The organism is Pantoea sp. YU22, from assembly GCF_003970755.1.
Taxonomy (GTDB): Bacteria; Pseudomonadota; Gammaproteobacteria; order Enterobacterales; family Enterobacteriaceae; genus Pantoea; species Pantoea piersonii.
On the sequence record NZ_RYDU01000001.1, the window covers coordinates 1 to 56690 of the forward strand.

A 56690-nucleotide genomic window follows, 5' to 3' on the forward strand; every position below is an offset into this window, starting at 1 on the left:
TGGTGGCTACGACGGGATTTGAACCTGTGACCCCATCATTATGAGTGATGTGCTCTAACCAGCTGAGCTACGTAGCCAAAAGTACTGCTTACTGCATCCGATGATGGCTGGGATACCTGGATTCGAACCAGGGAATGCCGGTATCAAAAACCGGTGCCTTACCGCTTGGCGATATCCCATCTGTCGACTCGTATCCACGAGAGTGCATCGGATTGGCTGGGGTACCTGGATTCGAACCAGGGAATGCCGGTATCAAAAACCGGTGCCTTACCGCTTGGCGATACCCCATCCGGCTGCCGAAGACTGAAATGGTGCGGGAGGCGAGACTTGAACTCGCACACCTTGCGGCGCCAGAACCTAAATCTGGTGCGTCTACCAATTTCGCCACTCCCGCAAAAAAAAGATGGTGGCTACGACGGGATTTGAACCTGTGACCCCATCATTATGAGTGATGTGCTCTAACCAGCTGAGCTACGTAGCCATCTTTTTACGCGTTACCTTCATCGGCGTTGCGGGGCGCATTATGCGTATTGAGCTCTGGAGCGTCAACACATTTTTTGCCGTTTTTCGCCTCCGCGCGCCTGTTTGTCTGGCTTGTAACCAGGCTGATGAATTATTCGGCAAATTTTGATCGTAACCGCATCAAAGCTAAATAAAAGGGGTCCCGCAAGACCCCTTTATTATCACTTATTTTGCTTATTTATAAGCGGACTGATGCACACCCACCGCGCGGCCTGAAGGATCGTCCATTGATTTGAACGCTTCATCCCATTCAATCGCTTTCGCAGAGGAACAGGCGACCGACGGACCGCCAGGCACACACTCCGCCGCGCTTGGCAGCGGGAACAGCTCTTCAAAGATTTCGCGATAGAGGTAAGCCTCTTTCGATGCCGGCGTGTTGTACGGGAAGCGGAAGTGCGCGGTCGCCAGCTGCTGATCGCTTATCTGCTTCGCCGCGACCTCTTTCAGCGTATCGATCCAGCTGTAGCCCACGCCGTCAGAGAACTGCTCTTTCTGACGCCAGGCGACGCTTTCCGGCAGATAAGAGGAGAAGCATTCGCGCAGGATGTGTTTCTCCATCTTGCCATTGCTGCCGCACATCTTGTCCTGCGGGTTGATGCGCATCGCCACGTCGAGGAATTTTTTGTCGAGGAAGGGCACGCGCGCTTCCACGCCCCAGGCGGACATCGCTTTGTTGGCGCGCGCACAGTCGTACATATGCAGCGCCAGCAGTTTGCGCACGTTCTCTTCATGAAACTCTTTGGCGTTCGGCGCTTTATGGAAGTAGAGATAGCCGCCGAACACTTCATCCGCGCCCTCACCGGAGAGCACCATCTTGATCCCCATCGCCTTGATTTTACGCGACATCAGGTACATAGGCGTCGAGGCACGAATGGTGGTAACGTCATAAGTTTCAATGTGATAGATCACATCACGAATCGCATCCAGCCCTTCCTGCACGGTAAAGTGAATTTCGTGGTGCACTGTGCCCAGGTGTTCCGCCACCGCTTTCGCCGCTTTCAGATCTGGCGATCCTTCCAGACCGACCGCGAAAGAGTGCAGCTGCGGCCACCAGGCGTCGCTCTTGTCCTGATCTTCGACGCGTTTCGCGGCAAAGCGTTTGGTCACCGCAGAGATAATAGAAGAGTCCAGGCCGCCGGAGAGCAGTACGCCGTAAGGCACGTCTGACATCAGGTGGCTTTTCACTGACTCTTCCAGCGCATGCTTCAGGCCTGCGGCATCGGTGGTGTTGTGTTCTACCGCAGCGTACTCCATCCAGTCACGCTGCCAGTAACGACGGATCTCGCCGTCGGTGCTGGAGAGATAGCTTCCCGGGGGGAACTCTTTAATTGAACGGCACACCGGCACCAGCGCTTTCATTTCAGAGGCGACAAAAAGGTTGCCATGTTCATCGTTGCCCATATAGAGCGGGATGATGCCGATATGATCGCGGCCGATCAGATACTGCTGCTTTTCGCTGTCCCACAGGATAAACGCGAACATGCCCTGCAGCTCGTCAAGGAAATCGACCCCTTTTTCCTGGTAGAGCGCCAGAATAACTTCGCAGTCGGAGCCGGTCTGGAACTGGTAGCGATCGCTCAGCTCGGCGCGCAGCGCCTGATGGTTGTAGATCTCGCCGTTAACCGCCAGAACATGGGTGCGATCGGCGTTGTACAACGGCTGGGCGCCGTTGTTGACGTCGACGATGGACAGACGCTCATGCGCGAGGATCGCTTTATCGTCGGCATACACGCCAGACCAGTCCGGCCCGCGGTGACGCATCAGACGAGAACTCTCCAGCGCTTTTTTACGCAGTTCAACCGGATCGCTTTTCAGATCCAACACACCAAAAATAGAACACATATTCTGACTCCTGAGCTCGCCTGTCGGCGATGTTATCGTTGCCTTGTCCGGCAGCCAGCGGCTGCGTGATGTATAAGAAAATGCGCTATTTCATGTGGCCAATGCAAGCATATTCGCTTTTTACTGATAAAAAGAATGTTGCCAAGGCATTAACTTTGAATAATCTTTAATTAATCACGCTTTTCATTGATAGATCGGCAATAGATGCCAAAAACCGGGCAAAAAATAAGCAGAGAGAGAAGGTTTTTAAAGGAGAGAGCTGAGCGCCTCCTGACAGCAGGCGGCGCAGGGAGAAGATTTAAAACAGGTCGATATCGGCCACAGAAGGGTAAATCCAGTCGGGACGGAAGGGCATTGCGTCGATATCGCTCAGCGTCGAGACGCCGGAGAGCACCAGCACGGTCTCCAGTCCCGCCTGAAATCCGGCCAGGATATCGGTGCGCAGGTTATCGCCGACGATCACTGTCTCTTCGGAGTGAGCCTGCATCTTATTCAGCGCGGCACGCATAATGTACGGACTGGGTTTACCGACGTAAAAAGGGCGACGGCCAGAGATTTTTTCGATTCCGGCGCAGAGCGCGCCGCAGGCGGGCACAAAGCCGCGCGCGTGAGTATCGGGATTGGTGGCGATAAAGCGTGCGCCGCTGGCGACGAAAAAGGCCGCCTTATGCATCATCTCCCAGTTGAAGGAGCGCGTCTCGCCGACGATAACAAAATCGGGATTGACGTCGGTGATGGTGAAGCCCGCTTTGTAGAGTTCATGGATCAGCGCGCCTTCGCCAATCACGTAGGCTTTCTTGCCTTCCTGACGGCGCAGGAAATCGGCGGTCGCCATCGCCGAGGTATAAAACACCGAATCAGGCACCTCGACGCCGGCGTTGGCGAAGCGGTTCGCCAGATCCTGCGCGGTCTGCGAAGGATAGTTGGTCAGCACCACCAGCGGCATCTCTTTTTGCAGGATGCGCTGCAGAAATTCCTTCGCGCCGGGAACGGCGGTGTTGTCATGCATTAACACGCCGTCAATATCGCAAATTACGCTTTTTATCGTCATAGGTTCAGTCCGGTTCGCGTTTACTCTTCCAGTAGATGTTGCAGCAGAATGCCGTTAAGCATGGCGCGTTTTGCCAGAGCAAAAGCGCCTATCGCTGAACGATGATCGAGCTCGGAACGCACCACCGGCAAATTTTTGCGGAAGGCGTTGAGCGCTTGCGTATTAATACAACCTTCAATAGCCGGGAACAGCACTTTTTCTGCGTCGGTGATTTCACCCGCCAGCACCACTTTTTGCGGGTTGAACAGGTTAATCGCAATGGCGATCGCTTTGCCAAGGTAACGCCCGACATATTCGATGACTTCGCAGGCCAGCGCATCGCCCTGGTTAGCAGCCTTGCAAATTTGCCCGATCTGGCAGGCATCCTGCGTCAGAACGCTAGGGTAGCCCTGACTGAGCAGATGACGCACGCGATTTTCAATCGCGCCGTTCGCGGCGATGGTTTCCAGACAGCCGAAATTGCCGCAGTGGCAGCGTTCACCGAGCGGATCGACCTGAATATGGCCAATTTCGCCTACGTTGCCGTTGCTGCCGAGAAAGATATGGCCGTTAGCGATAATGCCCGCGCCGGTGCCGCGATGCAGCCGCACCAGAATCGAGTCGGCGCAGTCGCGGCTTGCACCAAAGTAGTGCTCAGCCAGCGCCAGGCTGCGAATATCGTGACCGACGAAGCTGGTAACTTTAAAGCGATTTTGCAAGCCGGCCACCAGCGGCCAGTGGCTGACGGTGATATGCGGCATATAGCGGATCACGCCGTTTATCGGATCGACCAGGCCAGGCAGGATCACCGAGATCGCGATCAGTTCGCGGATCTTACGCTGGTGGGTCGCAATAAAGCTGTCGATAGCGGCAAATAGCGCGTGCTCCAGCGTTTCCTGCGTTCGCTCCGGCAGCGCATAATCTTCCTGCGCCAGCGACTTGCCGCTGAGGTCGAAGAGCGTCAGCGTGGCGTCATTGCGGCCGAGCCGGACGCCGATAGCGTGAAAATTTCGCGTTTCGGTAACGATGGAAATGGCGCGGCGACCGCCGGTGGATGCCTGCTGATCCACCTCTTTAATCAGGCCGCGCTCGATAAGCTGGCGGGTAATTTTAGTGACGCTGGCGGGCGCAAGCTGACTGAGTTCGGCAATCTGAATGCGCGAAATAGGGCCTTGCTGATCGATTAGCCGGTAAACGGCTGCGCTGTTGAGTTGCTTGACAAGATCGACATTTCCTATTTGTGTCTGGCCGCCAGTGGTCATTCAGTGCTTACTCGCTCAGGACGTCGTCTCCATTGACAAACGTCTTAGTGATTTTGAAATCACGCGTAAAAACAGTCAGGTTTGCGACTTTTCCCGCTTCGACAGTGCCCAGCTGTTTTTCCACGCCCATTGCCTGTGCCGGGTAGAGCGTCGCCATACGCAGCGCTTCATCCAGTGCGATGCCGACATGTTCGACGGCGTTGCGTACTGATTCAATCATGGTAATGGCGGAGCCGCTCAGCGTTCCGTTCTCGTCCACGCACAGGCCATTGCGATAGTATATTGTTTTGCCAGCGAAAATGAATTTATCAATTTCAGCGCCTGCGGGCGCGGTGGCGTCAGTAACCAGCACCAGCTTATCGCCCTTAATGCGTTTGGCATTGCGTACGTTAGCGTAATGGACGTGTAACCCATCTGCAATGATGCCGCAATAAACGTCGGGCGCATCGAACAGCGCGCCGATCAGGCCTGGCTCGCGACCGGCGAAAGCGGGCATGGCGTTATAGAGATGGGTCGCAAAGGTGACGCCGGCGCGGAAACCCGCTTTGGCTTCATCATAGGTGGCGTTGGAGTGACCCGCAGAGACGATAATGCCCGCCTGCGTCAGCTGACGAATTACCTCGTCGCCAGCGTTTTCCGGTGCCAGCGTCACCTTGGTGATAACGTCGGCGTTGTCGCACAAATAACGCACCAGCGACGGGTCGGGCAGGCGAATCAAATCGGGATTATGCGTGCCTTTCTTGGCCTTATTCAGCCACGGACCTTCCAGGTGCAGGCCCAGCGCCTGATGCTGATATTTGCGTTTGTAAGCGCGCATGGTGTCGATGGCGCGCTTCATCAGTTCGTCGCTGCTGGTGATAAGCGTCGGCAGGAAGCTGGTGCAGCCCGATTTTTCGTTGGCGCGCTGCATGATTTCCAGCGTCTCGACGCTCAGCGCGTCGATGTCGTCATTGAACTGCACGCCGCCGCAGCCGTTAAGCTGTAAATCAATAAAGCCGGGAGCGATCAGCGCGCCTGCAACGTCGCGCTGCGCAATATCAGCGGGCAGCGCATCGCGTGGACAGACGCGTTCGATCAGCCCATCGGCAATAACCACCGCGTGGTTATCCAGAATTTCATGACCAGTATAAATTCGGCCGTTTACTAATGCGTACATCTTGGTTCTCCCGGCTGAGCCCGCCAGAGCGAGGCGGCGGGCATTTACAACATCGTCTTACACGCCTTTCATATTTTCCGCTTCCATTTCGCGGAAATATTTGACGGTTTTCACTTTCAGTTCCATGGTGGCGGGTTCATCGCATACCACCACCGATTTTGCATGCAGCTGCAGACAGCTGATGGTCCACATATGATTGACGTTGCCTTCGACAGCGGCCTGCAACGCCTGCGCTTTAACATGGCCGGTCACCAGAATCATCACTTCTTCCGCATCCAGCAGCGTGCCGACGCCAACGGTCAGCGCATATTTTGGCACCTGATCCACATCGCCGTTAAAGAAGCGCGAATTCGCCATACGAGTGTCATGCGTCAGCGTTTTAATGCGGGTGCGTGAGGCCAGCGAAGAAGCGGGTTCGTTGAAGGCGATATGACCATCATTGCCGACGCCGCCCATAAACAGGTGGATTTTACCCAGTGCGCGAATCTTCTCTTCATACTGACGACATTCTGCGTCAATATCTGGCGCATTGCCATTCAGAAGATTGATATTTTCTGGTTGAATATCAACGTGATCGAAAAAGTTACGGTACATAAAGCTGTGATAGCTTTCCGGATGCTCTTTCGGCAGGCCGACATATTCGTCCATATTGAAGGTGACGACATGCTTAAAGCTGACCTGGCCCGCTTTGTGCATCTCAATAAGATGCTTGTAAGCTTCCAGCGGTGTACCACCCGTCGGCAAACCTAAAACGAAGGGGCGGTCTGCGGTAGGGTTAAAGGCATTGATACGGTTAACGATATGACGGGCTGCCCACTTACCGACCTGCGTAGGGGTAGCCAAAGGGATAAGTCGCATGTTTCACCTCATTCTGAGAAAAGAAAAGGGGACGATGCAGTAACCGCTGCGGTCATCATTACGCTGTAGGCGGAAGACGGTTTCGTTATGCGGTCACTGCGTCTTGATATTTTTTATCATAAAATAAGTTAGGGTCGTTCGCCAGACGTCTACGCGGTTATCGGTGCTTTTTGGTGATAATTATCACAGAAGAGACGCTTATAATTTGCGAGACGAATTAATTTGTCATTACACTGCGCACGTGAAGTGTAGTGTCATTCAACCCCTGCGGCTGACAATAAAAAGCAAGCGGCGCAGGGCGACAAGTCGGTCTCATAGGGGGAAAGGACAAATGTTAGGTTACTTACAAAAGGTTGGCCGCGCGCTGATGGTGCCGGTAGCGACCCTGCCGGCGGCGGCAATATTGATGGGGGTCGGTTACTGGCTCGACCCGGACGCCTGGGGCGCAAGCAACGCGCTCGCCGCGCTGCTGATAAAGTCAGGCGCGGCGATTATTGAAAATATGTCAGTGCTGTTCGCTATCGGCGTGGCGTATGGTCTCTCAAAAGATAAAGACGGCGCGGCGGCGCTGACCGGCTTCGTCGGTTTCCTGGTCGTGACTACGCTCTGCTCGCCCGCAGCGGTGGCGATGATTCAGAAGATGCCGGTCGATCAGGTGCCTGCTGCGTTCGGCAAAATCAATAACCAGTTTGTCGGCATTCTGGTGGGCATCCTGTCGGCGGAGGTCTATAACCGCTTCAGCCATGTGGAGCTGCCTAAAGCGCTCTCTTTCTTCAGCGGTCGACGACTGGTGCCAATCCTCGTCTCTTTCCTGATGATTATCGTGGCGTTTATTCTGATGTACATCTGGCCGCTGATCTTTAACGGTCTGGTGAGCTTCGGCGAACATATCCAGAAGCTGGGTTCCGTCGGCGCGGGCGTCTACGCTTTCTTCAACCGTCTGCTTATCCCGGTCGGTCTGCATCACGCGCTGAACTCGGTATTCTGGTTCGACGTTGCAGGCATCAACGACATTCCTAAGTTCCTCGGCGGCGCGCAGTCTATCGCTAACGGCACCGGCATTGTCGGTATTACGGGACGCTATCAGGCGGGCTTCTTCCCGATTATGATGTTCGGCCTGCCCGGCGCGGCGCTGGCGATCTACCACTGCGCGCGTCCGGAAAACCGCGCGAAAGTAGGCGGCATTATGCTGGCCGCAGCCTTTGCGGCCTTCTTCACCGGCATTACCGAGCCGCTGGAGTTCTCCTTTATGTTCGTGGCGCCGGTGCTCTATGTCATCCACGCCGTGCTGACCGGTATCTCTGTCTTTATCGCCGCCAGCATGCACTGGATTGCCGGTTTCGGCTTTAGCGCCGGTCTGGTGGATATGGTGCTGTCGAGCCGCAACCCGCTGGCGACCCACTGGTGGATGCTGATCCCGCAGGGTATCGTCTTCTTTGTGCTCTACTATGTGGTGTTCCGCTTCACTATTCAGAAATTCAACCTGATGACGCCGGGCCGCGAGCTGGCGGTAGCAGGCGACGAAACGGACGGCTATGACGTCAACGTCGACAACACTGACAACGGCGAGAGCGCAACCGAATCGCTGGCGCGTCGCTATATCGGCGCAGTCGGCGGCTCCGACAACCTGACCGGCATTGACGCCTGCATCACCCGTCTGCGTCTGAACGTGAAAGACTCGTCACAGGTGAATGAATCGGTCGCCAAACATCTGGGCGCGTCAGGCGTTATTCGCCTGAACAAACAGAGCGTGCAGGTTATTGTCGGCACCCAGGCGGAAAGCATCGCCACCGCTATGAAAAAGGTGCTGACAAAAGGGCCAGTCGCATCGGCGGGCGGCGCGTCTACCGCCGCTGCGGCACCGGTAGTAAAACCGCAGGCGGCGTTGAATCGCGACAGTAAGGTGATTGCGACGCTGCTGGCGCCGGTAAGCGGCAACGTTGTCGCCCTTGACGCTGTGCCTGACGAAGCCTTCGCCAGCAAGGCGGTGGGTGAGGGACTGGCGATTAAACCGACGGGTAAAGTGGTGGTGGCGCCAGCCGCAGGTACGGTAGTGAAGATTTTCGACACCAATCATGCCTTCTGTCTGGAAACCAGCAGCGGCGTGGAGATTGTGGTGCATATGGGCCTCGATACCGTGGCGCTGGGTGGCAAAGGCTTTACCCGGCTGGTGGAAGAGGGCGCGATGGTGTCGGCGGGACAGCCGGTGCTGGAGATGGATCTCGATTTCCTGAACGCCAACGCGCGCTCGATGATCAGTCCGGTCGTGGTCAGCAACAGTGAGGATTTCGTCGGTCTGACGCTGCTGGCGACCGGCACGGTAGTGGCCGGAGAAACCCCGCTTTATGAGGTAAAAGGCTAAGCCCTTAACCGCGGCGACGTAAAAAAAAGCAGGCAGGAAGCAATTCCTGCCTTTTTTCGTTTTATCGCCTTAACAAACCGGTTGTTTCCCTTCGGCGCTTTGTGGATCATACTCCGTTACTTCGTGGTACAAACCACCCGCTATACGTATTGAGGATTGAGAGATGAGTGAGGCTGAAGCCCGCCCAACTAACTTTATTCGTCAGATCATTGACGAAGATTTGGCGAGCGGCAAGCACAACAGCGTGCATACCCGTTTCCCGCCTGAGCCTAATGGCTATCTGCATATTGGCCATGCAAAATCGATCTGCCTGAACTTCGGCATCGCTCAGGACTATCAGGGTCAGTGCAACCTGCGTTTCGACGATACCAACCCGGTTAAAGAAGATATGGAGTTCGTTGAATCCATCAAACGCGACGTGCGGTGGCTGGGCTTTGAGTGGAGTGGGGAGGTTCGCTATTCCTCTGATTACTTCGATCAGCTTTATCACTACGCGGTTGAACTGATCAATAAAGGCCTGGCCTATGTTGACGAACTGACGCCGGAAGAGATCCGCGAATATCGCGGCACCCTGACCGCGCCGGGTAAAAACAGCCCATACCGCGATCGCAGCGTAGAAGAGAACCTGGCGCTGTTCGAAAAAATGCGCAACGGCGAGTTTGCCGAGGGCAAAGCCTGCCTGCGCGCCAAAATCGATATGGCCTCCAGCTTTATCGTAATGCGCGATCCGGTGCTCTACCGCATTAAGTTTGCCGAGCATCATCAGACCGGCAAAAAGTGGTGCATCTATCCGATGTACGACTTTACCCACTGCATCTCCGATGCGCTGGAAAATATCACCCATTCGCTCTGTACGCTGGAGTTCCAGGATAACCGCCGTCTGTATGACTGGGTGCTGGACAACATCTCTATTCCGGTGCATCCGCGCCAGTATGAGTTCTCCCGCCTTAACCTCGAATATGCGGTGATGTCGAAACGTAAGCTGACGCAGCTGGTCAGCGAGAACGTGGTAGAAGGCTGGGACGATCCGCGCATGCTGACCGTGTCTGGTCTGCGCCGTCGCGGCTACACTGCCGCTTCGATCCGTGAGTTCTGCCGCCGTATTGGCGTAACCAAACAGGACAACGTGGTGGAGATGGCGTCGCTGGAGTCCTGCATTCGCGACGATTTGAACGAAAACGCGCCGCGCGCTATGGCGGTGCTCGATCCGCTGAAAGTGGTGATTGAAAACCTGCCGGCTGGGCATAATGAAATCATCACTATGCCGAACCATCCGAACAAGCCCGAAATGGGCACTCGCGATGTGCCTTTTGGCCGTGAGGTCTGGATCGACCGCGCTGACTTCCGCGAAGAAGCCAACAAGCAGTACAAGCGCCTGGTGCTGGGCAAAGAAGTTCGCCTGCGCAATGCTTATGTGATCCGCGCCGAACGCGTTGCTAAAGATGAAGAAGGCAATATCACCTGCATCTACTGCACCTGCGACGTCGATACCTTAAGCAAAGATCCGGCTGATGGCCGCAAGGTGAAAGGAGTAATCCACTGGGTCTCTGCGGATCACGCGCTGCCAGCGGAATTCCGACTCTACGATCGCCTGTTCAGCGTGCCGAATCCAGGCGCGGAAGAGGATTTCCTGACGACCATCAATCCGAACTCTTTAGAGATCCGTCAGGGATTCGTCGAGCCGGGCCTGCAGAATGCCAGCCCGGAAGCGCCTTATCAGTTTGAGCGCGAAGGCTATTTCTGCGCCGACAGCCGCTACTCACGTCCAAACCAGCTGGTGTTTAACCGCACCGTGGGTCTGCGTGATACCTGGGCGAAAATCGGCGATTAGATTTTTAAATCAACGTCATCATAAAATCATTAAAGGGCGAGCAATCGCCCTTTTTTATGACTGCAATCTGCACTTAGACGTTTTTTTGTGCTGTTGTAAATAATCAACTCTTGTCAGGCCGCGCTGGGAGTTATCTGAGTTAACAAAAATTAATCAGTTTCCAGCTGTGAATTTCGTTTTTTCAGGTAGGCTATTCGCTCTTAAAAGAGGCTATGCGGGCAATAAGAAGGAAAAATGATGACGGCTCTTGGTCAGGAAGCAAAACACAGCGTGGTGGTTTTACATCAGTTAATCGAACGTATATTTAACCAGCCTTCAGGTGGGGATGACACTTTCCATCTGCTGCTGTCGCATTTCCATCCCGATTTCCGCATGGTGACGCCGCAGGGCAGGCTGCTCGATCTGAACCAGACCGAAGAGCTGTTCCGCCAGCTGCAGGGACGACGAGAAGGAATGCGCATCGCGACCAGCGAGCACGCCGTCATCTCTCAGCAAAAAGATGAAATCACCATTCAGTACCGTGAACTGCAAATGATGAACGGCAGCGATCAGACGCGCATCTCGCTGGCGATTCTGGACTGCAGCACGTCCGTTCCCCGCTGGCGCTACCTGCACGAAACGCTGGTTGCCTGACGCCCATAAAAAAGCCGGTAGACATACCGGCTTTTAGAATGACTGCATAGCACATTTTTACTGGTCGTGGAGCGTTTCGTCTTCGCGGCAATCGCCCAGCGCACAGTGACCGTAGAGATAAAGACTGTGGTTAGTCAGCTTGATGCCGTGGCGAGTTGCGATATCCCGCTGGCGCGCTTCGATCGACTCATCGCTGAACTCGATCACTTTGCCACAGTCGAGGCAGATCAGATGATCGTGATGCTGCTGCTGGGTCAGTTCGAAAACCGATTTCCCGCCTTCAAAGTTGTGACGCGTCACAATGCCCGCATCGTCAAACTGGTTAAGTACACGATAAACGGTAGCCAGACCAATCTCTTCGCCCATATCGATCAGGCGTTTATAAAGATCTTCCGCGCTGACGTGATGGCACTGAGGTTCCTGAAGCACTTCCAGAATTTTAAGTCTGGGCAGCGTGACTTTCAGGCCAGCCTTCTTTAATGCGGTGTTGTTGTCAGTCATGCGGATATTGTCCTGTTACTTTGCTGGTTACTTGAGGCGCCTTGCCTTGAATGTCGTTCGGTGTCTGTTCTCATTTGCGTCTCATTATAGAGGTGAAGTATTGAAATGAAAACCGAGGGAAACGCCTGAGATCAACACGGGCTGTAAGAAGATACGTAACGGCACCGGGCGGAGAAATACAGGAGGTTCGTTATCATTTCGCTAACTTCATGACCTCGCGGGAGAAATAAGCAGATAACCGATGTGGGTATTGTACAGAATCGGAGATAAAAGTTAAAAAGCTGTAGCTATTATTTCTATAGGAAAAAACATTAACTCAATGTGAGCCAGCGCCCACATTGAGTATGTGGGTAATCAGGCTTCGATGATCGCCTGCAGCTGCAGTTCGTCATAGATCTGTTTAACCCAGGCGTCGACACGCTGGCTGGTGAGTTCCGGCTGACGATCTTCATCAATGGCCAGACCGAGGAAGTGTTTGTCGTCCGCCAGACCTTTAGAGGCTTCAAAGTGATAACCTTCGGTCGGCCAGTGACCCACGATCACCGCGCCGTTCGGCTCGATGATATCGCGAATGGTGCCCATCGCGTCGCAGAAATATTCTGCGTAGTCTTCCTGATCGCCGCAGCCGAAAAGCGCTACCAGCTTGCCGTTAAAATCGATCTCTTCCAGCGTCGGGAAGAAATCATCCCAGTCGCACTGCGCTTCGCCGTAGTACCAGGTTGGAATGCCCAGCAGCAGAATGTCGAACGCTTCCAGATCTTCTTTAGTACTCTTGGCAATGTCATGCACTTCCGCAACGTCTTTGCCCAGTTGTTTCTGGATCATTTTTGCAATGTTTTCGGTGTTGCCGGTATCGCTGCCAAAGAAGATGCCTACGATTGCCATGGGGTAAATAACCTCTTAAATCCTGATAATGAGATGCATGCGCAGAGCGCACAATTAAGCGAATGATAGCAGAGCGAGCAAACGGGCGGAACTTGAAAAGCCGCGCGATTTGCTTCTGCGTGCGCTTTGCGCGATTCAGTCCAGTTTGAGTTGCGCCAGCAGCATTTGTTCAATCAGTTCGCTGCGGCTGATGTTGCGCTGCTCAGCCAGCGTATTCAACGCATCCACGGCTTCGCTGGTCATTTTGAGTTCGACACGGCGCAGCCCGCGCACTTTGTCACGTTTCAGTTGATTGCGCTTATTGATGCGCAGCTGTTCATCACGCGATAGCGGACTGGTTTTCGGTCGACCGGGCCGACGCTCGTTTGCAAACAGATCCAGCGTGGTGCGGTCAGTGTGTTCTTTTGCCATGGCTTAGTAAAACTGAAGGCGCGAACAGGCGCGTTTATAACGAAATGGGCCATTGCCGCGACAAAAAATGAGCAGCGGCAAAATTTAGCGCGCCATCATACTCCAGCCGAAGAGATGACGCCAATGCTAAACCGCGAACGGCAAGCTTTTGCTTTTAAAGCGCAAAAAAGCGACGAACGCTGCGCAATACGGCATCAGGCTTCTCGGCGTGCACCCAGTGGCCAGCGCCGCTGATCACGTGCGCATGGGCCGCCGGAAACTGACGCAGCAGCGCGTCGCGGTAGTGATTGTCGAGATAGGGCGAGTCGCCGCCGCGAATAAAGAGCGCGGGATGGGGCCAGGCCGGCACCTCTTCCCAGCCAGTTATTGTAGCGTAATTATCCCATAGCGCCGGAACGTTGAAGCGCCACTCGCCATCCTGAAACGATTTAAGAAGGAACTGGATAACGCCGTCCTCTTTAATATGAGTGCGCATCACCTGCGCGGCCTCACTGCGCAGGCGCACGCCTGCGTCGCTCACTGCGCGGACGGCAGCGAAAATTTCGTCGTGGCGTCGTGTCTGGTAATCCACCGGCGCGATATCGATCAGCACCAGCTTCTCCAGCCGCTGCGGCGCCAGCGCGCTCATCGCCATGGCAATTTTACCGCCCATCGAGTGGCCGATAACGGCGACGCGATCGATATGGTGCGCGTCCAGCGTCTCGAACATATCCTGCGCCATGGCGCGATAGCTCATCTCTTCGGCGCGCGGCGAGAGGCCGTGGTTGCGTACATCCACCTGAATCAGCGGCCCTGCGTCTTTCAGGCCGCGCGCCAGCACGCCAAGGTTATCCAGGCTGCCGAACAGGCCGTGAATGAAGAGGATGGGTAAGGAGTCAGCGATTGATTGGTCAGTTTGCAGACGAGCATTTAAAATCATGGCAAAGTTCTTACGATGGGGACCTTGGGTTAGGTTATCATGCTTTTACCTTTCCAGGCGCGACGACACGACAGGCTTTAGGGCATATTCCGACTTTTGCCCTCTGAGCGTGCGAATGCTATCAGCCCGCCTGGTTTTAACTTTATAATCCTTATGTTAGAACCCGCCCGTCCAGCGAACAACCGAGCTTTGCAGCGGTGTTTTTCAGGCTGGCGTGGTTCTGTCACGAGTCAAAACCGTACGGAAAAAGATGAAAACGATCGAAGTTGACGAAGACCTCTACCGCTATATCGCCAGCCACACGCAACATATCGGCGAGAGCGCCTCTGACATTTTACGGCGGATGCTAAAATTTACTGCCGGTCAAAGCGCGCCTGCGGCGGCAGCGCCGTTAGCGGCGGGCGATACGGCGCAAAAAACGATTCAGCCGGTGCGTGCGGAAAACCGTCCGCAGGATCGGGTACGCGCCGTACGTGAACTGCTGCTGTCGGACGAATACGCCGAACAGAAGAAAGCGGTTAATCGTTTTATGATGATTTTGTCAACGCTCTATCGTCTTGATCCTTCGGCTTTTGCTGAGGCTACTGCATCGCTGCAGGGCCGTACTCGCGTTTATTTTGCGGGTGACGAGCAAACGCTGTTGCAAAATGGCACCCATACTAAGCCGAAGCACGTACCCGGCACGCCGTACTGGGTGATCACCAATACCAATACCGGCCGTAAACGCAGCATGGTGGAACACATCATGGTCTCGATGCAGTTCCCGCAGGAGCTGGCAGAGAAAGTTTGCGGCACCATTTAAACTGAAGCGTCAGGGAGAAGCGCCAATGGCCAGTCACCCCCGTGCCGGGCAACCCGCCCAGCAGAGCGATTTGATTAACGTTGCACAGTTAACATCACAGTATTATGTCCTGCAGCCCGACGTGGCGAACCCGGACCATGCGGTGAAATTCGGCACCTCCGGGCATCGTGGTAGCGCAGGCCGTCAGAGCTTTAACGAGCAGCATATTCTGGCGATCGCCCAGGCGATAGCCGAAGAGCGCAAGAAAAACGGCATCACCGGTCCCTGCTATGTCGGTAAAGATACGCACGCGCTCTCTGAGCCAGCGATTCTGTCGGTGCTGGAAGTGCTGGCCGCTAACGGCGTAGACGTCATTGTGCAGCAGGACAATGGCTATACCCCGACGCCCGCTATCTCTAACGCTATCCTTGAGCACAACAAGCAGGGCGGCGCGCAGGCGGACGGCATCGTCATTACGCCGTCGCACAACCCGCCGGAAGATGGCGGCATTAAATACAATCCGCCGAATGGCGGCCCGGCCGACACCAACGTCACGAAAGTGGTGGAGGATCGCGCTAACCAGCTGATCAAAGCAGGCTTGCAAGAAGTAAAACGACTGCCGCTGGATCAGGCGTGGGCGAGCGGCCGTATCGTCGAGAAAGATCTGATTCAGCCCTATGTTGAAGGGCTGGCGCAGGTGATCGACTTTGCCGCTATTCAGAAAGCGGGTCTGAAGCTGGGCGTTGATCCGCTGGGCGGCTCCGGCATGGAGTACTGGAAGCGCATCGCTGAGCATTACAAACTCGATCTCACCATCGTGAACGACGCAATCGACCAGACCTTCCGCTTTATGCATCTGGATAAAGATGGCGTGGTACGTATGGACTGCTCTTCCGAGTGCGCCATGGCGGGACTGCTGGCGTATAAGGACAAGTTCGATCTGGCGTTCGGCAACGACCCTGACTATGACCGTCACGGCATCGTGACGCCGTCAGGCCTGATGAACCCGAACCACTATCTGGCCGTTGCTATCAATTATCTGTTCCAGCATCGTCCGCAGTGGGGCAAAGAGGTCGCCGTAGGCAAAACGCTGGTCTCCAGCGCAATGATCGACCGCGTGGTTAACGATATTGGCCGTAAGCTGGTGGAAGTGCCGGTGGGCTTTAAGTGGTTCGTTGACGGCCTGTTCGACGGCAGCCTCGGTTTCGGCGGCGAAGAGAGCGCAGGCGCGTCTTTCCTGCGCTTCGACGGCTCTGCCTGGTCAACCGATAAAGACGGCATCATTCTTTGCCTGCTGGCGGCGGAGATTACCGCGGTTACCGGCAAGAACCCACAGCAGCACTATGACGAGCTGGCTGCTCGCTTCGGCGCGCCGAGCTACAACCGTTTGCAGGCGCCTGCGACCTCTGCCCAGAAAGCGGCTCTCTCTAAGCTGTCACCGGAGATGGTCAGCGCCGATACGCTGGCGGGCGATCCCATTACCGCGCGTCTGACGGCAGCGCCGGGCAATGGCGCGTCTATCGGCGGTCTGAAAGTGATGACGGAAAACGGCTGGTTCGCCGCGCGTCCGTCAGGCACCGAAGACGCTTACAAGATTTACTGCGAGAGCTTCCTGGGTGCGGAACATCGCGCGCAGATCGAGAAAGAAGCGGTAGAGATTGTTAGCGAAGTGCTGAAAAACGCCTGACAGAAGAGGTGGGCTGAGGCACTCTGGAGCAACAGGCCAGGGCGCCAGGCGGATTTCATGGTCCGCTCGCCCACCTTTCACATTACCTGCTTATATCAGCGCCCTCTGGGCGCTTTTTTATGGCATAAAGCGGTAGCCGATGCCGGTTTCAGTCAGCAAATGTTTTGGCTGCGTTGGATCGGCCTCCAGCTTTTGCCGCAAGTGCGCCATATAGATGCGCAGATAGTGGCTGTGCTCAACCGCATTCGGCCCCCAGACCTGACTCAGCAACTGGCGCTGCGTCAGCACTTTCCCGATATTGTTCAGCAAAATGCCCAGCAGGCGAAATTCAATCGGCGTCAGGTGAATTTCCTGCCCGGCGCGCAGTACGCGGCGCGCGGCCAGGTCTACGCTGACATCGCTAAAGCGAATCACCGGCTCCGGCTGCTGCCCCGGATGGCGGCGCAGCGCCACGCGCACCCTCGCCAGCAGCTCGCCAATGCCGAAGGGCTTCGTCAGATAATCATCCGCGCCGACGTCCAGCGCATCTATTTTATCCTGCTCATCGACGCGTGCCGACAGCACAATGACCGGTACGGCGCTCCACTGACGCAGATCGCGAATAAAATCGCGCCCGTCGCCGTCAGGCAGACCTAAATCGAGGATCACCAGATCGGGCTTGCGCGTGGCTGCTTCAATCAGGCCGCGCTGCAGCGTATCGGCATCAACGACTTTGAGCGCTTCTCCTTCCAGCGCGAGGCGAACAAAACGCCGGATCTCTTTTTCATCTTCAACAATTAATACGGTGGCCACGCGGCGCTGCTCCCTGCCTGAAAACCTGTCGCTACTTTATCAGCAAAACCACAGGCTGCGTATTGATCATAAAGCGATCAGAAGATTAACCATTTTGTAACTTACTTTCACTATTATCTGAAACTGAGTCTTTAAAGCCAAAAATAGTGGTCGGATGAGTAGTAAAATTACACAGGGCAGCGTAATATCTGAGCAAGATCACATTTCAGCCGCTGCTTCAAAGGAGGCCAACGATGTACCAGAAATATCCCTTCTATAAAATTTTCTTGCGTCGTGCGCTGGTTATCCTGCTGGGCGTAACGGCGCTGCCGGTGATGTTGTTTCGTCAGGACCGGGCGCGCTTCTACAGCTATCTGCATCGTATGTGGTGCAAAACCAGCGCCAAGCCGGTCTGGCTGGCGCAAACGGAAGCCGCAGGCGGCGTTTTCTGGTAATGCGCTGGCGTAGCGAAACAGAGCCCGATCATGCTATCGGGCTTTGTTGTTTCTGAAGCCCCGTCACAGAGAAAACCCTCTCCATCCCTGGGATGAGGCTGTTATTCGTTCTATTTTCAGCTACACTTAAACCTCTACAAGATTTCGGAGGTTGTACAAGTATGAGCGTAAAAATTCCGCTGGGTATCAGTGCCTGCCTGCTGGGAGAACAAGTCCGTTTTGACGGCGGTCATAAACGTCTGGCGTTCGCCGTCAACGAGCTTGCGCCTTTTGTACGTTTCGAACCGATTTGCCCCGAAATGGCGATAGGCTTGCCGACGCCGCGCCCGGCCCTGCGGCTGGTGAAACAGAGCGATGAAGAGATCCATCTCTGCTTCAGTAAAGAGGGCGGCGAAGAGCTGACCCAGCAGATGCGCGACTGGTCAGCCGAACGGGTAACATCCCTGCATCATCTGTGCGGCTATATTCTGTGCGCAAAATCACCCAGCTGCGGCATGGAACGCGTGCGCGTCTATGAACCTGACACCAACAACAATCGTAAAGCGGGCATGGGGCTCTTTGCTGAGAGGCTAACGGCGGAAATGCCCTGGCTGCCTGTCGAAGAGGATGGCCGTCTGCACGATCCGGCGCTGCGCGAAAACTTCGTTGGGCGCATCTGCGCACTGCACGAATTCAATCAGATGTGTAAGCGGGGTCTGACGCGCGCGCAGCTTATCGCTTTCCACAGCCGCTACAAGCTGCTGATGCTGGCGCATTCACAGGAAAAATATCGTGAGCTTGGCCCGTTTGTCGCCTCGATGAGCCAGTGGGATTCGCTGGAGGCTTTCGCCTTTGAATACCGTAACCGCATGATGGCGTTGCTGTCGCAGCCTGCGACGCGTCGCAACCATACCAACGTGCTGATGCATGCGCAGGGCTATTTCCGTCGACAGCTTAGCTCGCCGCAGCGTCAGGAACTGGCAGAGCTGATTGATCGCTACCGCTGCGGCGTTCAGCCGCTGCTGGCGCCTATCACCATGCTGAAACACTATATGTCGCAGTATCCGCATCCCTGGCTGACGCAGCAGCGCTATTTCGATCCCTACCCGGAGGCGCTGCGCCTGCGTTACGGCCAGTAATATGCGCACGCATCTGGTCTGGCTGCGTAATGACTTACGCATAAATGACAATCTGGCGCTGAACGCCGCCTGCCGCGACGCCGATGCGAAGGTGATCGCGCTCTTTATTGCAACGCCACAGCAGTGGCGTCAGCATGACATGGCGCCGAAGCAGGCAGCTTTTATCTATGACAGCCTGCTGGAGCTGCAACAGGCGCTGGCCGATCGCGGCATTGAGCTGCTGACGCAAGCGTGCGACGATTTTGCCGCGTCGGTTGACCTGCTGGTCGCCTGTTGCGAGCGTCACCGCGTCGATGCGCTGTTTTACAATTATCAGTATGAGCTGAACGAGCGTAAGCGCGATGCCGAGGCGGAAAAGCGACTCGATCGGGCGGGCGTGGTATGCCAGGGATTTGATGACAGCGTTATGCTGGCGCCGGGCAGCGTCCAGACCGGCGACGGCAAGATGTACAAAGTCTATACCCCCTTCAGTAAAGCCTTCGTGCGCCGTCTGCAGCTTGCCCTGCCGGCGTGCGTCAGCGCGCCGAAACCGCGTAGCGGCGGCGCCGTGAAGGTAATAAAGGCCGCGGAGCGCTTTGACTACCCCATGGAAGAGTACGATCGCGAGCGTTTCCCGCCGGGGGAAAACGCGGCGCTGCAGCGTCTGCGCCATTTTGCCCGACAGCCGATAACCGATTACTGCGTGGCGCGCGACACGCCGTCGGTGGATGGCACCAGCCGCCTGTCGGTCTATCTCGCTACCGGCGTGCTGTCGCCGCGCCAGTGCCTGCATCGCGTGTTGAAAGAGCATCCGCGCGCGCTGGAGGAGAGCAGGCTCTTTACCTGGCTTAATGAGCTTATCTGGCGCGAGTTTTATCGCCATCTGATGGTGGCTTTTCCTGCGCTTTGCAGGCATCAGCCCTTTGTTGAATGGACGCGGCATGTTGACTGGCAGCGCAACGAGGAGCACTTCACCGCGTGGAAAACAGGCAAAACCGGGTATCCCATCGTCGACGCGGCGATGCGGCAGATGAAAGCGCTGGGGTGGATGCACAACCGGCTGCGTATGATAACCGCCAGCTTCCTGGTTAAAGATCTGCTGATCGACTGGCATGAAGGGGAGCGTTATTTCATGCAAAACCTGATTGACGGCGATCTGGCGGCGAATAACGGCGGCTGGCAGTGGGCGGCGTCAACGGGAACCGATCCCGTGCCGTACTTCCGCATTTTTAACCCGACGACGCAGGGCGAGCGCTTCGACAGTCAGGGCGCTTTTATCCGTCAGTGGCTGCCGGAGCTGAAAGAGGTGCCGGACAGCGATATCCATCAGCCGCAGCGCTGGGCAGAGAAAAACCACAAGAGGCTCGATTATCCCTCGCCAATCGTGGAACATAAGCAGGCACGTAAAAAGACATTAGACGCCTTTGTGCGCGCGAAAAACGCAGCCTGAGGCGGCCGGAGCCGTTATGAATCACTATGAACTTGAAAATATCGTCAACCAGCAGCTAAACAGCGGCGCCTTTAGCGACTACGCGCCTAACGGACTGCAGGTTGAGGGACGAACAGACGTAAAAACCCTGATTACCGGTGTTACTGCCTGTCAGGCGCTGGTGGATGAAGCCGTGGCGCGCAACGCCGATGCGATTCTGGTGCATCACGGTTACTTCTGGAAAAGCGAGCCAGCGGTCATCAAAGGTATGAAGCGCAACCGTCTGCGCGCGCTGCTGGCGAACGACATTAATCTTTACGGCTGGCATCTGCCGCTCGACGCGCACCCGACGCTGGGCAACAACGCTCAGCTGGCGAAGCTGCTGGATATCGAGGTAAAAGGCGAAGTGCAGCCGCTGGTTTTCTGGGGCGAGCTGGCGACGCCGCTGAGCGGCGAGGCGCTGGCGCAGCGCATCGAAGAGAGACTGGGACGCGCGCCGCTGCACTGCGGCGATAACGCTCCGGCGCAGATCCGCCGCGTCGCCTGGTGCAGCGGCGGCGGGCAGGGCTTTATAGACAGCGCAGCCGCCTTCGGCGTGGATGCCTATATTACCGGCGAGGTCTCCGAGCAGACGATTCACAGCGCCCGCGAACAGGGGATCCATTTCTTCGCCGCCGGTCACCACGCTACCGAGCGCGGTGGCATCAAAGCGCTGGGTGAATGGCTGGCCGAACAGCACGGCCTTGAGGTTACCTTCATCGATATTCCCAATCCCGCCTGATTTTTCTCCTGTTATGCGCCCGCTTTCGGGCGCAAATCTGTTGACACCGTTCTGACACTTTCGCATAACTATTCGCTTTATTCTGATAATCGTCAGCCGCCGCGCGGATAGCGTAGCGGAAAAGTGGAGGTGGGATTTGCAACGAGCACGATGTTATCTGCTTGGTGAACAGGCGGTGGTGCTGGAGCTTGAACCACCGGTATCGCTGCAAAGCCAGCAGCGCATTTGGGGGTTGACGCAGCATCTGCAACAGCATGAGCAGGTGGCGGAAGTTATTCCAGGCATGAACAACATTACGCTGCTGCTGCGCGACCCGCAGCAGAGCGCGCTGGACGCTATTGAACATCTGCAGCGCTGGTGGGAAGAGAGCGAGGCGCTGGAGGCGACGTCGCGGCTGGTGGAAATTCCGGTGATATACGGCAACGAAGCCGGGCCGGATCTGCAGGTAGTCGCCGATCACGCCGGCCTGACGCCAAAGCAGGTAGTAGAGCTGCACAGCAGCATCGACTACATGGTCTATTTTATCGGTTTTCAGCCGGGATTCCCCTATCTTGGCGGCCTCGACAGCCGTCTCCACACCCCGCGTCGCGCTGAGCCGCGCCTGAGCGTTCCGGCCGGTTCGGTAGGCATTGGCGGCAGCCAGACCGGCATCTATCCGCTCGCGACGCCCGGCGGCTGGCAGCTGCTGGGGCAGACGCCCGTTGCGCTGTTTAACCCGCAGCAGCAGCCGCCGACGCTGCTGCGGCCCGGCGACAGCGTGCGCTTTGTGCCGCAAAAGGAGGGCATATGTTAAGGATATTGCGCGCAGGACTGGCCACCACCTTACAGGACAGTGGCCGCACCGGCTGGCGTCAGTCCGGCATCAGCGTCGGTGGCGTACTCGATTTGCCTGCAATGCGCACCGCGAATTTGCTGGTCGGCAATGCTCCAGACAGCGCGGTGCTGGAGATCGTATTAGGCCAGTTTAAAGCGGAATTTATGCGTGACGGCTGGTTCGCCCTGACCGGCGCGGCCTGCAACGCCGAACTGGACGATAAGCCGGTCTGGACCGGCTGGCGGCTGCCGGTGAAAAAAGGGCAGGTGCTGACGCTCTCTATGCCGCTGCACGGCATGCGCAGCTATCTGGCAATCCACGGCGGCTTCGACGTCGAGCCGATGCTCGGCTCCGTCAGTACCGATCTCAAAGCGGGCTTTGGCGGCTGGCAGGGGCGCAAGCTGGAAGATGGCGACCGGCTGCCGCTCGGCAAGCCGACGCAGCTCTTCACCCGTAAAGCAGGCGTCCGCCAGCTGCTGTGGAGTAACCGCATCCGCGCGCTGCCGGGGCCGGAATATAATGAATTCAGCCGCGAGGCGCAGATGGCCTTCTGGCGTACGCCCTGGATGCTCAGCCCGCAGAGCAACCGCATGGGCTATCGCCTGCAGGGACCGGAACTGAAGCGCGAAACCTCGCGCGAGCTGCTGTCGCACGGGCTGGTGCCTGGCGTGGTGCAGGTGCCGCCAAACGGGCAGCCGATCGTGCTGATGGCCGATGCGCAGACCACCGGCGGCTATCCGCGCATCGCCTGCGTTATCGACGCCGATCTCTATCAGCTGGCGCAGATCCGTCTGGGCGAGCCGATTCACTTTATCCAGTGTTCGCTGCCGGTCGCCATGCAGGCACGCATGCATCAGCAGCGCGCGCTCGACCATATGGCATGGGGACTTGCTGATGAAAATTGATCTGAATGCCGATCTCGGTGAAGGCAGCGGCAGCGATCGCGCGCTGCTACAGCTGGTCAGTTCGGCCAATATCGCCTGCGGCTTTCATGCTGGCGATGCTGAAACCATGCTGCAGTCGGTGCGCTGGGCGAAAGCGTTTGGCGTCGCGATTGGCGCGCATCCGAGCTTCCCGGATCGGGAGAACTTCGGCCGCACGGCAATGCAGCTCCCGCCGGAAACGGTCTACGCGCAGATGATTTATCAAATCGGCGCGTTGAAAAGCCTGGCGGAAAGTGAAGGGGAGACGCTGATGCACGTTAAGCCGCACGGGATGCTCTATAACCAGGCTGCAGCCGACCCGGCGCTGGCGGATGCCATCGCCCGCGCGGTAAAAGCGGTCGACGCACGCCTGATCCTGGTTGGGCTGGCGGGCAGCGAATCCGTGCGCGCCGCGGTGCATCACGGTCTGCGCACGCGCGAAGAGGTGTTCGCCGACCGCGGCTATCTCAGCAGCGGCGCGCTGGTGCCGCGCAGCCAGCCGGGCGCGATGATCGAAGAGGAAGAGCGCGCTATCCAGCAAACGCTGTCGATGGTTAAAGAGGGAAAAGTAGAAAGCATCAGCGGCGAGTTGATCGCCGTTAATGCGCAAACCGTTTGTCTGCACGGCGACGGCGCGCACGCCTTATTGTTTGCGCAGCGTCTGCGCGATCGCTTCGCTGCCGAGGGGATCGCCGTCACCAGCGCCTGATTTTTCATACTTTGCCCGGCCTCGCAGCCGGGTTTTTCAACATAAGGGTCAACATGGATAACGTGATAAACCTCTGGCCGCTGCTGGGTATCGCAGCCATCGTGATCGGCTTTTTGCTGCGCTTCAATCCGGTACTGGTGGTGATTGTCGCCGGCTTCGTCACCGGCTTTGCCGCGCTGATGCCGCTGAGCGATATTCTGGAAAAACTGGGTGCGGGCTTTCTGAATACGCGCAACCTGCCGCTGATCCTGCTGCTGCCGCTGGCGGTTATCGGCCTGCTGGAGCGACACGGCCTGAAAGAGCGCGCGCAGACCTGGATTGCGCAAATTAAAACCGCCACCGCCGGGCGTTTGCTGATCGTCTATCTCTTTGTGCGTGAGATTACGGCGGCACTCGGCCTGACCAGCCTCGGCGGTCATCCGCAGATGGTGCGTCCGCTGCTCGCGCCGATGGCCGAAGGCGCGACCGAAAGCCGTTACGGCGAGATTTCACCCGAGGTGCGGCATCGCCTGCGCGCCATGTCGGCAGCGACAGATAACGTCGGGCTGTTCTTCGGCGAAGATATTTTCGTTGCCTTCGGCGCGATTATTTTTATGCACAACTTTATGCTGGAGTCAGCCAATATTCAGACCGAACCGCTGCATATCGCGGTCTGGGGCATTCCTACCGCCGTGGCCGCCTTTCTTATCCACTCGACGCGCCTGGTGCGCCTCGATCGCAGGCTGGCGCGCGAGCTGCGCGTGCTGAACAACGAAGCGCTGAAAGCGAAAGGAGGCCGCTGATGTTTCAACAACAATATCTGATGTGGCTGGCGGGACTTATTCTGCTGGTGGTCGCGCTGCTCTCCTGGCGCGACACCCATAACCCGCGCCGTCTGACGACCGGGCTGTTCTGGGCGCTATATGGCTTGATTTTTCTGGTCGGCGACTGGACCACGCAGATGATGAGCGCGCTGGCCGGCACGCCGGAGCTGGGCACACGCTATCTGCACATTCTGGTTGGCGTACTGGTGGTCGCGATGGCGCTGATCGCCGGCTGCGGCGGTGTGCGGCTCGGACGTTACCATCAGCGCAGCGACGAGGAGAAGCAGGCAAGCGCTCGCCGTCTCGGCAATAAGCTGTTTCTGCCCGCGCTGGCGATCCCGGTCGTGACGGTGGTCGGCGTGCTGGCCTTTAACCATATTCCCGGCCTGCAGGAGGCGGTGTTCGGCGCAGGCAACCATTCGACGCTGGTAACGCTCTTCTCCATGATGACTGGCTGCCTGCTCGGCTGGCTGATTGCGCTGAAGATGACGCATGAGAAGCCGGTACAGTCGATGCAGGAGACGCGACGCCTGCTGGATGCGATCGGCTGGGCCTTTATCCTGCCGCAAATCCTTGCCACGCTTGGTCTGCTGTTTACCAGCGCAGGCGTTGGCAGCGCGATTTCGCATCTGACGGAGAGCTACCTGGCCGTCGATAACCGCTTCGTCGCCGTGACGGTCTATACCGTTGGCATGGCGCTGCTGACCATGGTTATGGGCAACGCTTTTGCCGCTTTCCCCATTATTACCGCTGGCGTCGGCATTCCCATTCTGGTGCTGCAGCACCACGGCGATCCCGCCGTTATGGCGGCGATCGGCATGTTCTCGGGCTACTGCGGTACGCTGATGACGCCGATGGCGGCCAACTTCAATATCGTGCCCGCCGCGCTGCTGGAGCTGCCGGATCGCAATGCGGTGATCAAGGCTCAGGTGCCGACCGGTGTGCTACTGTTAATCGTTAACGTGTTCCTGCTCTATTTCTTAATGTTCCGATGAGGTCCATATGAAGACTGTATTGGTGACGGCATTTGAACCTTTCGGCGGCGAAAGTCTTAACCCTTCCTGGGAGGCGGTACGTGCGCTTGACGGCAAAACGCTCGGCGGCGCGCGCATCGTGGCGCGCCAGCTGCCGGTCGTCTTCAGCGACGTGCTGGGGGTGCTTTACGCCGCGATGGATGAGGTACAGCCCGATTTGATCCTGTCGGTCGGACAGGCGGGCGGCCGCAGCGATATTACCCTGGAGCGCATCGGCATTAACGTCGATGATGCGCGTATTCCCGATAACGCAGGGCAGCAGCCGGTGGACGAGCCGATTGTGGCAGACGGACCGGCAGGCTATTTTTCCACGCTGCCGATTAAGGCGATTGTCGCGGCGTTGCGCGAGGCGGCCATTCCCGCGTCGGTTTCGCAAACTGCCGGGACCTTTACCTGCAATCGTGTGATGTACGGTCTGCTGCACCGGCTGCATACCGAGGGCAACCGCGTGCGCGGCGGCTTTGTGCATATTCCCTACCTGCCGGAGCAGGCGGCGCAGCATCCAGGTGCGCCCAGCATGGCGCGGGATAACGTTATGCAGGCGCTGGAGATCGCTATTCGTGTCTCGCTGGAGACGGAAACGGACCTGAAAGTCGCCGGCGGCGCAACGCACTAAGAGGACAAGCATGCCAGAAGGACCGGAGATCCGCCGCGCGGCGGATCAGCTAGAGGAAGCGATTGTCGGCAAGCCATTGACGGAGGTCTGGTTTGCCTTTCCCGAACTCAAGACTTACGAACCTGCGCTGCTGGGCGAGCAGGTCAACGCCATCGAGACGCGCGGCAAAGCGCTACTGACGCACTTTTCCAACGGCCTGACGCTTTACAGCCATAACCAGCTGTATGGCGTCTGGCGCGTGGTAGAGAGTGACAAGGTGCCGGAAACGAAACGCCAGCTGCGCGTGCGCCTGGCGGTCGCCGATCGCGCCATTCTGCTTTACAGCGCTTCCGATATTGAACTGCTTAACGCCGAATCGCTGGCGGCGCATCCGTTTCTGAATCGCGTCGGGCCAGATGTGCTCGATCCGCAGCTTGATGTGGCGACGGTGCGTGAAAGGCTATTGTCGCCGCGCTTTCGCCGTCGTCAGTTTAGCGGGCTGCTGCTCGATCAGGCGTTTTTGGCGGGTCTGGGCAACTATCTGCGGGTGGAGATCCTCTGGCAGGCGGGTCTGCTGGCGCAGCATCGCGCGCAGGCGCTAACGGATGAGCAGCTTGATACGCTCAGCGAGGCGCTGCTGGCGATACCGCGTCACTCTTACCGTATGCGCGGCACAATGAAGAAGTACCATCACGGCGCGGCGTTTCGCTTTGAAGTGTTCCATCGTCAGGGGAAGATATGTCGTCGCTGCGGTGAGATTATTCAGAAGGGGACGCTCTCTTCGCGGCCTTTTTACTGGTGTCCCGGCTGCCAGCACTAAGCGAAAAATGAGCAGTACAGGTGACGCGATAGTTCGGGAAGCGGGTGACTGGGCTCGAAGAGCAAAGCGTCCCGCGGCAGGGAAGGCGCGGGACGAGCGAGCAGGGATGCGAAAAGCGACTTTGCGATCGAGCCCAGTTACCCGCGTTGGCACAGAGCCAAAAAGCAAAAGCGGAGATTTCTCTCCGCTTTTTATATTGCCTTAATCTTCTTTTTTCAGCGCAGAGGTAAATTCGCGCTCGGTATAGCCAGTGTAGAGCTGACGCGGACGGGCAATTTTCATACCTTCGTCGTGCATCTCTTTCCAGTGCGCAATCCAGCCGACGGTACGCGCCATGGCAAAGATCACCGTGAACATTGATGACGGAATGCCCATCGCTTTCAGAATAATGCCAGAGTAGAAATCGACGTTCGGGTAGAGTTTGCGCTCGATAAAGTAGGGGTCGTTCAGCGCAATATGTTCCAGCTCCATCGCCACTTCCAGCAGGTCATCCTTCATGCCCAGCTCGTTCAGCACTTCATGGCAGGTTTCGCGCATAACGGTCGCGCGCGGGTCGTAGTTTTTGTACACGCGGTGACCGAAGCCCATCAGGCGGAAAGAGTCGTTTTTGTCTTTCGCGCGACGCACAAATTCCGGAATATGCTCAACGGTGCTGATCTCTTCCAGCATGCGCAGTGTGGCTTCGTTCGCGCCGCCGTGCGCCGGTCCCCACAGCGAGGCGATGCCTGCCGCGATACAGGCGAACGGGTTGGCGCCGGAAGAGCCAGCGGTACGTACGGTAGAGGTAGAGGCGTTCTGCTCATGGTCAGCATGCAGGATCAGAATACGGTCCATGGCGCGTTCCAGCACCGGGTTCACCTTGTACTCTTCGCAAGGCGTAGCGAACATCATATGCAGGAAGTTACCCGCGTAGGAGAGATCGTTGCGTGGATAAACAAAAGGCTGGCCGATAGAATATTTGTAGCACATTGCCGCCATGGTCGGCATTTTGGACAGCAGACGGAACGCGGCGATTTCACGGTGACGCTCGTTATTCACATCCAGCGAATCGTGGTAGAAGGCTGCCAGCGCGCCGGTGACGCCGCACATTACCGCCATCGGGTGAGAGTCGCGACGGAAGCCGTGGAACAGACGGGTAATCTGCTCATGGATCATGGTGTGGCGGGTCACGGTCTCGCGGAATTCTTCAAACTGCTGCTGCGTTGGCGCTTCGCCGTTCAGCAGGATATAGCACACTTCCAGATAGTTGGAGTGGGTCGCTAGCTGATCGATAGGGAAGCCACGATGCAGCAGGATACCTTCATCGCCATCGATAAAGGTGATTTTGGATTCGCAGGACGCTGTAGAAGTGAAACCCGGATCAAAGGTGAACAGGCCGTTTGAACCCAGAGCGCGGACATCAACCACATCCTGGCCCAGCGTGCCTTTCAGCACGTCCAGCTCAAGCACCGATTCATCTTGTAGGGTTAGCGTCACTTTTTTATCTGTCATTTTCGTCTCCATAGCGCCTTATGTAAGTATGGATCTTAGACACCTGAAAAGCGGTCATGTTGCGGTCGCCATTTACTTCACAATAACACTCTGCGGTAACAACGCGGGTGCAGGGTACAGAGTGAGAGGCGTGTCCCGACAGGGAACGAGGCAGTCATGAAAATCTGCATATCGCGGTTGTTAAAGATCCGGTCTGGACATAACTTCCTGGTAATCAACAACCTGTTGTTTTAGGGTGCTCACAATCAGAATGTTACATAACTTGTGCTTAGGGGAAAGTGTATCCCCATAACTTTTGTGCATCACTGGGGTTTGATGCCCTAGTTTGTAACTGAATTGTTGAACTTTTGTCAAATCAGATAATTAAATTTGTATTAAATGTGAAATTCGTGAGTCAGATCACTGTTTCACTCAAATGTACCCAAAGAGATTGTAGGGTAATTGTAATAAGAATGTGATCGTCCTATACTGCCGCCAGGTCTCCGGAAACCCCCTGACACCAGGAGCCACCCAGCGTTTCTACCGCGTCAATTAACACTGGATGTTGCTGATTTGGTGACGGTTAAAGTCTGAACACACCTGTGATTCGACTCCGCCTCAGGGACCGGAGGAAGCAAAATAAAAAAGAGCTGTGTGGGCAAAACCGTGAAAAAACAAAGACCTGTCAACTTGGATCTCTCGACGATCCGGTTTCCCGTTACTGCAATATCGTCCATTCTCCACCGCGTTTCCGGCGTCATTACCTTTGTGGCCCTCGGTATCCTGCTCTGGTTGCTGGGCACTTCTCTCTCTTCCCCGGAAGGTTTTCAGCACGCTGCCGCCATTATGGATAGCTTCTTCGTGAAGTTTATTCTGTGGGGCATTCTCACGGCGCTGGCATTCCACACGGTGGGCGGGATTCGTCATATGTTGATGGATTTTGGTTACCTGGCTGAGACGCTGGCTATCGGCCGTCAATCCGCCTGGGTCTCCTTTGGCATTACTGTCGTGCTTTCAATTTTGGCTGGAGTTCTCGTATGGTAAGCAATGCATCCGCGTTGGGCCGTAGTGGCATTCAGGACTGGCTGCTGCTGCGCGCTTCGGCAATCCTCATTACGCTCTACATCATTTACATTGTCGGCTTCATCGCCCTGACCGATACGCTGACCTATGACGTCTGGCGCGGCTTCTTCGCCTCGTCATTCACAAAAGTTTTCACCCTGCTGACGCTGTTCTCCATTCTGATCCACGGCTGGATTGGAATGTGGCAAGTGCTGACCGATTACGTCAAGCATCTGGCCGTCCGTCTGATTCTGCAGATGGCGATCGTGGTTGCGCTGCTGTGGTATGCAATCTATGGAACTGTTGTGGTGTGGGGTGTGTAAATGAATTTGCCAGTCAGAGAATTTGATGCCGTGGTGATCGGCGCAGGCGGCGCAGGTATGCGTGCCGCATTGCAAATCTCCCAGTCGGGCCAGACCTGCGCCCTGTTATCGAAAGTTTTTCCGACCCGTTCCCACACCGTGTCTGCGCAGGGCGGCATTACCGTCGCGCTCGGTAACACCCATGAAGACAACTGGGAATGGCACATGTATGACACCGTGAAAGGTTCCGACTATATCGGCGACCAGGACGCGATCGAGTATATGTGTAAAACCGGCCCGGAAGCGATTCTGGAGCTGGAACATATGGGTCTGCCGTTCTCCCGTCTGGAGGATGGCCGCGTCTACCAGCGTCCGTTCGGCGGCCAGTCGAAAAATTTCGGCGGCGAGCAGGCGGCACGCACCGCGGCGGCGGCGGACCGTACCGGCCACGCGCTGCTGCATACGCTCTATCAGCAGAACCTGAAGAACAAAACCACTATCTTCTCCGAATGGTATGCGCTCGACCTGGTAAAAAACCAGGATGGCGCCATCGTCGGCTGTACGGCGATCTGCATTGAAACCGGCGAAACCGTCTACTTCAAAGCGAAAGCAACTATTCTGGCGACCGGCGGCGCGGGCCGTATCTACCAGTCGACCACCAACGCGCATATCAATACCGGCGACGGCGTCGGCATGGCGCTGCGCGCAGGCGTGCCGGTGCAGGATATGGAGATGTGGCAGTTCCACCCGACCGGCATCGCTGGCGCGGGCGTACTGGTGACTGAAGGCTGCCGCGGCGAAGGCGGCTACCTGCTGAACAAACATGGCGAGCGCTTTATGGAGCGTTATGCGCCGAACGCTAAAGATCTGGCAGGCCGCGACGTGGTTGCGCGTTCTATGATGATCGAAATCCGCGAAGGACGCGGCTGCGATGGCCCGTGGGGCCCGCACATCAAGCTGAAGCTCGATCACCTGGGCGCAGAAGTGCTGGAATCGCGTCTGCCGGGCATCCTGGAGCTGTCGCGCACCTTCGCGCATGCCGATCCGGTTAAAGAGCCGATTCCGGTTATCCCGACCTGCCACTATATGATGGGCGGTATTCCGACCAAAGTTACCGGCCAGGCGCTGCGCGTTAATGCGCAGGGCGAAGATGAAGTCATTCCTGGGCTGTTCGCCGTCGGCGAAATCGCCTGCGTATCGGTGCACGGCGCCAACCGTCTCGGCGGCAACTCGCTGCTGGACCTGGTGGTGTTCGGCCGCGCGGCCGGCGTACACCTGATGGAGTGCATCGAACAGCAAGGTCCGCTGCGCGACGCCACGACGGAAGAGATCGACGCCGCTATGGCGCGCTTCAACCGCTGGGAAAACAACACCACTGGCGAAGATCCGGTCGAAATCCGTAAAGCGCTGCAGCGCTGCATGCAGAACAACTTCTCAGTATTCCGTGAAGGCGATGCGATGAAGCAGGGTCTGGAAGAGCTGAAACAGATTCGCGAACGTCTGAAATCAGCCCGTCTGGATGACCGTTCACCGGACTTCAATACCCAGCGTATTGAGTGCCTGGAGCTGGATAACCTGATGGAAACGGCTTACGCCACGGCGGTTGCGGCAAACTTCCGCACCGAGAGCCGCGGCGCGCACAGTCGATTCGACTACCCGGATCGCGATGATGAAAACTGGTTGTGCCACAGTCTCTACGTCCCCGAAACCGAGAGCATGACGCGCCGCGAGGTGAACATGCAGCCGAAACTGCGCGCGGCCTTCCCGCCGAAAGTGCGTACATACTAATTGCGGAGACGATCATGAGACTCGAGTTTTCTATTTATCGCTACAATCCTGAGGTCGACGCCGCGCCGCGCATGCAGGATTACACTCTGGAATCGGAAGACGGGCGCGACATGATGCTGCTGGATGCGCTCATCCGTCTGAAAGAGAAAGACCCGACGCTGGCGTTTCGTCGCTCCTGCCGTGAAGGCGTGTGCGGCTCCGACGGCCTCAATATGAACGGTAAAAATGGCCTGGCGTGCATCACGCCGGTCTCCGCGCTGGGCAACGGCAAGCAGAAGATTGTGATCCGTCCGCTGCCGGGCCTGCCGGTTATCCGCGACCTGGTTGTGGATATGGGGCAATTCTATGCGCAGTATGAGAAGATTAAGCCTTACCTCTTGAATAATGGAGAGAATCCGCCGGCGCGCGAGCATCTGCAGACGCCTGCCGAGCGTGAGCATCTGGATGGCCTGTATGAGTGTATTCTCTGCGCCTGCTGCTCAACCTCCTGTCCGTCGTTCTGGTGGAACCCGGATAAGTTCGTCGGTCCTGCTGGTCTGCTCGCCGCGTATCGCTTCCTGATCGACAGCCGCGACACGGAAACCAATGCGCGCCTGGACAACCTGAGCGACGCTTTCAGCGTTTTCCGCTGTCACAGCATCATGAACTGTGTGAGCGTGTGTCCGAAAGGGCTTAACCCGACGCGCGCCATCGGCCATATCAAGTCGATGCTGCTGCAACGGAATGCATAAAACCTTATCCGTCCGGGAACCTCAGGTTCCCGGCGTTTTACGGAAGCCTTGCTAAGCGCGGCGGCGCCACGCTTAGCAAGGTTCCCTTACGGGCAGGGCGCGTGTGAGCGCACAGGCTCGTATCGCTGAACTCACTACGGCAAACCGCGAAAGCGGCAACAAATGAAACCTCAAAAAAGCATAGTAATGCTTAAGGGATCACAATGCAGAACAGCGCGATGAAGCCCTGGCTGGACTCCTCCTGGCTGGCCGGCGCGAACCAGTCTTACATAGAGCAACTCTATGAGGATTTCCTGACCGATCCGGACTCTGTCGATGCAGTGTGGCGCACGATGTTCCAACAGCTGCCGGGCACCGGCGTGAAACCTGAACAGTTTCACTCCACCACGCGCGAATACTTTCGTCGCCTGGCGAAAGATGCATCTCGTTACACCTCCACCGTTTCCGATCCGGCCGCCAATTCAAAGCAGGTTAAAGTCCTGCAGCTGATTAACGCCTTCCGTTTTCGCGGCCATCAGCATGCGAATCTCGACCCGCTTGGTTTGTGGAAGCAGGATCGCGTCGCTGACCTCGATCCCGCCTTTCACGATCTGACCGACGCCGATTTTCAGGAAAGCTTTAACGTAGGCTCTTTCGCCATCGGCAAAGAGACCATGAAGCTGGCCGATCTCTATGAAGCGCTACAGCAGACCTATTGCGGCTCCATCGGTGCAGAGTACATGCACATCAACAACACCGAAGAGAAGCGCTGGATCCAGCAGCGCCTGGAATCGGTGGCGGGCCGCGCTGCCTTTAGCAGCGAAGAGAAAAAAGGTTTCCTGAAAGAGCTGACCGCGGCAGAAGGGCTGGAAAAATACCTTGGCGCGAAATTCCCGGGCGCGAAACGCTTCTCGCTGGAAGGCGGCGATGCGCTGATCCCGATGCTGCGCGAAATGATCCGCCATGCGGGCAAGAGCGGCACGCGCGAAGTCGTGCTGGGCATGGCGCACCGCGGTCGTCTTAACGTGCTGATCAACGTGCTGGGCAAAAAGCCGCAGGATCTCTTCGACGAGTTCTCCGGCAAGCATAAAGATCACCTCGGCACCGGCGATGTAAAATACCATATGGGCTTCTCGTCAGACGTGGAGACCGAAGGCGGTCTGGTGCATCTGGCGCTGGCGTTCAACCCGTCGCATCTGGAAATCGTCAGCCCGGTAGTTATGGGTTCGGTGCGCGCGCGTCTGGATCGTCTCGATTCGCCGGGCAGCAATCAGGTATTGCCGATCACTATCCACGGCGACGCCGCGGTTATCGGCCAGGGCGTGGTGCAGGAAACCCTGAACATGTCTCAGGCGCGCGGCTATGAAGTCGGCGGCACCGTTCGTATCGTTATCAACAACCAGGTGGGCTTCACCACCTCCAACCCGCGTGACGCGCGCTCGACGCCATACTGTACCGATATCGGTAAGATGGTGCTGGCGCCGATTTTCCACGTCAACGCGGACGATCCGGAAGCGGTGGCGTTTGTGACTCGCCTGGCGCTCGATTATCGCAATACCTTTAAGCGCGACGTCTTTATCGACCTGGTTTGCTACCGCCGTCACGGCCATAACGAAGCCGACGAGCCGAGCGCAACCCAGCCGCTGATGTATCAGAAAATCAAAAAGCATCCGACGCCGCGTAAGCTCTACGCCGATCGTCTGGAGGCGGAAGGCTCCGCCAGCCCGGAAGACGCGACCGAGATGGTGAATCTCTATCGCGACGCGCTGGATGCGGGCGAGTGCGTGGTAGCCGAATGGCGTCCAATGAGCCTGCACTCCTTTACCTGGTCGCCTTATCTCAACCATGAGTGGGATGAAAGCTACCCGTCAACCGTCGAACCGAAACGTCTGCAGGAACTGGCACGCCGTATCAGCCAGATCCCGGAAGCGGTCGAGGTGCAGGCACGCGTCGCGAAAATCTACAATGATCGTAAAGAGATGGCCGAAGGCAACAAGCCTTTCGACTGGGGCGGCGCGGAGAACCTGGCCTACGCCACGCTGGTGGATGAGGGCATTCCGGTGCGCCTCTCTGGCGAAGATTCCGGCCGCGGCACCTTCTTCCATCGCCATGCGGTGATCCATAACCAGTCCAACGGCTCCACCTATACGCCGCTGCACCATATCCATAATGGACAGGGGCAGTTCAAGGTGTGGGACTCCGTACTGTCGGAAGAGGCGGTGCTGGCGTTCGAATATGGCTACGCCACCGCTGAACCGCGTACCCTGACGATCTGGGAAGCGCAGTTCGGCGACTTCGCCAACGGCGCGCAGGTGGTGATTGACCAGTTCATCAGCTCCGGCGAGCAGAAGTGGGGCCGCATGTGCGGTCTGGTCATGCTGCTGCCACACGGCTACGAAGGTCAGGGCCCGGAACACTCTTCAGCGCGTCTGGAGCGTTATCTGCAGCTCTGCGCAGAGCAGAACATGCAGGTGTGTGTGCCGTCTACCCCGGCGCAGGTCTACCATATGCTGCGTCGTCAGGCGCTGCGCGGTATGCGCCGTCCGCTGATCGTCATGTCGCCGAAATCGCTGCTGCGTCATCCGCTGGCGGTCTCTTCGCTGGACGAACTGGCTAACGGCAGCTTCCAGCCCGCGATTGGCGAAATCGATGCGCTCGATCCGCAGCAGGTGAAACGCGTGGTGCTCTGTTCCGGTAAGGTCTACTACGATCTGCTTGAGCAGCGCCGTAAAAACGAGCAGACCGATGTCGCCATCGTGCGTATCGAGCAGCTCTATCCGTTCCCGCATAAAGCGGTGCAGGATGCGTTAAAAGATTATGCCCATGTGCAAGATTTCGTCTGGTGTCAGGAAGAGCCGCTGAATCAGGGCGCATGGTATTGTAGCCAGCATCACTTCCGCGAAGTGGTTCCGTTCGGCGCTTCGCTGCGCTATGCGGGCCGTCCGGCTTCCGCTTCGCCGGCTGTGGGCTATATGTCCGTACATCAACAACAGCAGCAAGACCTGGTTAATGACGCGCTGAACCTTGGTTAATTTAAAAGGAAAGATAATGAGTAGCGTAGATATTCTCGTTCCCGACCTGCCTGAATCCGTTGCCGATGCCACCGTGGCAACCTGGCACAAAAAACCAGGCGATGCGGTAAGCCGCGACGAAGTGCTGGTAGAGATCGAAACTGACAAAGTGGTACTGGAAGTGCCGGCCCAGGCTGACGGCGTACTGGAAGCCGTACTGGAAGATGAAGGCGCGACCGTCACTTCGCGCCAGATCCTGGGTCGCCTGAAAGAAGGCAACAGCGCAGGCAAAGAGACCAGCGCTAAAGCGGACACCAACGAGTCAACTCCGGCGCAGCGTCAGACGGCGTCGCTGGAAGAAGAGAGCAACGATACGCTGAGCCCGGCGATCCGTCGTCTGATTGCCGAGCACAATCTGGACGCATCGCAGATTAAAGGCACCGGCGTAGGCGGTCGTATCACTCGCGAAGATGTGGAAAAACATCTGGCGAAGAAACCGGAAGCGGCCAAAGCTGCTCCTGCCGCCGCTGAAGCTGCGCCGCAGACCGCTGTCGCTAACCGCAGCGAAAAACGCGTGCCGATGACGCGCCTGCGTAAGCGCGTGGCCGAGCGTCTGCTGGAAGCGAAGAACAGCACCGCCATGCTGACCACCTTCAACGAAGTGAACATGAAGCCGATCATGGATCTGCGCAAGCAGTACGGCGAGTCCTTCGAGAAGCGTCACGGCGTGCGTCTGGGCTTTATGTCCTTCTATCTGAAGGCGGTGGTGGAAGCGCTGAAGCGTTTCCCGGAAGTTAACGCCTCTATCGACGGCGAAGACGTGGTTTACCACAACTACTTCGACGTCAGCATCGCAGTCTCCACGCCGCGCGGCCTGGTGACACCGGTGCTGAAAGATGTCGACGCGCTGAGCATGGCGGACATCGAGAAGAAAATTAAAGAGCTGGCAGTGAAAGGCCGCGACGGCAAGCTGACGGTTGAAGAGCTGACCGGCGGTAACTTTACCATCACCAACGGCGGCGTCTTCGGCTCGCTGATGTCGACGCCGATCATCAACCCGCCGCAGAGCGCGATCCTGGGCATGCATGCCATCAAGGATCGTCCGATGGCGGTGAATGGTCAGGTCGTGGTGCTGCCGATGATGTATCTGGCGCTCTCATACGATCACCGTCTGATCGACGGCCGTGAATCAGTCGGCTATCTGGTGGCGGTGAAAGAGCTGCTGGAAGATCCGGCGCGTCTGCTGCTGGACGTCTGATTTTCGCCGGGCGCGCCGATTGAACGCGCGCCCAACCTTATTACTCTTTTCAGACCTGAATGGATAGAACATCATGAACTTACACGAATACCAGGCGAAACAGCTGTTTGCACGGTATGGTATGCCGGCACCAACGGGCTACGCCTGTACTACGCCACGCGAAGCGGAAGAAGCGGCCTCTAAAATTGGTTCAGGCCCGTGGGTAGTTAAATGTCAGGTTCATGCCGGCGGACGCGGTAAAGCGGGCGGCGTGAAAGTGGTCAACAGCAAGGAAGATATCCGTACTTTCGCTGAAAACTGGCTGGGCAAACGCCTGGTGACCTATCAAACTGACGCAGAAGGCCAGCCGGTAAACCAGATCCTGGTTGAAGCGGCGACCGATATCGATCAGGAACTCTATCTGGGCGCGGTAGTCGATCGCGCTACCCGTCGCGTGGTCTTTATGGCCTCGACCGAAGGCGGCGTTGAGATTGAGAAAGTAGCGGAAGAGACGCCGCACCTGATCCACAAAATGGCGCTCGATCCGCTGACCGGTCCGCAGCCTTATCAGGGCCGCGAGCTGGCGTTCAAACTGGGCCTGACCGGCAAACAGGTCAGCCAGTTCACTAAAATCTTTATGGGCCTGGCGACCATGTTCCTGGAGCGCGATCTGGCGCTGGTTGAGATCAACCCGCTGGTGATCACTAAGCAGGGCGATCTGGTCTGCCTCGACGGCAAGCTGGGCGTGGACGGCAATGCGCTGTTCCGTCAGCCGGAGCTGCGCGAAATGCGCGATCCGAGCCAGGAAGATCCGCGCGAAGCGCACGCAACGCAGTGGGAACTGAACTACGTCGCGCTGGAAGGCAACATCGGCTGTATGGTTAACGGCGCAGGTCTGGCGATGGGCACCATGGACATCGTGAAGCACCACGGCGGCCAGCCAGCTAACTTCCTTGACGTGGGCGGCGGCGCGACCAAAGAGCGCGTAACTGAAGCCTTCAAAATCATCCTCTCCGACGACGCGGTAAAAGCGGTCTTCGTTAACATCTTCGGCGGCATCGTGCGCTGCGACCTGATCGCTGACGGCATCATCGGCGCCGTCGCTGAAGTGGGCGTCAACGTACCGGTCGTGGTACGTCTGGAAGGAAACAACGCCGAGCTGGGCGCGCAGAAACTGGCGGACAGCGGACTGAACATCATTGCAGCAACCAGCCTGACTGACGCGGCACAGCGCGTTGTTGCGGCTGCGGAGGGGAAATAATGTCTATTCTGATCGACAAAAACACTAAAGTGATTTGCCAGGGTTTCACTGGCGGTCAGGGGACTTTCCACTCTGAGCAGGCGCTGGCTTACGGCACGCAGCTGGTCGGCGGCGTTACGCCGGGCAAAGGCGGCACCACGCATCTGGGCCTGCCGGTGTTCAACACCGTGCGTGAAGCGGTAGAAGCGACCGGTGCGACTGCGACGGTAATCTATGTTCCCGCACCGTTCTGTAAAGACGGCATCCTGGAAGCGATCGACGCAGGCATCAAGCTGATCATTACCATTACCGAAGGCATCCCGACGCTGGATATGCTGACGGTGAAAATGAAGCTGGACGAAGCGGGCGTGCGCATGATCGGACCAAACTGTCCGGGCGTGATCACCCCAGGCGAATGCAAAATCGGCATCATGCCGGGCCACATTCACCAGCCAGGCCGCGTCGGCATCGTGTCGCGTTCCGGTACCCTGACCTATGAAGCGGTGAAGCAGACCACAGACATCGGCTACGGCCAGTCTACCTGTGTCGGCATCGGCGGCGACCCGATCCCGGGTTCTAACTTCATCGACATCCTGAAAATGTTCCAGGATGATCCGCAGACTGAAGCGATCGTCATGATCGGCGAGATCGGCGGCAGCGCGGAAGAAGAGGCGGCGGCGTTTATTAAAGAGCACGTCACCAAACCGGTTGTCGGCTACATCGCAGGCGTGACCGCGCCGAAAGGCAAACGTATGGGCCACGCAGGCGCTATTATCGCCGGCGGCAAGGGCACAGCGGACGAGAAGTTCGCTGCGCTGGAAGCGGCAGGCGTGAAAACCGTTCGCAGCCTGGCGGATATTGGCGACGCGGTAAAAGCGGTGCTGCCAGCGAAATAAGCGCGTTACGCATCAGCACTCAGGCCACCCTTCGGGGTGGCTTTTTTTTGCCCAAAAGAAAGCCGGCGCGGCGGAAACTCCCATTACAGAGCGGGTAAAAAGAGGCTGGCGTGGCGGAAAAAAAAGGAGTTTCTTTTTGGAAGTAGAGTTAAAAAGTAAAATTAAAGGTAATGCTTTTCTAAATTACGCCATTTCTCTGTGACAACTAATTAACAATAATCTTCAGACTACATATCTGGAAATTAAAAGCGTTAATCCAGATCAAAACTTCTCGATATTTAACAAACTTTACCGCTGGCAAAGCGTAAGCCAACCGGTTTTAATTGCGCTGCATCAATTCAGTCATTTCCAGAAACATCCAGGAGATTGCGCCAGAGATCAATAATCGGATGGCGGCAGTTGTTCTCTCGCCTGCCCGGAACGGACTGAGGATGCTTTTAGGGGAAGTTTCACTACCGTTACTCGCTCACGTCGGGCCGCGGATCACTGTGAGCCGTCGGTAACAAAAAACTGGAATCAATAATCAGTCGTTCCTGAATCTTATTCTCTGCGTCAATACCTGCTGTTCGCCGTTGTTATTCGCAGAATAAGGTCATGCGAGGAGCAAGGAGTCATTATGTTAGATATCGTCGAGCTGTCGCGTTTACAGTTTGCCTTAACGGCGATGTACCATTTCCTGTTTGTCCCGTTAACGCTCGGTATGGCGTTTTTGCTGGCTATTATGGAAACGGTTTACGTCCTCAGCGGCAAACAAATCTATAAAGATATGACCAAATTCTGGGGCAAGTTATTCGGAATTAACTTTGCGCTGGGCGTGGCCACCGGCCTGACCATGGAGTTTCAGTTCGGAACCAACTGGTCTTATTACTCTCACTACGTCGGCGACATTTTCGGTGCGCCGCTCGCCATTGAAGGGTTAATGGCGTTCTTCCTGGAATCCACCTTTGTCGGCCTGTTTTTCTTCGGCTGGGATCGCCTGAGCAAAACGCAGCATCTGGCAGTCACCTGGCTGGTGGCGTTGGGATCCAACCTCTCGGCGCTCTGGATCCTGGTGGCGAATGGCTGGATGCAGAATCCCATCGCCTCTGAATTCAACTATGAAACCATGCGCATGGAGATGCTGAGCTTCTCCGAACTGGTGCTTAACCCGGTGGCGCAGGTGAAATTCGTGCATACCGTCGCGGCGGGCTACACCACCGGCGCCATTTTTATCCTCGGCATCAGCGCCTGGTATCTGCTTAAAGGACGCGATGTCGCCTTCGCGAAACGTTCTTTCGCCATCGCCGCCAGCTTCGGCATGGCTGCAGTGCTCTCGGTGATTGTGCTGGGCGACGAGTCGGGCTACGAAATGGGCGACGTGCAGAAAACCAAACTCGCCGCTATTGAGGCTGAATGGGAAACCCAGCCTGCGCCAGCGGCCTTTACGCTGTTCGGCCTGCCAAATCAGGAGAAACATGAAAACGCCGATGCGGTGCAGATCCCCTGGCTGCTTGGCCTGATTGCGACGCGATCTATCGATACGCCGGTAACCGGCCTGAAAGATCTGATGGCGCAGCATGAGGTGCGTATCCGCAACGGCATGAAAGCCTATGCGCTGCTGAACCAGCTGCGCAGCGGCAGCGAAGATCCGGCGGTGCGCGAGGCGTTTAACCAGAGCAAGCAGGATCTGGGCTACGGCATGCTGCTGAAACGCTATACGCCGAACGTGGCGGATGCGACTGAAGCGCAGATCCAGCAGGCGGTAAAAGATTCTATTCCGCGCGTGGCGCCGCTCTATTTCGCCTTCCGCATTATGGTGCTGGCGGGCGTGCTGCTGCTGGGCATCATCACCTTCTCGTTCTGGAGCGTGATCCGCAACCGTATTGGCAAGCATCGCTGGCTGTTGAAAGCGGCGCTCTACGGCATTCCGCTGCCGTGGATCGCGGTGGAAGCGGGCTGGTTTGTCGCCGAATATGGCCGCCAGCCCTGGGCGATCGGCGAAGTGCTGCCGACCTCGGTAGCGAATTCTTCCCTGACCGTGGGCGATTTGCTCTTTTCCATGCTGCTGATTTGCGGTCTCTACACGCTGTTCCTCGTGGCGGAAATGTATCTGATGTTTAAATTCGCGCGCCTGGGTCCGAGCAGCCTGAAAACCGGACGATATCACCATGAGCAGGTCCCGACGGCGGCTGAGCCGGTACGCGGTTAAGGAGAGCAACCATGTTTGATTATGAAGTTCTGCGCTTTATCTGGTGGCTGCTGGTCGGCATCTTGCTGGTGGGCTTCGCCGTGGCAGACGGTTTTGATATGGGCGTCGGCATGCTGACGCGCCTGATGGGACGCGACGATACCGAACGCCGCATTATGGTCAACAGCATCGCGCCGCACTGGGACGGCAACCAGGTCTGGCTGATCACCGCAGGTGGGGCGCTGTTCGCCGCCTGGCCGATGGTCTATGCCGCCGCCTTCTCTGGCTTCTACGTGGCGATGATTCTGGTGCTGGCGTCACTCTTTTTTCGTCCGGTAGGTTTCGATTATCGTTCTAAAATTGAAGATATGCGCTGGCGCGGCATGTGGGACTGGGGCATCTTTCTTGGCAGCTTCGTTCCGCCGCTGGTGATTGGCGTGGCGTTCGGCAATTTGCTGCAGGGCGTGCCGTTCCATGCGGATGAATATTTACGCCTCGACTACACCGGTAACTTTTTCCAGCTGCTCAATCCGTTCGGGCTGCTGGCGGGCGTTATCAGCGTGGCGATGATTCTGACGCAGGGCGCAACCTATTTGCAGATGCGCACCACTGGCGAACTGCACCTGCGTTCGCGCGCCGTGTCGCAGGTCGCCGCGCTGGTGATGATGGTTTGTTTCGTGCTGGCGGGCGTCTGGGTGAAATATGGCATCGATGGTTATGTCATCACCAGCGCTATCGATCACCACGCGGCGTCGAACCCGCTGGGAAAAACCGTTGTACGCGAGGCGGGCGCCTGGCTGGCGAACTTTAATCATATGCCGGCGCTGTGGCTCTTTCCGCTGCTCGGCGTGGTGCTGCCGTTGCTGACGGTGATGTTCTCGCGCAGCGAGAAGGGCGGCTGGGCGTTTGTCAGCTCATCGCTGACGCTGGCGTGTGTCATCATGACCGCAGGTATTGCGCTGTTTCCCTTTGTCATGCCGTCAAGCATCGAACCCGGCATGAGCCTGACGATGTGGGATTCCACCTCCAGCCAGCGCACGCTGACGGTTATGACCTTTGCCGCCATCATCTTCGTGCCCATTATTCTGGCCTACACCAGTTGGTGCTATTACAAGATGTACGGGCGTATCACGAAAGAACATATTGAGCGCAATACGCACTCTCTCTACTGATTAAGGAGACGACGCATGTGGTATTTTGCCTGGATTCTCGGCACCCTGCTGGCCTGCGCTTTTGGCGTGATCACCGCGCTGGCGCTTGAGCATGTTGAAGAGAGCGCCGCACAGGACGAGCGTGCCTGATGCGCAAGCTGATTCGGACGGCATATCGTCTGATGAACAAAGGGCCCCTGCGGGCCCTTTCGCTCATTCTGGCGCTGATTGTGGCGGGCTGTTTGTTCTGGGATCCCTCGCGCTACGCCGCGCGCACCAGCACCCTGTCGGTATGGCAAGGCATTCTGGTGATCTGGGCGGTATGCGCTGGCGTGATCCACGGCGTAGGCTTTCACCCGCGCCGTACGCGCTGGCAGGCGCTCTTCTCGCCGCTGGTGGCCCTGATCGTCCTGTTGCTGGCTCTCTACTGGTTCTGGCGATAACCTGTAACAGCTGCCGCTGGCTGTGGAGTATTGTCAGCGGCAGGTCAAGAAATCTACTGAAAATCCTTCCGTTTGTTTCCGTCCGATAATTATTTTCTCCTGGCTCTGGCATCCCATTCCCAACCCCAAATCTCTTGCGTATAGTAGCAACGTTTAAAAACGAGACCGGGATGTAGAGTGAGTACAACGCTGTTTCGCTGGCCGGTTCGGGTCTATTACGAAGATACCGATGCCGGTGGCGTGGTTTACCATGCCAGCTATATCGCTTTTTATGAACGAGCACGTACCGAGATGTTGCGTCAGCACCATTTCAATCAGCAAACTCTGCTGGAAGAGCAGGTTGCTTTTGTGGTGCGGCGCATGACGGTGGACTATGTTTCGGCGGCACGTCTTGATGACCTTCTGGAAATCCAGAGCGAAGTCACCGCGATGACGCGCGCGACCATGACATTTTCCCAGCGTATCGTGAATGCAGAAGGCAAAGTCCTGAATGAAGCAGAAGTCCTGATTGCCTGCATTAACCCACATCTTATGAAGCCGATTGCGCTTCCCAAGTCTATTGTCGCGGAGTTCAAGCAGTGACTGACATGAACATTCTTGATTTGTTCCTGAAGGCGAGCCTTCTGGTCAAACTTATCATGTTGATTTTGATCGGCTTTTCCATTGCCTCCTGGGCCATCATTATTCAGCGCACCCGTATTTTGAATGCGGCGGGACGCGAGGCGGAAGCGTTCGAAGACAAATTCTGGTCTGGCATTGAGCTTTCTCGTCTCTACCAGGAGAGCCAGGGACGTCGCGAAGAGCTGAGCGGTTCAGAGCAGATTTTCTATGCCGGCTTCAAAGAGTTCGCCCGTCTGCATCGCGCTAACAGCCACGCGCCTGAAGCCGTGGTCGAAGGCGCCAGCCGCGCCATGCGCATCTCAATGAACCGCGAACTGGAAACCCTGGAGAACCATATTCCGTTCCTTGGCACCGTCGGCTCTATCAGCCCCTATATCGGTCTGTTCGGCACCGTCTGGGGCATTATGCATGCTTTTATCGCGCTGGGCGCGGTAAAACAGGCGACGCTGCAGATGGTTGCGCCGGGCATCGCCGAAGCGCTGATCGCCACCGCGATCGGTCTGTTTGCCGCGATCCCGGCAGTCATGGCCTATAACCGACTGAACCAGCGCGTCAATAAGCTGGAGCAGGGCTACGACAACTTTATGGAAGAGTTCACGGCCATCCTGCACCGTCAGGCTTTCTCCAGCGATAACGCGAAGTAAGCGGAGGTAACTCATGGCCAGAGTACGTGGTCGCGGTCGCCGCGACCTGAAATCGGAAATCAATATCGTTCCGCTGCTCGACGTCCTGCTGGTGCTGCTGCTGATCTTTATGGCGACAGCGCCGATTATTACCCAGAGCGTAGAAGTGGATCTGCCGGACGCCACCGATTCGAAAACGGTCTCCAGCGACGATAATCCGCCGGTGATTGTAGAAGTCTCGGGCGTTGGCCAGTACAGCCTGGTGGTGGATCACGATCGTATGGAGCAGCTGCCGCCGGAACAGGTGGTAAGCGAAGCGCAGCGTCGCATTGAGGCGAATCCAAAAACCGTCTTTTTAATTGGCGGCGCAAAGGATGTGCCTTACGACGAAATTATTAAAGCGCTTAACCTGCTGCATCAGGCAGGCGTTAAATCTGTCGGTTTGATGACGCAGCCGATTTAAAGTCGAACCGTTTTTGGGAACCGAGTGTGTCGAAGGCAACCGAGCAAAACGAGAAGTTAAAGCGCGCGATAATTATATCGATAGCTCTCCACGTCGTGCTGATCGCGCTGCTGGTCTGGAGCTCGTTCAACGAGAATATTGAGGCGAGCGGCGGTGGCGGCGGCAGCGATATCGACGCGGTAATGGTCGATCCCGGCGCTGTAGTGGAACAGTACAATCGTCAGCAGAACCAGAAAAGCGACAGCCAGCGCGCCGAGCAGCAGCGTCAGAAGCAGGCGCAGCAGCAGGCTGAAGAGCTGCAACAGAAGCAGGCCGCTGAACAGCAACGTCTGAAGGCGCTGGAAAAAGAGCGCCTGCAGGCGCAGGAAGCGGCCAAAGAGCAGGCTGAGCAGCAGAAACAGGCGGAAGCGGCTGCTAAAGCGGCGCAGGAGCAGCAGAAAGCGGCCGAAGCCGCCGCCGCGCAAGCCAAAGCCGATGCGAAAGCTGAAGCGCAGGCGCAGGCGAAAGCCGCCGCTGAAGCGAAGCAGAAAGCGGAAGAGCAGGCAAAACAGGCTGCTGCCGACGCGAAGAAAAAGGCGGAAGAGCAGGCGAAAGCCGCCGCCGCCGCTGCTGCGAAAGAGAAAGCGGTTGCTGACGCCAAAGCAGCTGCTGACGCGAAGGCAAAATCCGAGGCGCAGGCGAAAGCGAAAGCAGCGGCGGATGCCAAAGCGAAAGCCGCGCAGGAAGCGAAAGAAAAAGCCGAGGCGGCAAAAGAGAAGGCCGCTGAGGAAGCGAAAGAGAAAGCCGAAGCGGCCAAAGAGAAGGCCGCGCAGGAAGCCAAAGAAAAAGCGGAGGCCGCGAAAGAGAAGGCGGAGGCCGCGAAAGAGAAAGCAGCTGCCGAGGCGAAGGCCAAAGCGGAAGCGGCGGCTAAAGCGAAAGCCGATGCGAAGAAAAAAGCAGCGGCGGAAGCGGCGAAAAACAGCAGCGACGTTGACGATCTGCTTGGCGGCCTCACCTCCGGCAAAAATGCGCCGAAGAGCGGCAACGCCAGCGGCGGCGCGCCGGCAGGGCAGGGCAACCAGAAAAAATCGGGCGCGTCCGGTGCGGATATCAGCAACTATGCGGGCCAGATCCAGGCAGCGATCCAGAGTAAGTTTTACGATTGGGAAAACTACAAGGGTCGTACCTGTACGTTGCGCATCAAGCTGGCGCCGGATGGTTTGCTGATTGACGCCAAAGCGGAAGGGGGCGATCCCGCGCTCTGTCAGGCGGCGTTAGCGGCCGCGCGTCAGGCGCGTATTCCTAAGCCGCCGACGCAGGACGTTTATCAGGTCTTTAAGAACGCGCCGCTGGATTTCAAGCCGCAATAATGCAGTATCTTACGTCAGCTTGATCTATGGTTAAGCCGTAAACAAACAGAAGTCATGTTTTTCAGGAACTGTGCCAGTTATCGTGGACTGAGGTTCAGATAAGGGAGATAAGATGAAGCAAGCTCTTCGTGTCACGTTAGGCTTTTTTATACTGTTGTGGGCGGCCATGCTGCATGCAGAAGTCCGCATCGAAATTACACAGGGCGTCAACACGGCCCGTCCAATTGGCGTTGTGCCTTTTAAATGGGCCGGTTCCGGCGCGGCGCCGGAAGATGTCGGCGGCATCGTCGGCGCTGACCTGCGCAACAGCGGCAAGTTCAATCCGCTGGACGTTTCTCGTCTGCCGCAGCAGCCGACCAGCGCCCAGGAAGTTCAGCCTGCGGCATGGACCGCGCTGGGCATCGACGCGGTAGTCGTCGGTCAGGTTCAGTCGAACCCGGACGGCAGCTATCAGGTTTCTTACCAGCTGGTCGATACCGCCGGTTCGCCGGGCAATGTTATCGCCCAGAACTCCTTCAAGGTCACGAAACAGTGGCTGCGCTATGCGGCGCACACTGCCAGCGACGAAGTGTTTGAAAAGCTGACGGGCATCAAGGGCGCGTTCCGCACCCGTATCGCCTACGTCGTGCAGACCAACGGCGGCCAGTTCCCGTATGAGCTGCGCGTAGCGGATTACGATGGTTACAACCAGTTTGTGGTGCATCGCTCGCCGCAGCCGCTGATGTCGCCTGCATGGTCGCCGGACGGTTCCAAAGTCGCTTACGTCACCTTTGAAAGCGGCAAATCGGCGCTGGTGGTGCAGACGCTCTCTAACGGCGCTATCCGTCAGGTCGCTTCTTATCCGCGTCACAACGGCGCGCCGGCGTTCTCTCCGGACGGCTCTAAACTGGCGTTCGCCCTGTCGAAAACCGGCAGTCTTAACCTTTACGTAATGGATTTGGGCTCAGGCCAGACGCGTCAGATAACCGACGGACGCTATAACAGCACCGAACCGACCTGGTTCCCGGACAGCCAGACGCTGGCCTATACCTCGGATCAGGCTGGTGCGCCGCAAATCTACAAAATTGGCATCAACGGTGGCACGCCGCAGCGTATTACCTGGGAAGGCGCACAAAACCAGGATGCGGACGTCTCAACCGATGGTAAGTCTATGGTGATGATCAGCACCAGCGGTGGTGCGCAGCACGTCGCCAAACAAGATCTGGAAACGGGTGCCGTCCAAACGTTGACGAACACGTTCCTGGATGAAACGCCAAGCCTGGCACCGAACGGCACGATGGTAATCTATAGCTCTACTCAGGGGATGGGTTCCGTGTTGCAGTTGGTCTCAACCGATGGGCGTTTCAAAGCGCGTCTTCCGGCAACCGATGGACAGGTTAAATTCCCTGCCTGGTCGCCGTATCTGTGATACCCGTTTCTGCGGGTTAAGCAAACATCTAACAATAATGGGATTTTGAAATGCAACTGAACAAAGTGCTGAAAGGGTTGATGCTGGCTCTGCCGGTTCTGGCTGTAGCCGCTTGTAGCTCACACAAAAACAACAATAACGACCAGACTGGCATGGGCGCTGATGGCGCTTACGGCAACGGTTCTGGCATGAACGGCAGCGGCAACATGTCTTCTGACGAGCAGGCGCGTCTGCAGATGCAGCAGCTGCAGCAGAACAACATCGTTTACTTCGGTCTGGACAAATATGACGTGCAGTCTGATTACGCTCAGATGCTGGACCAGCACGCAGCCTTCCTGCGCGGCAACCCGTCATACAAAGTGACCATCGAAGGTCACGCGGATGAGCGCGGTACGCCGGAATACAACATCGCACTGGGCGAGCGTCGTGCTAACGCCGTGAAGATGTACCTGCAGGGCAAAGGCGTGTCAGCTGACCAGATGTCTATCGTCTCTTACGGTAAAGAGAAACCGGCTGTTCTGGGTCATGACGAAGCGGCTTACTCTAAAAACCGTCGTGCCGTTCTGGTCTACTAAGAGAATCACATGATTAGTAACTTCAGACTTCATCTGTTGGGTCTGTCGTTACTGGTTGGCGTAGCGGCCCCCTGGGCCGCTAATGCCCAGGCGTCAATCAGTAGCGTCGGCTCTGGCTCGGTCGAAGACCGTGTCACCAATCTTGAACGAATTTCCAATGCCCAGGCTCAGCTTCTGCAGCAACTGCAGCAGCAGATGAGCGACAACCAAAGCGATATCGATTCCCTGCGCGGGCAAATCCAGCAAAACAGCTACCAGCTTAATCAGGTCATCGAGCGGCAAAAGCAGCTCTATCAGCAGATCGACAGCCTGAGCAGCAGCGGCGCGAATAATGCGGCGCAAAGCGGCGCTGCCGCACCGGCTGCAGGCGCTGATGCAGGTGCGGGTGCGGCGGCCAGTGCGGGCGCAGGCGCCGCAGCGGCCTCATCAGGCGCGCCGGTGCAGAGCGGCGACGCTAACAGCGACTATAACGCTGCGGTAGCGCTGATTCTGGAAAAGAAACAGTATGACCAGGCGATCGCCGCGCTGCAGGCGTGGGTGAAGCGCTATCCTGATTCAACTTATCAGCCGAACGCCAATTACTGGCTGGGGCAGTTGAATTACAACAAAGGTAAAAAAGACGACGCGGCTTATTATTACGCCACCGTGGTGAAAAATTACCCGAAGTCGCCGAAAGCCTCTGAAGCGTTGCTAAAGGTTGGCGTCATCATGCAGGAGAAAAACGACACGGCGAAAGCTAAAGCGGTTTACCAGCAGGTGATCAAACTTTACCCCAATACCGATTCAGCAAAGCAGGCGCAAAAACGCCTCGACGGGCTGTAATTTGTGCAGCCAGCACCGGATTTTGCCTGATTTCTGGTCTGGCAGCATGAAAGGTAAGCAGTTGACGCCGCTGGTGGAAAATAAGGGTTGCGCTACATCGGTAAATCAGTAATATATGCCGCCGTTGCCGGGACAGATTACAAATGTGTCTGGCAAGCCTGAAGATGGGTCGTTAGCTCAGTCGGTAGAGCAGTTGACTTTTAATCAATTGGTCGCAGGTTCGAATCCTGCACGACCCACCATCTTCTCAGCGAACAGGTTCTTTTCTCTGTTACTGCGAAACTTCAGCATCGCTTCACAACCTAAAGATGGGTCGTTAGCTCAGTCGGTAGAGCAGTTGACTTTTAATCAATTGGTCGCAGGTTCGAATCCTGCACGACCCACCATCTTCTCAGCGAACAGGTTCTTTTCTCTGTTACTGCGAAACTTCAGCATCGCTTCACAACCTAAAGATGGGTCGTTAGCTCAGTCGGTAGAGCAGTTGACTTTTAATCAATTGGTCGCAGGTTCGAATCCTGCACGACCCACCATCTTTTCGCAGGCTTCAGGTTTGCGGGTTGTAAGCCCCAAGCGGGTCGTTAGCTCAGTCGGTAGAGCAGTTGACTTTTAATCAATTGGTCGCAGGTTCGAATCCTGCACGACCCACCAATTCAGGAAAAAGCGCCCAACGGGCGCTTTTTTCGTTTTTGCGCGTACAAGGTTAACGAGCAGGATGAGAGCCTGCGCAGGTTCGACTGAATCGCCGGAGCGATTCAGGCTGATGCGAAGCATCACCCCGAGGGCGAGGCCCCGGACGGGCCGAGGCAAATCCTGCACGACCCACCAGTTCAGAAAAAAGCGCCTTATGGGCGCTTTTTTCGTTTCTGTGCACCTGAGCTTAACGTGCAGGATGAGAGCCTGCGCAGGACAAATTTTATTTCCGCGCCCTCCTCTCGGTTACGACCTTTTCTTCGCCTTCGCAGCCGTAAGGCTCTCCCAGATATGCATCACCGCATAGCTGCGCCATGGACGCCACTGCCGGGAACGCGCCTCCGCCTCAGACGGCTTCAGGCCGCCAAGATTATTACGGATGGCGATATCCTCTTTGGGGAAAGCGTCCGGCCAGCGCAGGGCGCGCATAGCAATATAGTGCGCCGTCCAGGGGCCAATGCCCGGCAGCGCGACCAGCTGTTTCATTACCGTCTCCGGCGACTGAGTGGCGTTAAAGCGCAGCGTTCCTGCTGCGCACGCCTGCGCAAAAGCGATAATGGCGCGCGAGCGCGCGCTGACGATACCCTGCGGCGCAACATCGTCTACCGTCAGGCTGGCAATGCGCTCTGGCTGGGCTGTGTAGCGCGTCAGATCGGGGAAGGGCGTCTCGCAGGGCTCGCCAAAGGCGGCGGCAAAGCGGCTGCTGACGGTGGTGGCGGCCTTAACCGTCACCTGCTGGCCGATAATAGCGCGCACGCCAAGCTCAAACGCGTCGAATGCGCCCGGCACACGTAAACCGGGATGCGCTATCAGGCTGGGAGCCAGTAACGCATCCTGAGCCAGACAGGCGGCAATTATCTGCGGCTGGGCGTTGAGGTCGAAAAGATCGCGCAGTCGTCGAAGCAGCAGCGGCAACACCGGCGTCAGCGAAGTGGAAAAAGTGACCTGCAGCGCGCTCTTGTCAGGCAAATGGGACACGCTGACCCAGCCGCGACAGCGGCCCAGCGCCACGGTGCGCCGGTAGGTGCCATCCTGCACCGCCTCGACCTCTTTCATGACATGCGTCTGCAAAAAGGCCAGCATCGCCTCCCAGTCATAGGGCGGGCGATACACAAGGCGCAGCGTGGCACTGTCGCCCGGCTGTGTGCGCGTCGCGGCGCTGATGCCTTTTCGCAGCGCACTCGGCGTCATGCGATAGCGCGCCCGAAACACGTCGTTAAAACGGCGCAAGCTGCTGAAACCGCTGGCGTAGGCCACTTCCGTCACCGGCAGCTGCGTCTCCGTCAACAGCTGCTTCGCCAGCAGCATACGGCGCGTCTGCTTCAGCTCCAGCGGCGATACGCCAAGTTCCTGCTGCACGATACGGCGCAGCTGACGCAGGCTAACGCCAAACTCGGCGGCGATCGCCTCCAGCCCCTCGCGCTCCTCCAGCATGCCCTCTTCAATACGCTGAATCAGCCGATCCGCCACGCGGTGAGGCTGGTCGACCGGCGCATTGCCCGGTGCCAGCTCGGGCCGACAGCGCAAGCAGGGACGAAAATGGGCTTTCTCCGCCGCTTCAGCGCTGGCGAAAAACAGGCAGTTTTTCTGCTGCGGCGCTTTAACCGGACAGATGGGGCGGCAGTAAATGCCGGTCGACGTGACGCCGACGAAAAAAACGCCGTCGAAACGGGTATCGCGCGAGGTTAACGCCTGATAAGCAATCTCAGAATCGAACATGATGACTCCTGCAAATAAACAGAGCCTATACCCGGTTTCTGATGCAGACTCGCTGTTTTCGGACAGCAAAGCAGTTTAGCCTGATGACCGAAAACGGCCAGCGCGCCATGGATAAAATGCGACAATAGAGACTGTCTCAAACCGGGAGAACGGCATCATGTATCACTTCAAACTTGTCTCCACGCCGGTGGGCGAACTGAAACTGGTGGCGAGCGAGCGCGGACTCGCAGCCATCCTGTGGAAAAACGACGACCCGCATGGTTCGCGCTTTCTGCCACAAACGCGCGATGAGGCGCATCCAGTCCTTATTGAAGCCGAGCGTCAGCTGCGGGAATATTTTGCCGGCGAACGCCGCTGCTTTACGCTGCCGCTCGACTTCGTCGGCACCGAGTTTCAGAAAAAAGTGTGGAACGCGCTGGTGGCGATCCCCTTTGGGGAAACGCGCAGCTACAGCGAAATCGCCCGCCAGATTGGGCACCCGCAGGCGGTGCGCGCGGTGGGGGCGGCGAACGGCAGAAATCCTCTTTCCATCGTCGCGCCCTGTCATCGCGTTATCGGCGCCAACGGCAAGCTCACCGGCTTTGCCGGCGGGCTGGAGGTCAAAGCCTTCCTGCTGGATCTGGAAATGCCGCAAAAAGCGGGCGTGCTGCCGCTGTTCATCGAGGAGCCGCGCTAAGCTGCCGCTTAAAAAAGAGCACGACACCGCGGGTCGTTTCCGCTATCGTGTTTAGCATATAAAACACGATGGCGGAATGAACGCATATATCCGCTGTTTTAAATGATTTTCGTTCATTTGATAAAACGAGAGCGGTGTAATGAGTGCTTTATTCGATACAGAAAACGCAGCCTGGCCCTTTCCGGCCAAACCCGCGCGGCTCAGTGCCGACGAAAAACAATTTTACCTCAGCAAAATCAAGCGCCTGCTAAAAGAACGCAATGCGGTGATAGTGGCTCACTACTACACCGATCCGGAAATCCAGGCGCTGGCGGAAGAGACCGGCGGCTGCGTAGCGGACTCGCTGGAGATGGCGCGCTTTGGCAGCACGCATCCCGCCTCAACGCTGCTGGTGGCGGGCGTGCGTTTTATGGGCGAAACTGCCAAAATCCTCAGCCCGGAAAAAACCGTGCTGATGCCAACGCTGCAGGCTGAATGTTCCCTCGATCTCGGCTGCCCCATTGAAGAGTTCACCGCTTTTTGCGATGCCCATCCCGACCGTACCGTGGTGGTCTACGCCAACACCTCGGCGGCGGTCAAAGCGCGCGCTGACTGGGTTGTGACCTCCAGCATTGCGGTTGAGCTGATCGACCATCTCGACAGCCTGGGCGAAAAGATCATCTGGGCGCCGGATCGTCATCTCGGCCGCTACGTTACGCAAAAAACCGGCGCGGACGTGCTCTGCTGGCAGGGCGCCTGCATTGTGCATGACGAATTCAAAACCCAGGCGCTGCTGCGCATGAAAGCGCTTTATCCCGACGCGGCGGTGCTGGTGCATCCGGAATCGCCGCAGGCGGTGGTCGATCTGGCTGACGCGGTCGGCTCGACCAGCCAGCTGATTCAGGCGGCGCAGCGGCTGCCGCATCCGCAAATGATCGTGGCGACCGATCGCGGCATCTTCTACAAAATGCAGCAGGCGGTGCCGGAAAAAACGCTGCTGGAAGCGCCCACCGCGGGCGAAGGCGCCACCTGCCGCAGCTGCGCGCACTGCCCCTGGATGGCGATGAACGGCCTTAAAGCTATTGCCGAAGGGCTGGAGCAGGGCGGCGCGCAGCATGAAATAGCGGTTGATGCTGCGCTGCGCGAGGCGGCATTATTGCCGCTCAACCGCATGCTATCCTTTGCTGCGGAACTTAAACTTAAGGTCAAAGGGAACGCCTGAGGAACAGATGATGGATTTTTTCAGCACAAGCAATATCCTGGTTCATATTCCGCTCGGCGCGGGCGGCTACGATCTTTCATGGATTGAAGCCATCGGCACGCTGGCGGGGCTGCTCTGCATCTGGCTTGCCAGTCTGGAGAAAGTCATCAACTATCCGTTCGGCCTGATCAACGTCACGCTGTTCGCCGCGATCTTCTTTCAGATCCAGCTCTACGCCAGCCTGCTGCTGCAGCTTTTCTTCTTCGTCGCGAATGTCTATGGCTGGTACGCATGGAGTCGACAAACCGACGATCGCCAGGCTGCGCTGAAAATCCGCTGGCTGCCGCTGCCGAAAGCGCTGGGCTGGGGGGCGGTCTGCGTCGTCGCCATTGCGCTGATGACGCGCTATATCGATCCGGTCTTCGCTTTCCTGACCCAGATCGCCGTATCGCTGATGAACGCGCTTGGCCTGCAGGTTGCGATGCCGACGCTGCAGCCCGATGCCTTTCCGTTCTGGGACGCCAGCATGATGGTGCTCTCTATCGTGGCGATGATCCTGATGACGCGTAAATATGTCGAAAACTGGCTGCTGTGGGTGGTTATCGACATCATCAGCGTCATGATCTTCGCGCGTCAGGGCGTCTACGCCATGGCGCTGGAGTATGTGATTCTGACGCTGATTGCGGTTAACGGTTCGCGCATGTGGATAGCGAGCGCGCGCCAGCATGGCTCGCGCGCGCTGGCGCGTCAGTGAGGATGCGCATGTTCGCCGTGATGATGGTGATGCGCCGGCTCTGAGCTATCGCTAAAGCCAAGCTCGCAGTCGGGCGTGGCGCACGGCTGATACTCCATCTGCACCGTAGCGTGTTCAATTTTATACTTCTGGTGCAGATAGTGATGGATACGCTGCAGCAGCGCATCGTGATCGTAAGGCGGGATCACATGCACGTGCAGCGTTACCACGGGTTTCTCGCCCACCTGCCAGACGTGCACATGGTGCACGTTGCGCACCTCCGGAATATTCAGCGTTAAATCGCGCGTCAGCTTCTCCGCATTGATCACTTCCGGCGCGCCCTCCAGCAGTTCGTGCAGGCTTTCGCGCAGCAGCGCCCAGGCGCTGCGCAGCACCAGTAGCGACACCAGCAGAGACAGAATCGGGTCGATGGGCGTCCAGCCGGTATAAAGAATAATCAACGCCGCAACAATCGCGCCGACCGAGCCGAGCAGATCGCCCATCACGTGCAGGGCAGCAGCGCGCACATTAAGGTTCTTCTCCTCGCTGCCATGGTGCAGCAGCCAGAAAGAGAGCATATTCGCCAGCAGGCCGCCGATGGCGATGCCGAGCATCAGGCCGCCGGTTACCGGCTGCGGCTGGTAAAAGCGGCGCAGCGCCTCCCAGACGATAAGCGCGGTGATCACCAGCAGGGCTATTGCGTTAACGAACGCCGCCAGCGTGGTAAGACGCAGCAGGCCAAAGGTGTGACGGGCGTTGGGTTTGCGCTGGGCGAAATGCACCGCCAGCAGCGCCATCAGCAGCGCGGCGGCGTCGGTGAGCATATGTCCGGCATCGGCCAGCAGCGCCAGCGAGCCGGAGATCCATCCGCCAACCGCCTCCGCCACCATAAAGAGTGCCGTCACGGCGAAGGCGGCCGCGAGGCGTTTACGATTGCCTGCCGGCGCGCTATGAGAGTGATTATGAGCCATAAGAGTCCAGTTTTTTCAGTAACCTGTTGGTGAGTAATAGTAGCAAATCCCAGTCGTCCGGCGCGTCCTGCTGCTGTTTAGCGCGATCGGCCAGCTGCTGACAGAGTGCGGCACCCTCTTGCATACCGATCAGCAGCCAGCTTCCCTTCAGGCGATGCGCCGCCTCCGCCAGCTGTGTCCAGTCGCTTGTCGCGCGCGCCGCTGTAATGCGCGCCACGTCGCTGTTCAGCGCGTCGCGCAGAGTCTGGCTGAGACGCGCCAGAAATTTCTCGTTCTGCTGCGCCAGCTGCCGCAGATTATCATCCAGCGCCGCCAGCGGGTCCCGATCGAAATGCGCCAGCAGCGCGGCGAGATCGCTGAGCTGCACTGGCTTGATCAGCACGCGTTCGTTCTCCTGCAGCGGCAGGCTGAGCAACTGCGCGTCTGCGGAGCAGAGCACCCGCATCGGCAGCGTCTGACGCTGGCGGTCGCGGCGACGCAGCAGCCGCAGCAGCAGCTGGCCGTCCGGGTGCGGCATCATCTGGTCGATAAACAGCAGATCGTAGGGCCGAGCGGCGTCGGCGCGCAGCAGGGCGCGCCCCTCGGCAAAACAGTCCGCCTCAACCGCGAACCGCGCCAGCTGCTGCTGCAACACCAGCAGATTCGCCGGATGATCGTCGACGATGGCGACGCGCAGCGCGGCGTAGCGGGGCAGGATAGCGTTCTCCTGCGGCGCGGCCTCGCAGCGCTGCAGCGGCAGCGTCACCGTCACGTCGGTGCCTCTGCCGGGCTGCGAGCGCAGCGCGATGTCGCCGCCCATGCGCTGCACAATCTCCCGGCAGATAAACAGCCCCAGCCCGCTGCCCTGCACCGATACCTTTTTGCCGGACGGCGCCTGATACCAGGGATCGAACAGCTTCGCCTGCTCTTCCGGCGGAATGCCGCTGCCGCTGTCGCGCAAAGTAAATACCAGCCGTTCGTCGGCGGCGAGCGTCAGGCGTATCTCGCCCTCGGTCGTGAATTTCAGCGCATTGGTCATCAGGTTATTGATCACCTGCTGTAGCCGATCCGCATCTATCATCACGCGATCCGGCAGCGGCGTCAGCGCCTCGACGCTCAGCGTCGGGCCGTCCACGCGCATCAGCGGATGATAAAAGCGCTGCTGCTGCGCCAGCCATTCCCCCAGCGCCAGCGGACGCGGCGCAAGGGCAAAGCTGTTGCTCTCAATACGCGCGTGATCCTGCAGATCGTTCAGCAGCGTCAGCAGCGAACGGGCGCTGCTGTAGACCAGCGCCAGGTTCGCGGAGCGCGCTTTTTCCAGCTCCAGCAGACCCAGAATCGCCTGCATCGGCGTACGTAACTCATGGCTGACGGTGGCAAGAAACTGGCTTTTCATCGCATTGGCGCGCTCGGCCTGTTGACGTTGAAGACGCTCGCGACGCTGCTGCCAGTAACGGCGCGCCAGCAGCAGCAGTAAAATGACGATAGCCGCGCCCGCCGCGGCGAGCACCAGCCGCGGCAGTGCGCGCATCGCCATCACATTGCCCGGCTGCGGCGGCGTCAGCCAGCCGTCACGCATCTGACGCTGCGTGTCGACGGGAATTTGCTGTAGCGCGCGGTTGATCAGCGGACGCAGCAGCGGCTGGTCGGCGGTCACGCCCAGCGCGATCGGCCAGGCGATATCGCTGGCGGCGAAGGCGAGATGCAGCCGATCGCCGTAGCGTCCGGCGATGCGCCAGCGCGCCGACAATACATTATCGGCCAGCGCATCGATCTGCCCATTCGCCAGCGCGTCGTACAGGCTGGCGCGATCGGTAAATACCTGCGGCGTCACGTCCGGCGGCAACAGTTGCGTCGCCACATCGTCGCGCAACAGGCCGATGCGTTTGCCCGACAGATCGTGCCAGCGGCTAAAGCTGGCGTCGCGCCGACTATAAATGCCCCACAGCGCGCGCCAGACCGGCAGCGTGGCGTTTTGCGTCGCTTCGCCGTTGAGCGGCTGTGTCAGCCGCAGCATCACCTGATGCTGCGCCAGCAGTTCATCAGCCTGTTGCGGGCCAGCGACCCAGCGCGGCGCGAAGCGAACGCCGCTGCTCTGCGCGATAGCGTTCAGCAGATCGACGCTGTAGCCGCGCGCCGCGCCGTTGCTGTCACGGTAGCTCCAGGGCGCGTTGTCGCTTTCCGCCGCGTAGTCGATCACCGGATGCGCGCGCAGCCATGCGCGCTCCGCCGCGCTCAGCATCAGGGTTTGCGTATCCTGATAGCGCGGCAGCGGTGCGCCCCAGCGCGACTGCAGATTGGTCACCAGCTCGGCAGGCAGCTGGCGCAGACTCTGATTCAGCCAGTCGATCAGCCCGGCATCACGGGCGAAAGCGCGCAGCGTCAGCTGGCCGACATCCAGCTGTGAGGCGATCTGATAGATCTCCCCCTGCTGCAGCTGACTGAGCAGAAAACTGGCGCTGATCTCATCCGCCACCACATAGTCGTTCTGCT

The 56690-nt window shown here is 57.6% G+C and carries 52 protein-coding genes, 9 tRNA genes and 1 other RNA gene (1 of these 62 running past the window's edge); 43 read left to right on the forward strand and 19 right to left on the reverse strand.

The window, feature by feature from the left end; all coding sequences use genetic code 11:
- The 10 genes from EKL29_RS00005 to nagB form a co-directional block, all read right to left on the reverse strand.
- Window positions 1-77, reverse strand: a tRNA-Met gene (locus EKL29_RS00005).
- Window positions 78-104: 27 nt separating this feature from the next.
- A tRNA-Gln gene (locus EKL29_RS00010) sits at window positions 105-179 on the reverse strand.
- A 34-nt stretch (window positions 180-213) separates the two neighbouring features.
- Window positions 214-288, reverse strand: a tRNA-Gln gene (locus tag EKL29_RS00015).
- 21 nt (window positions 289-309) lie between these two features.
- Window positions 310-394: transfer RNA gene (locus EKL29_RS00020), tRNA-Leu, on the reverse strand.
- Window positions 395-404: 10 nt separating this feature from the next.
- Window positions 405-481: transfer RNA gene (locus EKL29_RS00025), tRNA-Met, on the reverse strand.
- 215 nt (window positions 482-696) lie between these two features.
- Entirely contained in the window at window positions 697-2364 is a 1668-nt protein-coding gene (gene asnB, locus EKL29_RS00030; protein ID WP_120451419.1) for an asparagine synthase B, read from the reverse strand.
- 298 nt (window positions 2365-2662) lie between these two features.
- Window positions 2663-3415: an HAD-IIA family hydrolase gene (locus tag EKL29_RS00035; RefSeq protein WP_120451421.1), complete on the reverse strand. Its 753-nt coding sequence runs from the start codon at window positions 3413-3415 to the stop codon at window positions 2663-2665.
- A 20-nt stretch (window positions 3416-3435) separates the two neighbouring features.
- On the reverse strand, window positions 3436-4656 hold the full coding sequence (locus EKL29_RS00040; protein ID WP_120451422.1) for an N-acetylglucosamine repressor: 1221 nt from the start codon (window positions 4654-4656) through the stop codon (window positions 3436-3438).
- Window positions 4657-4663: 7 nt separating this feature from the next.
- Window positions 4664-5812, reverse strand: a complete 1149-nt coding sequence (gene nagA / locus EKL29_RS00045) for an N-acetylglucosamine-6-phosphate deacetylase (RefSeq protein WP_120451424.1) — start codon at window positions 5810-5812, stop codon at window positions 4664-4666.
- Window positions 5813-5869: 57 nt separating this feature from the next.
- On the reverse strand, window positions 5870-6670 hold the full coding sequence (gene nagB / locus EKL29_RS00050) for a glucosamine-6-phosphate deaminase (RefSeq protein ID WP_120451426.1): 801 nt from the start codon (window positions 6668-6670) through the stop codon (window positions 5870-5872).
- 331 nt (window positions 6671-7001) lie between these two features.
- Here nagB and nagE point away from each other — a divergent pair, with 331 nt between their 5' ends.
- The 3 genes from nagE (at window position 7002) to EKL29_RS00065 (ending at window position 11496) form a co-directional block, all read left to right on the forward strand.
- Window positions 7002-9032, forward strand: a complete 2031-nt coding sequence (gene nagE, locus EKL29_RS00055) for an N-acetylglucosamine-specific PTS transporter subunit IIBC (protein WP_126688550.1) — start codon at window positions 7002-7004, stop codon at window positions 9030-9032.
- Window positions 9033-9195: 163 nt separating this feature from the next.
- Entirely contained in the window at window positions 9196-10863 is a 1668-nt protein-coding gene (gene glnS, locus EKL29_RS00060) for a glutamine--tRNA ligase (RefSeq protein WP_120451429.1), read from the forward strand.
- A 237-nt stretch (window positions 10864-11100) separates the two neighbouring features.
- The gene (locus EKL29_RS00065; RefSeq protein WP_120451431.1) at window positions 11101-11496 is read left to right on the forward strand and encodes a hypothetical protein; all 396 of its coding nucleotides are present in this window, start codon (window positions 11101-11103) and stop codon (window positions 11494-11496) included.
- Between the two features lie 57 nt (window positions 11497-11553).
- Here the strand turns inward: EKL29_RS00065 and fur are convergent, their stop codons facing one another.
- From fur to ybfF, 4 genes are all read right to left on the reverse strand, one after another.
- Window positions 11554-11997 (reverse strand): ferric iron uptake transcriptional regulator, encoded by a 444-nt coding sequence (fur, locus tag EKL29_RS00070; protein WP_120451433.1) that lies wholly within the window; start codon window positions 11995-11997, stop codon window positions 11554-11556.
- A 354-nt stretch (window positions 11998-12351) separates the two neighbouring features.
- On the reverse strand, window positions 12352-12882 hold the full coding sequence (gene fldA, locus EKL29_RS00075; RefSeq protein ID WP_081136329.1) for a flavodoxin FldA: 531 nt from the start codon (window positions 12880-12882) through the stop codon (window positions 12352-12354).
- A 135-nt stretch (window positions 12883-13017) separates the two neighbouring features.
- The gene (gene ybfE, locus EKL29_RS00080) at window positions 13018-13293 is read right to left on the reverse strand and encodes a LexA regulated protein (RefSeq protein ID WP_120451434.1); all 276 of its coding nucleotides are present in this window, start codon (window positions 13291-13293) and stop codon (window positions 13018-13020) included.
- A gap of 154 nt (window positions 13294-13447) precedes the next feature.
- On the reverse strand, window positions 13448-14212 hold the full coding sequence (ybfF, locus tag EKL29_RS00085) for an esterase (protein WP_126688551.1): 765 nt from the start codon (window positions 14210-14212) through the stop codon (window positions 13448-13450).
- Window positions 14213-14462: 250 nt separating this feature from the next.
- Here ybfF and seqA point away from each other — a divergent pair, with 250 nt between their 5' ends.
- On the forward strand, window positions 14463-15014 hold the full coding sequence (gene seqA / locus EKL29_RS00090) for a replication initiation negative regulator SeqA (protein WP_126688552.1): 552 nt from the start codon (window positions 14463-14465) through the stop codon (window positions 15012-15014).
- A gap of 25 nt (window positions 15015-15039) precedes the next feature.
- Window positions 15040-16680, forward strand: a complete 1641-nt coding sequence (gene pgm, locus EKL29_RS00095; RefSeq protein ID WP_120451439.1) for a phosphoglucomutase (alpha-D-glucose-1,6-bisphosphate-dependent) — start codon at window positions 15040-15042, stop codon at window positions 16678-16680.
- A gap of 117 nt (window positions 16681-16797) precedes the next feature.
- On the opposite strand, the gene kdpE is transcribed toward pgm, so the two are convergent.
- Window positions 16798-17472, reverse strand: coding sequence for a two-component system response regulator KdpE (gene kdpE, locus EKL29_RS00100; protein ID WP_120451441.1), 675 nt, complete (start codon window positions 17470-17472; stop codon window positions 16798-16800).
- A 233-nt stretch (window positions 17473-17705) separates the two neighbouring features.
- Here kdpE and EKL29_RS00105 point away from each other — a divergent pair, with 233 nt between their 5' ends.
- The 11 genes from EKL29_RS00105 to nei all read left to right on the forward strand — a co-directional run bounded on the left by EKL29_RS00105 (window position 17706) and on the right by nei (window position 26911).
- Window positions 17706-17906 (forward strand): YbfA family protein, encoded by a 201-nt coding sequence (locus EKL29_RS00105; RefSeq protein ID WP_120451442.1) that lies wholly within the window; start codon window positions 17706-17708, stop codon window positions 17904-17906.
- Window positions 17907-18067: 161 nt separating this feature from the next.
- Complete coding sequence (locus tag EKL29_RS00110) at window positions 18068-19024, forward strand: 2-thiouracil desulfurase family protein (RefSeq protein WP_120451444.1); 957 nt, start codon at window positions 18068-18070, stop codon at window positions 19022-19024.
- A 1-nt stretch (window position 19025) separates the two neighbouring features.
- Window positions 19026-20453 carry a deoxyribodipyrimidine photo-lyase gene (phrB, locus tag EKL29_RS00115; protein ID WP_126688553.1) on the forward strand — a complete coding sequence of 476 codons (1428 nt, stop codon included), beginning with the start codon at window positions 19026-19028 and terminating at the stop codon, window positions 20451-20453.
- A gap of 16 nt (window positions 20454-20469) precedes the next feature.
- Window positions 20470-21213: a type 2 GTP cyclohydrolase I gene (locus tag EKL29_RS00120; protein ID WP_120451448.1), complete on the forward strand. Its 744-nt coding sequence runs from the start codon at window positions 20470-20472 to the stop codon at window positions 21211-21213.
- A gap of 136 nt (window positions 21214-21349) precedes the next feature.
- Window positions 21350-22006, forward strand: a complete 657-nt coding sequence (pxpB, locus tag EKL29_RS00125) for a 5-oxoprolinase subunit PxpB (RefSeq protein WP_120451450.1) — start codon at window positions 21350-21352, stop codon at window positions 22004-22006.
- On the forward strand, window positions 22000-22932 hold the full coding sequence (gene pxpC / locus EKL29_RS00130; protein ID WP_120451452.1) for a 5-oxoprolinase subunit PxpC: 933 nt from the start codon (window positions 22000-22002) through the stop codon (window positions 22930-22932). Before pxpB ends, pxpC begins: the two co-directional genes overlap by 7 nt.
- Window positions 22922-23659 carry a 5-oxoprolinase subunit PxpA gene (gene pxpA, locus EKL29_RS00135; protein ID WP_126688554.1) on the forward strand — a complete coding sequence of 246 codons (738 nt, stop codon included), beginning with the start codon at window positions 22922-22924 and terminating at the stop codon, window positions 23657-23659. The genes pxpC and pxpA overlap by 11 nt, the downstream gene beginning before the upstream one ends.
- A 53-nt stretch (window positions 23660-23712) precedes the next feature.
- Entirely contained in the window at window positions 23713-24441 is a 729-nt protein-coding gene (locus tag EKL29_RS00140; RefSeq protein ID WP_120451456.1) for a DUF969 domain-containing protein, read from the forward strand.
- Window positions 24441-25457 (forward strand): DUF979 domain-containing protein, encoded by a 1017-nt coding sequence (locus tag EKL29_RS00145; protein ID WP_120451458.1) that lies wholly within the window; start codon window positions 24441-24443, stop codon window positions 25455-25457. The genes EKL29_RS00140 and EKL29_RS00145 overlap by 1 nt, the downstream gene beginning before the upstream one ends.
- Window positions 25458-25464: 7 nt before the next feature.
- A complete protein-coding gene (gene pcp, locus EKL29_RS00150; RefSeq protein WP_120451460.1) occupies window positions 25465-26112 on the forward strand; it encodes a pyroglutamyl-peptidase I in 648 nt (215 codons plus the stop codon).
- A gap of 10 nt (window positions 26113-26122) precedes the next feature.
- Window positions 26123-26911, forward strand: a complete 789-nt coding sequence (nei, locus tag EKL29_RS00155; RefSeq protein WP_126688555.1) for an endonuclease VIII — start codon at window positions 26123-26125, stop codon at window positions 26909-26911.
- A 201-nt stretch (window positions 26912-27112) separates the two neighbouring features.
- On the opposite strand, the gene EKL29_RS00160 is transcribed toward nei, so the two are convergent.
- On the reverse strand, window positions 27113-28402 hold the full coding sequence (locus EKL29_RS00160) for a citrate synthase (RefSeq protein ID WP_126688556.1): 1290 nt from the start codon (window positions 28400-28402) through the stop codon (window positions 27113-27115).
- 633 nt (window positions 28403-29035) lie between these two features.
- Here EKL29_RS00160 and sdhC point away from each other — a divergent pair.
- The 24 genes from sdhC (at window position 29036) to EKL29_RS00280 (ending at window position 49074) form a co-directional block, all read left to right on the forward strand.
- The gene (gene sdhC, locus EKL29_RS00165) at window positions 29036-29425 is read left to right on the forward strand and encodes a succinate dehydrogenase cytochrome b556 subunit (protein WP_081136285.1); all 390 of its coding nucleotides are present in this window, start codon (window positions 29036-29038) and stop codon (window positions 29423-29425) included.
- Window positions 29419-29766, forward strand: a complete 348-nt coding sequence (sdhD, locus tag EKL29_RS00170) for a succinate dehydrogenase membrane anchor subunit (RefSeq protein ID WP_120451465.1) — start codon at window positions 29419-29421, stop codon at window positions 29764-29766. The genes sdhC and sdhD overlap by 7 nt, the downstream gene beginning before the upstream one ends.
- Window positions 29767-31533, forward strand: coding sequence for a succinate dehydrogenase flavoprotein subunit (gene sdhA / locus EKL29_RS00175; protein WP_120451467.1), 1767 nt, complete (start codon window positions 29767-29769; stop codon window positions 31531-31533).
- 14 nt (window positions 31534-31547) lie between these two features.
- The gene (locus EKL29_RS00180; protein ID WP_120451469.1) at window positions 31548-32264 is read left to right on the forward strand and encodes a succinate dehydrogenase iron-sulfur subunit; all 717 of its coding nucleotides are present in this window, start codon (window positions 31548-31550) and stop codon (window positions 32262-32264) included.
- A gap of 203 nt (window positions 32265-32467) precedes the next feature.
- Window positions 32468-35275 (forward strand): 2-oxoglutarate dehydrogenase E1 component, encoded by a 2808-nt coding sequence (gene sucA / locus EKL29_RS00185; protein WP_120451471.1) that lies wholly within the window; start codon window positions 32468-32470, stop codon window positions 35273-35275.
- Window positions 35276-35291: 16 nt separating this feature from the next.
- Window positions 35292-36512, forward strand: a complete 1221-nt coding sequence (gene odhB, locus EKL29_RS00190) for a 2-oxoglutarate dehydrogenase complex dihydrolipoyllysine-residue succinyltransferase (protein ID WP_120451473.1) — start codon at window positions 35292-35294, stop codon at window positions 36510-36512.
- 73 nt (window positions 36513-36585) lie between these two features.
- Window positions 36586-37752, forward strand: coding sequence for an ADP-forming succinate--CoA ligase subunit beta (gene sucC / locus EKL29_RS00195; protein WP_120451475.1), 1167 nt, complete (start codon window positions 36586-36588; stop codon window positions 37750-37752).
- Window positions 37752-38627, forward strand: a complete 876-nt coding sequence (gene sucD, locus EKL29_RS00200) for a succinate--CoA ligase subunit alpha (protein WP_013025067.1) — start codon at window positions 37752-37754, stop codon at window positions 38625-38627. Before sucC ends, sucD begins: the two co-directional genes overlap by 1 nt.
- A 616-nt stretch (window positions 38628-39243) precedes the next feature.
- Window positions 39244-40815, forward strand: a complete 1572-nt coding sequence (gene cydA, locus EKL29_RS00205; RefSeq protein ID WP_120451477.1) for a cytochrome ubiquinol oxidase subunit I — start codon at window positions 39244-39246, stop codon at window positions 40813-40815.
- A gap of 11 nt (window positions 40816-40826) precedes the next feature.
- Entirely contained in the window at window positions 40827-41966 is a 1140-nt protein-coding gene (gene cydB / locus EKL29_RS00210; RefSeq protein WP_126688557.1) for a cytochrome d ubiquinol oxidase subunit II, read from the forward strand.
- A 15-nt stretch (window positions 41967-41981) separates the two neighbouring features.
- Window positions 41982-42095 carry a cytochrome bd-I oxidase subunit CydX gene (gene cydX, locus EKL29_RS00215; RefSeq protein WP_120451481.1) on the forward strand — a complete coding sequence of 38 codons (114 nt, stop codon included), beginning with the start codon at window positions 41982-41984 and terminating at the stop codon, window positions 42093-42095.
- On the forward strand, window positions 42095-42388 hold the full coding sequence (gene ybgE / locus EKL29_RS00220) for a cyd operon protein YbgE (RefSeq protein ID WP_126688558.1): 294 nt from the start codon (window positions 42095-42097) through the stop codon (window positions 42386-42388). The genes cydX and ybgE overlap by 1 nt, the downstream gene beginning before the upstream one ends.
- A 177-nt stretch (window positions 42389-42565) precedes the next feature.
- On the forward strand, window positions 42566-42970 hold the full coding sequence (gene ybgC / locus EKL29_RS00225; protein ID WP_120451485.1) for a tol-pal system-associated acyl-CoA thioesterase: 405 nt from the start codon (window positions 42566-42568) through the stop codon (window positions 42968-42970).
- On the forward strand, window positions 42967-43653 hold the full coding sequence (gene tolQ, locus EKL29_RS00230) for a Tol-Pal system protein TolQ (RefSeq protein WP_120451487.1): 687 nt from the start codon (window positions 42967-42969) through the stop codon (window positions 43651-43653). The genes ybgC and tolQ overlap by 4 nt, the downstream gene beginning before the upstream one ends.
- Before the next feature lie 13 nt (window positions 43654-43666).
- Window positions 43667-44095, forward strand: a complete 429-nt coding sequence (gene tolR / locus EKL29_RS00235; protein WP_033751683.1) for a colicin uptake protein TolR — start codon at window positions 43667-43669, stop codon at window positions 44093-44095.
- Between the two features lie 26 nt (window positions 44096-44121).
- Window positions 44122-45444, forward strand: coding sequence for a cell envelope integrity protein TolA (gene tolA, locus EKL29_RS00240; protein ID WP_120451489.1), 1323 nt, complete (start codon window positions 44122-44124; stop codon window positions 45442-45444).
- 112 nt (window positions 45445-45556) lie between these two features.
- Complete coding sequence (gene tolB, locus EKL29_RS00245; protein WP_120451491.1) at window positions 45557-46852, forward strand: Tol-Pal system beta propeller repeat protein TolB; 1296 nt, start codon at window positions 45557-45559, stop codon at window positions 46850-46852.
- A gap of 50 nt (window positions 46853-46902) precedes the next feature.
- Window positions 46903-47427: a peptidoglycan-associated lipoprotein Pal gene (gene pal / locus EKL29_RS00250; protein WP_120451493.1), complete on the forward strand. Its 525-nt coding sequence runs from the start codon at window positions 46903-46905 to the stop codon at window positions 47425-47427.
- 9 nt (window positions 47428-47436) lie between these two features.
- A complete protein-coding gene (cpoB, locus tag EKL29_RS00255; RefSeq protein ID WP_120451495.1) occupies window positions 47437-48249 on the forward strand; it encodes a cell division protein CpoB in 813 nt (270 codons plus the stop codon).
- Between the two features lie 166 nt (window positions 48250-48415).
- A tRNA-Lys gene (locus EKL29_RS00260) sits at window positions 48416-48491 on the forward strand.
- Between the two features lie 68 nt (window positions 48492-48559).
- Window positions 48560-48635: transfer RNA gene (locus EKL29_RS00265), tRNA-Lys, on the forward strand.
- A 68-nt stretch (window positions 48636-48703) separates the two neighbouring features.
- Window positions 48704-48779 (forward strand) — tRNA-Lys (locus EKL29_RS00270).
- A gap of 42 nt (window positions 48780-48821) precedes the next feature.
- Window positions 48822-48897 (forward strand) — tRNA-Lys (locus EKL29_RS00275).
- 43 nt (window positions 48898-48940) lie between these two features.
- Window positions 48941-49074, forward strand: a non-coding RNA gene (locus tag EKL29_RS00280) — RtT sRNA.
- Between the two features lie 111 nt (window positions 49075-49185).
- Here EKL29_RS00280 and EKL29_RS00285 read toward each other — a convergent pair.
- Window positions 49186-50658 carry an AlkA N-terminal domain-containing protein gene (locus EKL29_RS00285; protein ID WP_120451497.1) on the reverse strand — a complete coding sequence of 491 codons (1473 nt, stop codon included), beginning with the start codon at window positions 50656-50658 and terminating at the stop codon, window positions 49186-49188.
- Between the two features lie 157 nt (window positions 50659-50815).
- Here EKL29_RS00285 and EKL29_RS00290 point away from each other — a divergent pair, with 157 nt between their 5' ends.
- The 3 genes from EKL29_RS00290 (at window position 50816) to pnuC (ending at window position 53268) form a co-directional block, all read left to right on the forward strand.
- Complete coding sequence (locus EKL29_RS00290) at window positions 50816-51334, forward strand: methylated-DNA--[protein]-cysteine S-methyltransferase (RefSeq protein WP_126688559.1); 519 nt, start codon at window positions 50816-50818, stop codon at window positions 51332-51334.
- Window positions 51335-51473: 139 nt separating this feature from the next.
- On the forward strand, window positions 51474-52535 hold the full coding sequence (gene nadA, locus EKL29_RS00295) for a quinolinate synthase NadA (RefSeq protein WP_120451502.1): 1062 nt from the start codon (window positions 51474-51476) through the stop codon (window positions 52533-52535).
- A 10-nt stretch (window positions 52536-52545) separates the two neighbouring features.
- Window positions 52546-53268 carry a nicotinamide riboside transporter PnuC gene (pnuC, locus tag EKL29_RS00300; protein WP_120451504.1) on the forward strand — a complete coding sequence of 241 codons (723 nt, stop codon included), beginning with the start codon at window positions 52546-52548 and terminating at the stop codon, window positions 53266-53268.
- Here pnuC and zitB read toward each other — a convergent pair.
- Both zitB and EKL29_RS00310 read right to left on the reverse strand, forming a co-directional pair.
- The gene (zitB, locus tag EKL29_RS00305; RefSeq protein ID WP_120451506.1) at window positions 53262-54218 is read right to left on the reverse strand and encodes a CDF family zinc transporter ZitB; all 957 of its coding nucleotides are present in this window, start codon (window positions 54216-54218) and stop codon (window positions 53262-53264) included. The two genes, pnuC and zitB, sit on opposite strands and share 7 nt — an antisense overlap.
- A protein-coding gene (locus tag EKL29_RS00310; RefSeq protein ID WP_120451508.1) for an ATP-binding protein crosses the window boundary here: on the reverse strand, window positions 54208-56690 show its 3' portion. It continues 571 nt past the right edge of the window; the window shows 2483 of its 3054 coding nt (coding positions 572-3054); its start codon lies beyond the right edge, outside the window — the gene reads right to left on this strand; it ends in the stop codon at window positions 54208-54210. Before EKL29_RS00310 ends, zitB begins: the two co-directional genes overlap by 11 nt.

What these genes read in the sequence shown, in the direction of transcription:
- sucC (WP_120451475.1), top strand. Translation starts at nt 36,586, where the DNA reads ATGAACTTACACGAATACCAGGCGAAACAGCTGTTTGCACGGTATGGT.
- ybgE (WP_126688558.1), top strand. Translation starts at nt 42,095, where the DNA reads ATGCGCAAGCTGATTCGGACGGCATATCGTCTGATGAACAAAGGGCCC.
- pgm (WP_120451439.1), top strand. Translation starts at nt 15,040, where the DNA reads ATGGCCAGTCACCCCCGTGCCGGGCAACCCGCCCAGCAGAGCGATTTG.
- pcp (WP_120451460.1), top strand. Translation starts at nt 25,465, where the DNA reads ATGAAGACTGTATTGGTGACGGCATTTGAACCTTTCGGCGGCGAAAGT.
- nei (WP_126688555.1), top strand. Translation starts at nt 26,123, where the DNA reads ATGCCAGAAGGACCGGAGATCCGCCGCGCGGCGGATCAGCTAGAGGAA.
- cydA (WP_120451477.1), top strand. Translation starts at nt 39,244, where the DNA reads ATGTTAGATATCGTCGAGCTGTCGCGTTTACAGTTTGCCTTAACGGCG.
- EKL29_RS00120 (WP_120451448.1), top strand. Translation starts at nt 20,470, where the DNA reads ATGAATCACTATGAACTTGAAAATATCGTCAACCAGCAGCTAAACAGC.
- zitB (WP_120451506.1), bottom strand. Translation starts at nt 54,218, where the DNA reads ATGGCTCATAATCACTCTCATAGCGCGCCGGCAGGCAATCGTAAACGC.
- pxpA (WP_126688554.1), top strand. Translation starts at nt 22,922, where the DNA reads ATGAAAATTGATCTGAATGCCGATCTCGGTGAAGGCAGCGGCAGCGAT.
- nadA (WP_120451502.1), top strand. Translation starts at nt 51,474, where the DNA reads ATGAGTGCTTTATTCGATACAGAAAACGCAGCCTGGCCCTTTCCGGCC.
- nagA (WP_120451424.1), bottom strand. Translation starts at nt 5,812, where the DNA reads ATGTACGCATTAGTAAACGGCCGAATTTATACTGGTCATGAAATTCTG.
- sucD (WP_013025067.1), top strand. Translation starts at nt 37,752, where the DNA reads ATGTCTATTCTGATCGACAAAAACACTAAAGTGATTTGCCAGGGTTTC.
- cpoB (WP_120451495.1), top strand. Translation starts at nt 47,437, where the DNA reads ATGATTAGTAACTTCAGACTTCATCTGTTGGGTCTGTCGTTACTGGTT.
- nagE (WP_126688550.1), top strand. Translation starts at nt 7,002, where the DNA reads ATGTTAGGTTACTTACAAAAGGTTGGCCGCGCGCTGATGGTGCCGGTA.
- EKL29_RS00180 (WP_120451469.1), top strand. Translation starts at nt 31,548, where the DNA reads ATGAGACTCGAGTTTTCTATTTATCGCTACAATCCTGAGGTCGACGCC.
- EKL29_RS00290 (WP_126688559.1), top strand. Translation starts at nt 50,816, where the DNA reads ATGTATCACTTCAAACTTGTCTCCACGCCGGTGGGCGAACTGAAACTG.
- fldA (WP_081136329.1), bottom strand. Translation starts at nt 12,882, where the DNA reads ATGGCAATCGTAGGCATCTTCTTTGGCAGCGATACCGGCAACACCGAA.
- nagB (WP_120451426.1), bottom strand. Translation starts at nt 6,670, where the DNA reads ATGCGACTTATCCCTTTGGCTACCCCTACGCAGGTCGGTAAGTGGGCA.
- EKL29_RS00285 (WP_120451497.1), bottom strand. Translation starts at nt 50,658, where the DNA reads ATGTTCGATTCTGAGATTGCTTATCAGGCGTTAACCTCGCGCGATACC.
- ybfE (WP_120451434.1), bottom strand. Translation starts at nt 13,293, where the DNA reads ATGGCAAAAGAACACACTGACCGCACCACGCTGGATCTGTTTGCAAAC.
- pxpC (WP_120451452.1), top strand. Translation starts at nt 22,000, where the DNA reads ATGTTAAGGATATTGCGCGCAGGACTGGCCACCACCTTACAGGACAGT.
- EKL29_RS00140 (WP_120451456.1), top strand. Translation starts at nt 23,713, where the DNA reads ATGGATAACGTGATAAACCTCTGGCCGCTGCTGGGTATCGCAGCCATC.
- EKL29_RS00065 (WP_120451431.1), top strand. Translation starts at nt 11,101, where the DNA reads ATGACGGCTCTTGGTCAGGAAGCAAAACACAGCGTGGTGGTTTTACAT.
- pnuC (WP_120451504.1), top strand. Translation starts at nt 52,546, where the DNA reads ATGGATTTTTTCAGCACAAGCAATATCCTGGTTCATATTCCGCTCGGC.
- asnB (WP_120451419.1), bottom strand. Translation starts at nt 2,364, where the DNA reads ATGTGTTCTATTTTTGGTGTGTTGGATCTGAAAAGCGATCCGGTTGAA.
- EKL29_RS00040 (WP_120451422.1), bottom strand. Translation starts at nt 4,656, where the DNA reads ATGACCACTGGCGGCCAGACACAAATAGGAAATGTCGATCTTGTCAAG.
- tolB (WP_120451491.1), top strand. Translation starts at nt 45,557, where the DNA reads ATGAAGCAAGCTCTTCGTGTCACGTTAGGCTTTTTTATACTGTTGTGG.
- sdhD (WP_120451465.1), top strand. Translation starts at nt 29,419, where the DNA reads ATGGTAAGCAATGCATCCGCGTTGGGCCGTAGTGGCATTCAGGACTGG.
- EKL29_RS00110 (WP_120451444.1), top strand. Translation starts at nt 18,068, where the DNA reads ATGAGCGTAAAAATTCCGCTGGGTATCAGTGCCTGCCTGCTGGGAGAA.
- sucA (WP_120451471.1), top strand. Translation starts at nt 32,468, where the DNA reads ATGCAGAACAGCGCGATGAAGCCCTGGCTGGACTCCTCCTGGCTGGCC.
- seqA (WP_126688552.1), top strand. Translation starts at nt 14,463, where the DNA reads ATGAAAACGATCGAAGTTGACGAAGACCTCTACCGCTATATCGCCAGC.
- fur (WP_120451433.1), bottom strand. Translation starts at nt 11,997, where the DNA reads ATGACTGACAACAACACCGCATTAAAGAAGGCTGGCCTGAAAGTCACG.
- glnS (WP_120451429.1), top strand. Translation starts at nt 9,196, where the DNA reads ATGAGTGAGGCTGAAGCCCGCCCAACTAACTTTATTCGTCAGATCATT.
- EKL29_RS00160 (WP_126688556.1), bottom strand. Translation starts at nt 28,402, where the DNA reads ATGACAGATAAAAAAGTGACGCTAACCCTACAAGATGAATCGGTGCTT.
- tolR (WP_033751683.1), top strand. Translation starts at nt 43,667, where the DNA reads ATGGCCAGAGTACGTGGTCGCGGTCGCCGCGACCTGAAATCGGAAATC.
- EKL29_RS00035 (WP_120451421.1), bottom strand. Translation starts at nt 3,415, where the DNA reads ATGACGATAAAAAGCGTAATTTGCGATATTGACGGCGTGTTAATGCAT.
- EKL29_RS00145 (WP_120451458.1), top strand. Translation starts at nt 24,441, where the DNA reads ATGTTTCAACAACAATATCTGATGTGGCTGGCGGGACTTATTCTGCTG.
- phrB (WP_126688553.1), top strand. Translation starts at nt 19,026, where the DNA reads ATGCGCACGCATCTGGTCTGGCTGCGTAATGACTTACGCATAAATGAC.
- pal (WP_120451493.1), top strand. Translation starts at nt 46,903, where the DNA reads ATGCAACTGAACAAAGTGCTGAAAGGGTTGATGCTGGCTCTGCCGGTT.
- cydX (WP_120451481.1), top strand. Translation starts at nt 41,982, where the DNA reads ATGTGGTATTTTGCCTGGATTCTCGGCACCCTGCTGGCCTGCGCTTTT.
- sdhA (WP_120451467.1), top strand. Translation starts at nt 29,767, where the DNA reads ATGAATTTGCCAGTCAGAGAATTTGATGCCGTGGTGATCGGCGCAGGC.
- EKL29_RS00105 (WP_120451442.1), top strand. Translation starts at nt 17,706, where the DNA reads ATGTACCAGAAATATCCCTTCTATAAAATTTTCTTGCGTCGTGCGCTG.
- cydB (WP_126688557.1), top strand. Translation starts at nt 40,827, where the DNA reads ATGTTTGATTATGAAGTTCTGCGCTTTATCTGGTGGCTGCTGGTCGGC.
- odhB (WP_120451473.1), top strand. Translation starts at nt 35,292, where the DNA reads ATGAGTAGCGTAGATATTCTCGTTCCCGACCTGCCTGAATCCGTTGCC.
- ybfF (WP_126688551.1), bottom strand. Translation starts at nt 14,212, where the DNA reads ATGATTTTAAATGCTCGTCTGCAAACTGACCAATCAATCGCTGACTCC.